Below are 57671 nucleotides of genomic sequence, written 5' to 3' on the forward strand. Positions count from 1 at the left end.
GGTTTCCTTGACCAGGCCGTCGACGAACAGCACCACCATCTCGATCGCGCACTGCAGCTTGCCGGGCACGCCGGTGGTCGCCTTGCGCGCGATGCGCAGGAACAGGAACAGGAAGATCAGGCCGGTCAGGGCCGTGAAGAACAACGTGTCGAGGTTGATCTTCATGAACGCGCCATCGCCGACACTCAGCTGCAGGTGATGCAGGTGGTGCTGGATGTATTCGGTCATGTTGGCCGAACCGGCTTCTTCACTGGCCATCGGTCTACCTGGTTGCGATGAGTGAGATCCAAAAAGCGACTTGCGCAGCCAGAATCCCGGCGATCAGGCCCGGAAACGGCAGCTTCCACACGGCGATGGCGAGGTACAGCATCGCGCACAGCCAGAACCACTTCAGCGCTTCCGCCGCGTAGGCGGAGCGCAATGCACTGCGCGCCGAGACCACTCCGCGTCCGAACAAGCGCAATGCGAACAATCCGCTGCCGGCGGCGATGATCAGGCCTCCGACCAGCGCTGCTACGCCGGCGCGCCAGCCCCAGGCCGTCGCTGCCAACGCAGTCACCAAACTTGCACCGACCTGCAAGAGCGTCGTGCGCAGCGCCATGTGCCAGCCATGGGCGATGGAGTTGCGCACTGGACATTCCCGCAGGCGGGAGAAGGGGCTGCAGCGCGCGTCTCCCGGCGCGACCCACCTCTCCAAAAGGCCTTCGAGTTTATCAATGGCGGCCACTCGGCTGCAATGTGGCAGACGCCGCAAAACACGCAAACCGCGCTGCCATGCGGTTTGTGCACCCACCCGCCTTCGCGGCAAATCGCCGCATGCGCTGCGGTGCAGCAAAACTCCGCTTCGAAAGTCCCGGCGAGCAACACCCGCGGCCCAGTCGCTCCTTGCTTGAATGCTCTTGATGAAGAGTGCGGCCATGGATGGCCGCGGTTGGACTCCCCCGAAGTCGCGACCACGCCCAGGTAGACCGCCTGGCAGATGACGGCGATCCCGGACGGATCGCAAAAAAAAAGCCGGGCAAAGCCCGGCCTGGAATCGGCGCAGTCGCGGGGGAGGGGGATGCGACTGCACGGTCTGACGTTGCTCGTATGGCGGCGATCAGCGCGCGCCGGTCGCCTTCTTGGCGGCATTGACCTGCTTGGTGATCGTCTCGTTGGTGGTCTCGAACGAGCCCTTGGCCAGCGCGCCGATCGCTTCGGAGGTCTTCACCGACACGCCGAGGACTTCCTGGGTGTTGGCGTAGAACTTCTCGGCGTTTTCCTTGGCCAGCTGCATGCCCTTCGGCCAGATCGCCTTGGCGCCTTCCAGGTCGCGCACTTCGGCGGCTTCCGACCAGAATTCGACCGAGGCCTTGATGCGCTCTTCGAAGGTCTTCAGGTTCAGCTCGGTGATGCGCTCGAAACCGGCCAGGGCCAGGCCCTGCGCCTTGACGAAGGTATCGGCGTAGCTCTTGCCCAGAGCCAGCGACTGCGAATTGATCTGCTCGAACATGGGGATTGCCTCAAAACGGGATGGGGGAGATGTGGCAGGCATCCTAGCAGCGTCTTTGTTGCGATGCAACAAGTTTCGTTCGCAACGCTGCCGGGAAGCCCGAGATTCGCACCAGTCGCATTACAGATCAGTTACTTCCGCGTGAACTCGCGGGAAAGTGCGCAGTCCGTCGGGTTCCGCCTCCTGGGCGCGGATGCGGCAGCTGCACATGAGCTGCCGCGCCGCAGGAAGCGCCCGGCTTTGCCGATCCGCGCCTTCGGCGGGCGGCGACCGCGAATCAGTCCCCGTCGGGGCCTGCGTAACTACAGGCCGACGTGCAGGTCTCGTGCACGACCAGGCGCGCCAGCAGCGGCAGGTCGGGCTTCAGCCGATCCCAGATCCATCGTGCGAGGTTTTCGCTGGTCGGATTGTCGAGGCCGGGGACCTCGTTGAGGTAGCGATGGTCGAGCTGGTCGAACAACGGCGCGAACGCGCTCTTGATGTCGGCGAAGTCCATGACCCAGCCGAGCTGCGGGTCGAGCGGGCCGCGCACGTGCACCTCGACGCGGAACGAATGCCCGTGCAGGCGCGCGCACTTGTGCCCGGCCGGCACGTTCGGCAGGCGGTGCGCGGCTTCGATGTGAAAGGTCTTGGAGATCTCCATCGGGCGAAATGGTAGCAGGCGGACCCCGGCGACCGCCTCGCGGCGGCGGTTCATCTATGCCCTTTGTCACGTGACTGACTCCGTCGGCTCGGACAACATCGGCGGTCCGCGCACGCTGGTGCGGCGAAAACACGAATCCCGGAGGGACAATGGACAGACGCGATTTCCTGAAAATCACCGGCGTGAGCCTCGGTGGCTTGGCGATCCCCACGTTCTACGGACGCGCGATCGCGGCCGAAGAACTGCTCAGCACGATCGACGTGGGAGCCAAGAAGAAGCTCGCCGACGTCGCGCTCAACGCCGCCAAGGCGGACGGCGCCAGCTACTGCGACGTGCGCATCGGCCGCTACCTGCGCCAGTTCGTCGTCACGCGCGAAGACAAGGTGCAGAACGTCGTCAACACCGAGTCGACCGGCATCGGCATCCGCGTGATCGCCAAGGGATCGTGGGGCTTCGCGGCGACCAGCGACCTGTCGGCCGACGCGGTGGCGAAGGCGGCGGCGCAGGCGGTGGCGATCGCCAAGGCCAACGCGCGCCTGCGCACCGAGCCGGTGCAACTGGCGCCGGTGAAGGGCGTCGGCGAGGTCTCGTGGAAGACGCCGATCGTGAAGAACGCGATGGCCGTGCCGATCAAGGACAAGGTCGACCTGCTGCTCGGCGTCAACAGCGAGGCGATGAAGGCCGGCGCGAGCTTCGTCAACTCGACCCTGTTCCTGGTCAACGAGCAGAAGTACTTCGCCTCGACCGACGGTTCCTACATCGACCAGGACGTGCACCGCATCTGGGCGCCGATGCAGGTCACCGCGGTCGACCAGAAGAGCGGCAAGTTCCGCACGCGCTCGGGCCTGTCCTCGCCGCGCGGCATGGGTTTCGAATACCTCGACGCGAAGGCGGGCGACAAGGTCGAACTGCCCGGCGGCGCGATCGTCTATCGCGACTCCTACGACATGAAGGCCGACGCGATCGCGGCGGCGAAGCAGGCGAAGGAAAAGCTGACCGCGCCGTCGGTCAAGCCGGGCAAGTACGACCTGATGCTCGATCCCTCGCACACCTGGCTGACGATCCACGAGTCGGTCGGCCATCCGCTCGAACTCGACCGCGTGCTCGGCTACGAGGCGAACTACGCCGGCACCAGCTTCGCCACGCTGGACAAGCTCAAGGACAAGTTCAAGTACGGCAGCGACAAGGTCACGATCTTCGCCGACAAGATCCAGCCCGGCTCGCTCGGCGCGGTCGGCTACGACGACGAAGGCGTCAAGACGCAGAAGTGGGACCTGATCAAGGACGGCACCCTGGTCAACTACCAGGTCATCCGCGACCAGGCGCACATCCTCGGTCTGAAGGAATCGCAGGGCTGCTGCTACGCCGACTCGTGGTCGAGCGTGCAGTTCCAGCGCATGGCCAACGTCTCGCTCGCACCGGGCAAGGACAAGCTCTCGCCGGCCGACATGATCAAGGGCATCGAGAACGGCATCTACATCGTCGGCGACGGCTCCTTCTCGATCGACCAGCAGCGCTACAACGCGCAATTCGGCGGCCAGCTGTTCTACGAGATCAAGAACGGCAAGGTCACCCAGCAGATCGAGGACGTCGCCTACCAGATCCGCACGCCGGAATTCTGGAACTCCTGCGTCGCCGTCTGCGACGAGAGCGACTACCGCCTCGGCGGCTCGTTCTTCGACGGCAAGGGCCAGCCCGGCCAGGTTTCGGCCGTCTCGCACGGTTCGAGCACGGCGCGCTTCAACGGCGTCAACGTCATCAACACGGCGCGCAGCCTCGGCTAAGACCTAAGGGAGCAATCATGACCATCTACAGCGAAGAACAAGCCAAGGCCATCCTCGACAAGGCGATCAAGCTGTCCAAGGCGGACGAGTGCAGCGCGACGCTGACCGGCTCCAGCGGCGGCAACGTGCGCTACGCGCTCAACAACGTCTCCACCAGCGGCTACGTCAGCGACGCCGATCTGGCGATCGAGGTCGCCTTCGGCAAGCGCGTCGGCACGGCGACGATCAACGCGTTCGACGACAAGTCCATCGAGGCCGTCGTGCGCCGCGCCGAGGAGCTGGCCAAGCTCGCGCCGGAGAATCCCGAGTTCGTGCCGGCGATCGACAAGCAGACCTACAAGTCGAGCAGCACCTTCCTCGAGAAGACCGCGGCGATCACGCCGGAATACCGTGCCCAGGTCGCGGCGGACTGCATCGAGCCGTGCCGCAAGGACAAGCTGGTCGCGGCGGGCTTCTTCAGCGACGCGCAGAACTTCTCGGCGATCGCCAACAGCAAGGGCAACTTCGGCTACCAGAAGTCCAGCGGCATGGACTTCACCTGCACCGTGCGCACCGAGGACGGCAAGGGTTCGGGCTGGGTCGCGCGCAACCTCGCCGACGTGGCGAAGTTCGACGCCAAGGCCGACATCAAGACCGCCATCCAGAAGGCCAAGGGTTCGGTCGACGCGAAGGCGCTCGAGCCGGGCAAGTACACCGTGATCATGGAGCCGGCCGCGACCGCGGGCCTGATCAGCTTCATGATGTTCGGCTTCGACGCGCGTCGCGCCGACGAAGGCCGCAGCTTCCTGTCGAAGAAGGGCGGCGGCAACAAGGTCGGCGAGAAGCTGTTCGACGAACGCGTGACGATCTACGCCGATCCGTGGGACGAGAACGCCGCCGTGCTGCCGTGGGACAACGACGGCCTGGCGCGCGAGAAGACGCCGATCGTCACCAAGGGCAAGGTGGACTACCTGCACTACTCGCGCTACTGGGCGCAGAAGCAGGGCAAGAAGGCGGTCGGCCAGCCCGGCAACCTGATCATGCTCGGCGGCGACAAGTCGACGATGGACCTGGTCAAGTCGACCAAGAAGGGCATCCTCGTCACGCGCACCTGGTACATCCGCATGGTCGATCCGCAGACCGTGCTGCTGACCGGCCTCACGCGCGACGGCACGTTCTACGTCGAGAACGGCGAGATCAAGTACCCGATCAAGAATTTCCGCTTCAACGAGTCACCGGCGATCATGCTCAACAACATCGAGGAGATCGGCAAGCCGGTGCGCGTGGGCGACGACGAATCGCCGTTCGTGATGATGATCCCGCCGATGAAGATCCGCGACTTCACCTTCAGCTCGCTGTCGGACGCGGTCTGACGGAGCGGCGGGGAAACGCCCGGGCTGCGAGGAGGACGACGACGTGGACGTGATCACCGAAAGCGGCGCGAAGGCGATTCTCGACAAGGCGATCGGCTACGCCAAGGCCGACCAGTGCGTGGCGCGGTTGAACGGCACGCACACCGGCAACGTCCGCTACGCCGCCAACACGGTCTCGACCAGCGGCTCGGTGCGCGACGCCGAGCTGGTGGTCGAGGTCGCGTTCGGCAAGCGCGTCGGCACCTCCACCGTCAACCAGTTCGACGACGCGTCGCTGGCCGCCGCCGTGCGGCGCGCCGAGGAGCTGGCGCGGCTGGCGCCGGAGAATCCGGAGTTCGTGCCGGCGATCGACAAGCAGACCTACGCGCCGAGCAAGACCCTGGTCGCGCGAAGCGCCGCGGTCACGCCGGAGGATCGCAGCCGCGTCGCGGCCGACTGCATCGAGCATTGCCGCAAGCAGGGGCTCGTCGCCGCCGGCTTCTTCACCGACGTGCACGCGTTCTCGGCGATCGCCAACAGCAAGGGCAACTTCGGCTACCAGGAAAGCTCGACGATCGACTTCACCTGCACCGTGCGCACCGCCGACGGGCGCGGTTCGGGCTACGCCGCGCGCAACACCGCGGACGTGTCGACGTTCGACGCGAAGGAGGCGGTGGAGATCGCCGCGCGCAAGGCGAAGGCGTCGGTCGGCGCACGCGCGCTGGAGCCCGGCAAATACACGGTGATCCTCGAGCCGCAGGCGCTGATGCCGATCATGTACTTCCTGATGAACGGCGGCTTCGACGCGCGCGAGGCCGACGAGGGCCGCAGCTTCCTGTCGAAGAAGGGCGGCGGCAACCGGCTCGGCGAGAAACTGTTCGGCGAGCGCGTGACGATCCACACCGATCCGTGGGACGCGCAGGCGCCCGTGCTGCCGTGGGACGAGGAGGACGCGCCGCGCCGACGCACGTCGATCGTGACCGGCGGCCGCGTCGACGCGCTGCGCTACTCGCGCCACTGGGCCGCGGCGAAGGGCAGGGCGCCGAGCGGCGGGATCGGCAACGTCGTGATGGCCGGCGGCGACAAGTCGACCGACGAACTGGTCAAGTCGACCAAGAAGGGCCTGCTGATCACCCGCACCCACTACGTCAACATGGTCGATCCGCAGACCATGCAGCTGACCGGGCTCACGCGCGACGGAACCTTCTACGTCGAGAACGGCGAGATCAAGTATCCGGTGAAGAACTTCCGCTTCAACGAATCGGTCGTCGTCGCGCTCAACAACATCGAGGACCTCGGCCGGCCCGAGCGCACGGTGTTCTTCTTCGATCTGGCATTCCCGATGCTGCTGCCGGCGCTGAAGGTGCGCGATTTCACCTTCACATCCCTGTCGGATGCGGTGTAGAGGGACGCGGTTGGTGATTCGTGATTGGTGATTCGACAAGGCCACGAACTCGCCAGCGCCGATGTCCCGCTTCTCCCAATCACCTATCGCCAATCACCAGTCACCGCCCATGACCCGCGCCGAATTCCTCCGCCTGATGCTCGCCGGCACCGCCGGGCTCGCGCTGGCGCCGTTCGCGCGGCGCGCGAGTGCGGGCGAGGCGACGTACGATTTCTGGTTCACCCGGCTGATGTACGAGTCGGGTGACTGGGACGTCGATGCGCGCATGCCGTCGAACCTGCTCGACGCGCTGATCCAGTACACGACCCTGCGCGTCGATCCCAAGGAGCGCGTGCTGCCGCTGGCCGATCCGCGCATGCTCACCGCGCCGTTCTGCTATCTGGCCGGACACAAGCTGGTCGAGTTCAACCCGGACGAGCGGCGCAACTTCGAGCGCTACGTGAAGAACGGCGGCTTCGTCCTCGTCGACGACTGCAATCACGACATCGACGGGTTGTTCGCGAAATCGTTCGAGCGTGAGATGGCCTCGATCTTCGGCGATGACGCCTTGCAGAAGCTGCCGAAGAAGCACCCGGTCTATTCGAGCTTCTTCACCTTCGACGGCCCGCCCAACACCGCCTTCGAATTGAACGGCTGGGGTGACGACATCGTCCACGAATACCTCAAGGGCATCGAGGTCGGCGGTCGCCTCGGCCTGCTCTACAGCAACAAGGACTACGGCTGCGAATGGGACTACGACTGGCGCAACAAGCGCTTTCTCGCCGAGGACAACACGAAATTCGCGGTGAACATCGCGATCTATGCGCTGACCGCCTGATGCCGCGAAACCCGCTGCCGCCGGCGTCCCCGCGAACGCGGGGATCCCTGCCGATCTCGATTTTTCAGCGAGAAGCGACTCTGCATTCCCGCCTTCGCGGAAATGACGCTCTCGCAACGTTGGAATTTTCCGCATGAACGACACGATCACCGAACACTCCATCCAGCATCAGCTGGCCAAGCTCGCCGCGCTGCGCGACGCCATCGCGCGCGTCGTGGTCGGCCAGCACGACGTCGTCGAGCAGCTGCTGATCGGCCTGCTCGCCGGCGGCCACTGCCTGCTCGAAGGCGTGCCGGGTCTGGGCAAGACCTTGCTGGTGCGCTCGCTCGGCCAGGCGCTCGCGCTCGACTTCCGCCGCATCCAGTTCACGCCGGACCTGATGCCGAGCGACATCGTCGGCACCGAGATCCTCGAAGAGGACCACGGCACCGGCAAGCGCTACTTCAAGTTCCAGCAGGGCCCGGTGTTCACCAACCTGCTGCTCGCCGACGAGCTCAACCGCACGCCGCCGAAGACGCAGTCGGCCCTGCTCGAGGCGATGCAGGAGCGCACGATCAGCTATGCCGGCACCACGCACGTGCTGCCCAGGCCGTTCTTCGTGCTCGCCACGCAGAACCCGCTCGAGCAGGCCGGCACCTATCCGCTGCCCGAAGCGCAGCTCGACCGCTTCCTGCTGCACGTGCGCGTCGACTATCCGGACGAGGCCGAGGAGCGCGCGATCCTCGCGCAGACCACCGGCACGGCCTCCGCCGACATCGACGCCGTGATGGGCGGCGAGGAAGTCGTCGCGCTGCAGAAGCTGACGCGCGAAGTGCACGTCGGCGACGACGTGCTCGCCTGGATCACGCGACTCGTGCGTGCCTCGCGGCCGCAGGCCAGCGCGGTGCAGGAAGTGCGCGACTGGGTGCGCTGGGGCGCAGGTCCGCGCGCCGGCCAGTCGCTGGTGCTGGCGGCTAAGGCGCGCGCGCTGATCCAGGGCCGCTTCGCCGCGACGCGCGAAGACGTCAAGGCGCTCGCCGCGCCGGTGCTGCGCCATCGCCTGCTGCTCTCGTTCGTCGCCGAGGCCGAGCAGCGCAGCGCCGACGACGTGGTCGAGGCGCTGCTGAAGTCGGTGCCGTTCCCGAGCTGAGCGTCCGGCGCATGCATGCGGAATTCGTCCATGGCGCCTGCCTTCCCCGCTCCCGCATGCCGGAGCGGTCGTCGTGCTTCGCGCGGCGGGCGAGGGCAGTTCCCGCAAGGCCTCGACGGAACTGCTTCGGTACCGACAAGGCAATGAGTCGATGCTGCAACTGATCCCGCCCGATCTGCGCGCCCGCCTGCGCGACCTGCGCCTCGTCGCGCGCCGGGGCGGTGCCGGCGACGGCCTCGGCCAGCACGCCAGCCGCAGCCGCGGCGCCGGCCTCGAGTTCGCGCAGTACCGCGCCTACGAACCCGGCGACGAACTGCGCCGCATCGACTGGAAACTCTACGCGCGCTCCGATCGCTACTTCGTGCGCGAAGCCGAGCGCGACAGCCCGCTGACCGCGTGGCTGATCGTCGACGCCAGCGCCTCGATGCGCCAGGCCGATGCGGCGCGCGCCGGCTATTCCAAGCTCGACGCGGCGAAGACGCTGGCGGCGTGCGTGTTCGAACTCGCGCTGCGCCAGGGCGACCGCTTCGGCCTGGCCGCGCTCGGCGGCGCCGCACCGGTGTTCGTCCCGGCCGGCTCGGCGGCGCGCCAGCGCGATCGCTGCCTGCTGGAACTTGCGCGTCTGCAAGCCGCCGGCGGCTGGCCCGACGCGGCCGCGCTGCATCCGTTGTGGGAACGCATCCGTCCGCCGTCGGTGGTGGTGATGTTGTCGGACTTCTTCGACGAGGCCGCGGCGGAACTCGCCCTGCGCCTCGCCGCGGCGCGCCGCGAAGTGCTGAGCGTGCAACTGCTCAGCGCCGAGGAGCGCGACTTCCCGTTCGCCGGCGGCCATCGCTTCCTCGACCCGGAATCCGGCGCCGAGCGCCGCGTCGAGGCGGCCGCCGTGCGCCGCGACTACCTCGAACGCTTCGCCGCCGCGCGCGCCGAACTCGCGCGGCGCTTCGGTGCGGCCGGCATCCTGCACGTCGAGCACGTGCTCGACCGCCCGCTCGACGAGCCGCTGCGCGCCTTGTTCGGCGGCGCCGGCGTCGAGTCGAAGAGGAGCGCCTGAGGTGAGTCTCGCCTTGCTCGCTCCGCTCGGCCTCGCCGCGTTGGCGGCGCTCGCGCTGCCGCTGCTGATCCACCTGGTGCGCCGGCTCGAACTCCAGACGACTCCATTCGCCGCGTTGCGCTGGATTTCCGAGCGCGTCCGGCCGCAGCGCCGCCTGCGCTTCGAGCGGCTGTGGCTGTTGTTGCTGCGTCTGGTCCTGCTGGCCGCGCTGGCGCTGCTGCTCGCGCGGCCGGTGTGGAACGGCGATGCGCAGCCGGCGCGGTCGTGGGGGGTGGTCGCGCCCGGCGTCGCGCTCGGTGATGCGCGCGCCGCCGTCGGCGCCGGCGAGGCGGAGTGGCATTGGCTGGCGCCCGGATTTCCGCGCACCGACGAAGCGCCGCCTTCCTCCACGGTGGCCGTGGCGAGCCTGCTGCGCGAACTCGACGCGGAACTGCCGTCGGCGGCGAAGCTGGCCGTCGTCGTGCCCGAACAGCTCGGCGGCCTCGACGGCGAGCGGCCGCGGCTTTCGCGCGCGGTCGACTGGCGCAGCGTACCGGCGCGCGCGCCGGAAGCCGCATCGTGGTCGAACGCTGCGCCGATCCGGCTCGCCGTGCGCTACGCGCCGGAATCGGCCGATTCCTTGCGCTATCTGCGCGCGGCGGTCGCCGCCTGGAACCAGCGCGAAGCGGGCCGCTACGCGTTCGACGCGCAGCCGGCCGAGGTGCCGCTGGCAGAGACGACGACCTGGCTGGTCTGGCTGGCGCCACCCGCGCCGGCACTGACGCAGTGGCTCGATCGCGGAGGCACCGCGCTGGTCGCCGGCCGTGCCGACGCCGGCGGCGAGCCCCTGTGGCGAGACGCCAGCGGCCGCGTGCTCGCGCGCCAAAGCTCCGACGGGGCGGGGCGCACGATCGCACTCGCCGGCGCGCTGACGCCGGCGGACTTGCCGCCGCTGCTCGACGCCGACTTCCCCGATCGCCTGCGCGCCGCATTCGCCGGCGCGCCGCCCGCACCGGACCGCGCACCGGCCGCGGTCGCGGCGCCGCGCGTCGACGAGCGCATCGCCGCATCGGCGGCGCAATCGCCGGCCAACGCGCGTCCACTCGATGCCTGGCTCGCCTGGCTGATCGCCGGCCTGTTCCTGCTCGAGCGCATCGTCGCGATGCGGATCGGAGGGCCAGCGGCCGAAGGTCCGCGTGCGCGTGCGGCGAAGGACGCGGGCGGGACGCGCGCGCAGGAGTCGCCGACGTGACGCTCGATCCCCGCCTCGATCGCTTGCGCGAGTCGGCAGCGCGGCGCCGGCTCGCGATCGTCGCGTCGGCGGCCGTTCCGCTCGTCCTCGCCGCCGCCGCATTGGCGCTGCGAGTCGGCGGCGTGCCGGCGACGGTCGCGACGGCGCTGCTCGCCGCGGCGATCGCGGCGGGAATCGCCTGGCGTGCATGGCGCGACGTCGATCCGGCCTGGCTCGCGCGCCGCCTCGACGCCTCGTCGCCGGCGATGGACGACAGCGCGGCGCTGTTGTTTCGCGACACCGCTGCGCTGTCGGATCTGCAGCGCCTGCAGCAGACGCGCGTCCGCGCGCGGCTCGCCGATCTCGACGCCGATCTGCGTCCGGCCTGGCCGTGGCCGCGCCTGGGCGCGGCGTTCGGCATCGCGCTCATCGTGCTGCTGGTCGCCGCGCTGTGGCGACCGCAGTTGGGCGGCGTCGCCGGCGCCGACCGCAAGGCGGCGCAGGGCGCTGCGAACGCGACGGCGCTGGCGCGCGTGCGCATCGACGTTACCGCGCCGGCATATACGAAGCTGCCGCCGCGCACGGAAAACGCGCTCGACGCGAAGGCGCCGGAAGGCTCGCGCCTGCAATGGAACCTCCGCTTCGATCCGGAACCCAGCGCGGCCGCCCTGGTCTTCCACGACGGCAGCCGCACGCCGCTGCGCCGCGACGGCGACGGCTGGCGCGGCGAACACGCGCTGACCGCCTCGACGCTGTACCGCATCGCCCTCGAAGGCGCGCCGCCGCCGGCCGACGACCGCCTGCACCGGCTCGACGCGATCGCCGACCGCGCACCGGAAGTGCGCGTGCTCGAACCGGAGAAGACGCTGACCCTGCTCGACGCGCAGCAGAAGACCTGGAACCTGGCTTTCGAGGCGAGCGACGACTACGGCATCGCCGGCGCCGAGCTGCAGATCACGCTGGCGCAGGGCGGCGGCGAGAACGTCAAATTCACCGAACGGACCGTCGCGCTGCAGGGCGATCCGCTCGCCGCCGACGACGGCGCCGAACATCGGCGCTTTCGCCACACGCTCGACCTCGCCGCGCTCGGCATCGCGCAAGGCGACGACGTCATCGTGCGTCTGCTCGTCACCGACAACCGCGAACCGAAACCGAACGCGACGCGCAGCGCGAGCTTCATCCTGCGCTGGCCGCCGGAAGCGTCGAGCGACGCCGCCGGCCTCGACGGCATCGTGCAGAAGACGATGCCGGCCTACTTCCGCAGCCAGCGCCAGATCATCATCGACAGCGAGGCGCTGCTGGCCGAGAAGCCGGGCCTCGAGGCGGAAAAATTCCTCGCGCGCTCGGACGCGATCGGCGTCGACCAGCGCGTTCTGCGCCTGCGCTACGGCCAGTTCCTCGGCGAGGAATCGGAGACGCGCGCCCAGCACGGCGAAGCGCGCGAGCAGGCGGCGGCACAGTCCGAGCACGGCGAGTCGCACGACGGCGCGGAGGAGCCCGCGCACGGCGGCGCCGACGAACACGCCCACGATGCGGCGGGAGCGCCGGGGAAATTCGGCGAGGCGGGCGACATCGTCGCCGAGTTCGGCCACGTGCACGACATCGCCGAGGCGGCGACCTTGCTCGATCCGGAAACCAAGGCGACGCTGAAGTCCGCGCTGGCCGAGATGTGGCAGGCCGAGCTGCATCTGCGCCAGGGCCGTCCCGACGAAGCCTTGCCGTACGAGCATCGCGCGCTCGAATTCATCAAGCAGGTGCAGCAGTCCACGCGCATCTATCTGGCGCGCGTCGGCCTGGAGTTGCCCGCGCCGGACGAGGCGCGCCGGCTCAGCGGCGAGCGCAAGGGCGTCGACGATCGCGCAGGTTCCCTCGTCGCGGCGACGAACGACGACGTCGCGGCGGCAGCGTTGTGGCGCTCGCTCGCCTCGGGCGGCGCGCCGGACTACGCCGCCGCCGAGACCTGGCTGCGCGCGCGCCAGGCGAGCCTGCCCGATGCGCTCGGCGTGCTGGCGGCAATCGACCGCGCGCGACGCGATCCCGCCTGCGCGGAGTGCCGCACCGCGTTGCGCGACCTGCTCTGGCCGCTGCTGCCGACCGCAGCGACCGCGAGCGTGCCGCGCGCCGCGCCGGACGCGGCCGGTCGCGTGTATCTCGACGCGCTGCAAGCCGGCACGGGTTCCACACCATGAGCGCGCCGACGACCATCGCGATCCTGCTCGTGCTCGCCGTCGCGTTCGGCGGCTGGCGTACGCGGCGCGCGCCGCGCCTTCGCGGGCTGCGCATCGGCCTGCAGGTCGCGGCGGCCGTACTGCTGTATTTCTGCCTGTTCCCGCCGCCGACGCGCGAGCACTTTGCCGCCGACCAGCTCGTCGTGCTGACGCCGGGTATCACACCCGCGCAGCTCGACGCGTTGCCGCTCGGCGCCGGCGTCGTCGCCTTGCCGGGCGTCGCCGCGCCGCGCGCGATCGAGCGCGCGCCCGATCTCGGCACGGCGCTGCGCCGGCACGCGGACGCGCGCCGGCTGCGCATCGTCGGCGGTGGCCTGCCGCCGCGTGATCGCGACGCGGCGCGCGGCCTGGTCGCCGCGTTCGAGGCGGCGCCGCTGCCGCGCGGGCTGGTCGAGTTCGACGCGCCGTCCGCGGTGCGCGCCGGCAGCGTCTGGCGCCTCGGCGGGCGCGTCGAAGGCGTCGCGGACGGCCGCGTGGAACTGCGCGATCCGTCCGGCGCCGTCGTCGCCACGCAGGCGCTCGACGCCGGCGGCCGCTTCGAGCTGCAGGCGAGCGCGAAGAGCGAGGGCGCGGCGCTGTTCGCGCTGAACGTGATCGACCGCGAGGGCGCACGCGTCGATGCGGTCGCGGTGCCGCTGGCCGCGCGCGCGGGCGCGCCGCTGAAAGTGCTGCTGCTCGCCGGCGCGCCGGATCCGGAGCTGAAATACCTGCGACGCTGGGCCGCGGACGCCGGCCTCGCGCTGGACAGCCGCATCGGCTTGAGCGAAGGCGTCGCGCTGACCGAAGGCGCTCCCAAGCTCGATCGCGACGCGCTGCAAACGGCGGATCTGGCGATCGTCGACGAGCGCGCCTGGGCCGCGCTGGACGCCGCTGCGAAGCAGGCGCTGAACGCCGCCGTGCGCGACGGTCTCGGCCTGCTGCTGCGCGTGACCGGACCGGTTCCCGAGCCCGTCGCGGCGGACTGGGCCGGGCTGGGCTATCGCGTGCGCGCCGGCGAGCCGGCCGTCGCGGCGAAGCTCGATCGCGCGTTCGCTCCGGCGGACACTGGTCTCGCCTTCGCGCGCGCGTCGCTCGAGGTCGAAGCCAAGGACGCGGCATCGCTGCTGCGCGCGGACGACGGTGCGATCCTCGCCTGGGTCGGCAATCGGGGCAGCGGCCGTGTCGCACTGTGGCTGCTCGCCGACAGCTATCGATTGAGCCTCGCCGGCGCGGGCGCCGCGTTCGGCACCTTGTGGAGCGATGCGTTCGGCGCCGTGGCGCGGCCGCGCGAGACGAGCGAGCCGACGCTGCCGTCCGCGATGCGCGTGGACGAGCGCGCGGTGCTGTGCGGCGTCGCGGACGATGCCGCGGTCGAGAACGAAGCGGGTGTCCGCACGGATTTGCTCGTCGACGCCGCCGATCGGTGCGCCGCGTACTGGCCCGAAGCGCCCGGCTGGCACGCGTTGCTCGAAGGCGGTCGGCGCTGGCCGTTCTTCGTGCGCCCGGGCGACGCGGCGACCGGCCTGGTCGCGGGTGACGCCGCGCGCGCGACGCGCGCCCTGCTCGGCGCCGCGTCGTCGGCCGTCGCCGACTCCGATCGCGAACGGCCGCTGCCGCGCTGGCCGTTCTTCCTCGCCTGGCTGGCCGTGACGGCCGCGCTGTGGTGGCTGGAACGCGGCACGGTCCCGCGCAATGACCAATCGCCCATTGCCGCCCCGCGCACGAGCCGCTAGGGTCGCCCGATTCCTTCTGCGGAGAGATTTCCGATGCGTCGTCTGCTTCTCGCCAGCGCGTGCGCACTGGCCTGCGTTTCACTCGCGGCTCCGTTCGTTTCGGCGAAGGACGCCGCGCCGCCGGCGAAATCCGCCGCCGCGCTGCAGCCTGCGCCCGATTGGGTCAAGCGCAGCAACGAACTGGCGCAGCCGCTGCTGAAGGCGCAGGCCGAGTTCGCGCCGGAGTTCGCGTCGTTCTTCGGCCTGCCCGGCTACGACGATCGCGTCGCCGATCTCGGCCCGAACGCCGGCGAGCGCCAGCGCGCCGCCTTGCGCGGCGCGAAGGACTCGTTGCAGAAGGACCTGAAGACCGAAGAGAACGCGAACGTCCGCCAGGACATCGACATCATGATCGGCGCGGCCGATCGGCAGATCGAAGGCAGCGAGCTGAACGAGAAGTTCCTGCTGCCGTTCACCGACGTCGGCCAGCTGGTGTTCCAGGGCGAGCAGGCCCTGTTGCAGGAGCAGACCGATCCGGCGCGCCGCGCCAAGGCGCTCGACCGCCTGCAGCGCTACGTCGGACTCGCGCCCGGCAGCACGTCGATCGCGACGCTGGCGCGCCAGCGCTACGAGGAGAAGCTCAAGAATCCAGCCCTGCTGAAGCCGACCAGGCTCGAGGTCGAGCAGGCGCTGCGCAACGTCGACACGTACGCGGCCGGCATCCGCAAGCTGTTCGAGAAATACAAGATCGACGGCGGCGACGCCGCGCTGGCTGCGGTCGACCAGCAGTTCCGCGAGTACGCCGACTGGATGCGCAAGGAAGTGCTGCCGAACGCGCGCACCGACACGCGCCTGCCGCCGGAGCTGTACGCGTTCCAGCTCAAGCAGGTCGGCATCGACATCGCGCCCGAGCAGCTGATCCAGCGCGCGCAGCTCGAATTCATGGAGACGCGCAACGCGATGCAGCAGCTCGCGCCGCTGGTGGCCAAGGCCAAGGGCATCCAGGCGAGCGACTACCGCGAGGTGATCCGCGCGCTGAAGAAGAAGCAGCTCGACAAGAGCTCGATCGAGAGCTTCTACCGCAACACGGTGATGCCGGAGCTCGAAAAGCAGATCGCGGCGAACAAGGTCGTCGACCTGCCGCAGCGGCCGATGGTGATGCGCCTGGCTTCCGAAGCCGAATCGGCGGCGCAGCCGGCGCCGCATTTCCTGCCGGCGCCGCTGATCGGCAATACCGGCCAGCAGGGCCAGTTCGTGCTGCCGCTCGGCAACCCGGCCTCGGCGGACAAGGACGGCAAGAGCGCGGCCTACGACGACTTCACCTACGAGGCCGGTTCCTGGACTCTGACCGCGCACGAAGGCCGCCCCGGCCACGAGCTGCAGTTCACCGCGATGGTCGAGCGCGGCATTTCGCTGGCGCGCACCTTGTTCGCGTTCAACAGCGTCAATGTCGAAGGCTGGGCGCTGTACGCCGAAGCGGAGATGGTTCCGTACGAGCCGCTCGACGGCCAGCTGATCGCGTTGCAGCTGCGCCTGCTGCGCGCGGCGCGCGCGATGCTCGACCCGATGCTGAATCTCGGCCTGACCGACCGCGAACGCGCCGGCCAGGTGCTCACCGAGGACGTCATGCTGTCCGAGCCGATGGCGCGGCAGGAACTGGACCGCTACACGTTCAACATGCCCGGCCAGGCCGGCAGCTACTTCTACGGCTACAGCCGCATCATGCAGCTGCGTATGGAGACCGAACTCGCCCTCGGCAAGCAGTTCGACCGGCTCGCCTACAACAACTTCCTGCTCGACCAGGGCCTGCTGCCGCCGGATCAGCTCGCCAAGGCGGTGCGCGAGCAGTTCGTCCCGGCGCAGCGCAAGCGCAAGTAGCTCCGGCGCCGATGCGGGGTGGGTCCCGCGTCGGCGTCTGCATGGTGCATGATGCCGCCCGGCGCGTCCCCGACGCGCGCGGCGACGGTCGCGCGCGTTCGCGCGTCCTCACCGCAACGGCACTGGCGCTGAACGCATGGCAGCGGACCCACGCAGCGAATCCTTCGAGAACCCCGGTGCTCCGCGATGGCCCGTCGCCGCGTACGGGATGATCGCCGTCGCCGGCGCGATCCTCGCCTTCGTCGGCCTCTCCGCCAGCAGCTACTGGATCGACGAGCTGTTCACGCTCTACGTCGTCGATCCGCACGCGAGCCGGGCGCAGATGATGTGGCGCATCCTGCGCGACGTGCATCCGCCGCTGTACTACATCCTGCTGAACGGCTGGGGCGCGGTGTTCGGCCAGTCCGAGGCGGCGATCCGCTCCTTCAGCGCGATCTGCGCGGTCGCGGCCCTGCTGGTGTTCGCCTGGGGCGTGCGCCGCATCGTCTCTCCGGTCGCGATCGCGTTTGCCTGCGCGGTCGCGACGACCTCGACGTTCTGGTTCGAGCAGGCGCAGAACGCGCGCAGCTACGGCTGGGTGATGCTGCTCGGGGCGTCCGTGCTCGCCGCGGCCCTGCACCTGCGCCGGAGCGTGCGCCGGGAGGCGGGGTTTCCGCTCGGCGCCTGGTCGATCCTGAGTCTGCTTGGCCTCGCCGCCGGCCTGACGCATTCCTATCTGCTGCTCGCAACCGGCATGGTGCTGCTGTACCTGATCGCGACACTGCGCCCTGCGCGCCTGCGTCTGGCGCTGGCGGCGTCCGGCGCGGCGATTCTCGGCGCGTACCTGGTCTTCCTCTGGTTCCAGCTGCACACGATCGACCGCGATTTCTCGGCCGACTGGTTCCGCAGCGACTTCGGTTTCATCGGCGGACAGATCCTGCAGGCGATGGGTGACGGCTTGAGCCGGCAGGCGGCGCTGGTCGTCGTCGCGCTGGCGATCGCCTGGGCGGCGACGCGCGGCCGCGCCGCGGTCGCCGACGGGATCGCGTACGACGACGCGAACTGGGCCAGCGGCCTGGCCGTGTTCGTGATCGGCGGCGGACTGGTCAGCGGCATCGTGGTGACCAAGCTGATCGCGCCGTCGTTCTCGTTCCGCAACGTGCTGACGTTCGCGCCGTTCGCCTGGCTGCTGCTGGCCCGGCTCTACGATGTGGCCGGCCCGCGCGCCCGGACACGCGCCGGCGCCGTGGGCGTCGTGCTGATCGCGGCCTTGCTCGGCTGGCAGCAGGTCGTGCTCGCGCGCGGTCGTCCGTTGCAGCGCAACGAGCCCTGGCGCGCCTCGGCCGACTACGTGCGTGCGCTCGATTCCTGCGCCGGCGCGCCGATCCCCGCCGTGGTGCTGCCGGAGGCCTACAGCGGCCAGGAAGCCGATCTGCGCGTCCTCGCCGCGCACTACCACGGCTATTACCTTCCGCCGCAGGACCGCGTGCAGGTCTTCACGCCGACGGAGGTACTGCAACAGGCCCGCGGGGAAGCGACAGCCGACGCGAACGGCTGCCCGCTGCTCGCCTGGAGCGTGCGCGGGCTCGGCGAGCCGCGCGCCGTGACGCTCGCGATGGCGCTGGTGAGCCGGCTGGGCGGTGTCGAGCTGCAGGAATTTCCCGTTCATCTGCTGCGCGGCTTCTCGTGGCGCGAGCGCTTCGAAGGCTTCGTCTTCCTGCGCGCGGAGCACGGCGCCGCGGTGCCGGTGCGCGGCGATCGCATTCTCGTCACGCGGGCGGACGATCCTGCGCCGCCCGACGCGGCGGCGTTCCGGGTCCGGTACTGGCGCGACGGACGGCTCGAACGCGAAGAGCGCACGGTCGTTGCGGCATCGGTATTGAACGCCGATCCGCTGCGTGACTGGCGCGACGGCGCCGCGACGGAATCCGCCTCCTCGCCGTAAGAACGGTGTCGCGATCCCGGCTTTCCGCGACGCGAGAAACAACACAACGGGCCACGATCGAACAGGAATCGACATGTCGGTGAACGCGCGAAAGGACTTCCCCGAAAACCCGCCGGCGCCACGTTGGCCGATCGCGCTGTACGGCTCGATCGCGCTCGCCGGGTTGCTGCTCGCCTTCGTCGGCCTCTCGGCCAGCAGCTACTGGGTCGACGAGCTGTTCACCTTGTACGTCGTCGATCCACAGGTCGACGTCGCCGAGATGATGCAGCGCATCCTGCGCGACGTGCATCCGCCGCTGTACTACCTCGTGCTGGACGGCTGGAGTGCCGTATTCGGCCAGTCCGAGGCGGCGACGCGTTCGCTCAGTGCGATCTGCGGGGTACTCGCCGTATTGGTGTTCGCCTGGGGCGCGCGGCACGTCGCGCGGCCGCTCGCGATCGCGTTCGCCTGCGCGGTGGCGACGACCTCGGTGTTCTGGTTCGAGCAGGCGCAGAACGCGCGCAGCTATGCGTTCCTGATGCTGCTCACCGCGGGCCTGCTCGCGGCGGCGCTGCATCTGCGCCGGCGCACGCGCGAGAGTTCCGCTTTCCCGTTCGCCGCCTGGCTGACGCTGACCGTACTCGGGCTCGCCGCGAGCCAGACGCATTCCTATCTGCTGCTCGGCACCGGCGTGCTGCTGCTGTACCTGATCGCGACCTTGCCGGACCTGCGCCTGCGCCTGGCACTGGTGGCGTCGGGCGTGGTGACGCTCGGCGCCTATGTGCTCTTCCTCTGGTTTCAGCTGCATGCGACCACGCACGATTTCGGTGCGAGCTGGTTCCGCGGGGATTTCGATTTCATCCAGCGCCACATCATGAGGGCGATGCGAAACGGGATGAGCCGGCAAGCGATGCTGGTCGCCGGTGTGCTGCTGCTGGTATTGCTGGTGCGGAAATGGCGGCGGCGCGGCGAGCCTGCGGAGAGTCGGGCGGATGACGATGCGAACTGGGCCGCAGGCCTCGGCGCGTTCGTGATCGTCGGCGGCATCGCCGCCGGCATCGCGGTGACCAAGCTGTTCACGCCGTCGTTCTCGTTCCGCAACGTGCTGACCTTCGTGCCGTTCGCCTGGCTGCTGCTGGCGAGGTTGTACGACGTCGCCGGGCCGCGCGCGCGCACGCGTGCCGGTACCGCCGCCGTCGTGCTGATCGCAGCGCTGCTCGGCTGGCAGCAGGTCGTGCTCGCGCGCGGCCGCGCATTGCCGCGCAACGAGCCCTGGCGCGAGTCGGCCGAATACGTGCGCGAGCTGACGGCCTGCGCGGCCTCGCCGCTGCCGGGACTGGCGCTGCCGGAAGCCTACGGCGGGCTGTCGAGCGGTGGGCGCGCGTTGGTCGCGGACTACTACCACGGCCACTATCTGCCGGCGGAGGTGCGCACGCAGATACTCACGCCGCCCGAGATACGTCAGCGCTATCTCTCCGCGCCGGCGCACAGCGGCGATGCTTGCCCGCTGATCGCCTGGAACGTGCACGCGCTCGGCGAGGCCAGGGCGCTGACCTTCGCCGCGGCGCTGGCGGATCTGCCGGCGTTTCGCGGGAGCGGCGTCGCGATCCAGGAGTTTGCGCAGTATTCGCAGGACGACTTCTCCTGGCGCGCGAAACAGGAAGGCTTCGTGTTCCTGCGTGCCGACGCGGAAGTCCGGACCCTGCCGCGCGCCGATCGCATCCTCGTCCGGCGCATCGACGAGGCCGTGCAGCAGGAGCGGAAGACGTTCCTGATCGAGCGATGGCGCGGCGGCGAGCGGATCGGCGAACAGCGCATGTCCGTGCCGGCGGATGCGCTCGGCATCGATCCGCTGCGCGAATGGCGCAAGATCGCGAAGAAGGAATAGGCGTCGGCGCGATCGACGCCGGCGTCGTCAGGCCGGGCTTCGCCGTGACGGTGCTCCTCGCATCGCCCGCTTGCGCCCGGCGCTGTCCCGCCCGGCACCTTCTTCACCGCGGAACTCGGCCGACTCGGCCAGCAGCCAGGTGCGAAACGCCTTGAAGCCGGCATGGTCGAGCGAGCGTTTCGGATAGACGAGATAGTGCGCGTAGCGCGCCTTCATGCGCTCGGGAAACAGCGCGACCAGGCGACCGGTCTCGAGCAGCGGACGCGCCATGGTCAGGCGGCCGAGCGCGACGCCCATGCCTTCGACCGCGGCGCGCTGCAGCGTTTCCGAATCGCTGAAGGTCGCGACGTAGCGCGCGGGTTCGCTGCCGCCGAACTGCTCGAACCAGCGCTGCCAGGGATCGTCCGGGCACAGCAGCGGCCAGTCGCCGAGCTGGGTCAGGCGCGGGCGCTTGCGTCCCTTCAGCAGCTGCGGGCTGACGACCGGCGTCAGCCACTCCTCGAACAGGAGCTCGGTTTCCAGTTCGCCCCAGCGGCCGGGGCCGTAGCGCAGCGCGCCGTCGAAGCGGCCGTCGGCGAAATCGACCAGCTCGATCGAGGAATCGAGATTGAACTCGAACTCCGGATGGCGCGCGAAGAAACGCGGCAGCCGCGGCACCAGCCAGCTCGACGCCATCGACGGCAGCGCGGTGAGGCTGAGCGCGGTGTCGCGCCGCGCGCACAGCGGGCGCAGCGCGGCGTCGATCGCGTCCAGGTGCGGGCCGACGCGCTGCAGCAGCAGCGCGCCCTCGGCGGTCGGCTTGAGCCCGCGCGGGCCGCGCACGAACAGCGTGCAGCCGAGGCGCTGTTCGAGCAGGCGCACCTGATGGCTGAGCGCGCTGACGGTCAGATGCAGGCGTTCCGCGGCGCGCGTCAGGTTCTGCACGCGCGCGGCGACGACGAAGATCTGCAAGGCATTCAGCGGTGCGCGTTCCATCTTCAAAAATCCTCAAGTCAGGCTATCAAAGATATCGCTACCGGATCGCCAGACGGCGGCCTATCTTGGCGCCCTGGAAACATCACCGCAAGCGGAGGAGTCAGTGCCATGTTGAAGTTTTTGAACAGCATCGCGCGCGACCTGCTGGGTCTGCACGGCCATCCGATCGCACCGTTCGCCTCGTCCGCGCCGACGCCGCCGGTGCGCCGCGAGCCTGCGTCGCCGGGCTGCATCGGCGCCTGCGCGCGGCGCGCGCAAAAGGCCTTCGCCGTCGCGAAGGGCGCCTTTGGTCCGTCGGCGATGGGCCACGTTTTCTGGTGACACGTCATTCGGTATCGGTAGCCGCCATGAATCTTCCGTCTCGCAACGCTTCCCTCGCATTGCCGCTGATCGCAGCGGGCACGGCGCTGTTGTTCTGGTCGTCGTCGTTCGCTGCGATCGCCTACGGCTTGCGCGCGTTCTCGCCGGCCGAGCTGTCGCTGCTGCGCTTCGGCATCGCTTCGGCCTTTCTCGCGCTTCCGGTCGCGCTCGGCGCGATCCGGTTGCCGCCGCTGCGCGACTGGCCCGCCGTCGCCGCGCTCGCGCTGATCGGCATGACCGTGTACCAACTCAGCCTCGGCTACGCGATGACGCGCATTCCGGCCGGCGCCGCCGCCGTCATCATCGCGCTGGCGCCGGGCGTGACCGCCGCGCTTGCCGCGCTCCGCCTCGGCGAGACGCTGACGGCGCGCATGGGCGTCGGTCTCGCGGTCGCGTTCGCCGGCGTCGTGCTGGTCACGCTCGGCTCCGGCCACGAACTGCGCTTCGAGCCGATGGCGCTGCTGGTGCTGATCGCGGTGTTCGCGACCAGCACCTACTTCGTCTGGCAGAAGCCGCTGCTGGCGCGTACCGATCCGCTCGGCTTCACCACCGCGAGCATCTTCGCCGGCACGCTCGGCCTGCTGCCGTTCGGACTGCACCTGCCGGAAAAGATCGCCGTGGCCTCGACCGCGCAGCTGGTCTCGGTGTCCTATCTCGCACTGGGGCCGACCGTGTTCGGCTATCTGTGCTGGAACTGGGCGCTGTCGCGCGCGCCGGCATCGACCGTGTCGAGCTTCCTGTACGTGCAGCCGCTGCTGGCCGGCCTGATCGCATGGCTGTGGCTGGGACAGACGCTCGGTGCGCTGGCGATCGCCGGCGGCGTGCTGGCGATCGGCGGCGTGGTGCTGACGATCCGCGGCTCGCGCGCCGCGCCGCCGAAGACACCTGCGCTCGGTGAGCGCATCGCCTGCGCCGGTGCCCGCTGAGGCGTGTCGACCCCGCACCTTGCGTCGAGGAGCGTGAAGCCGGCGTGGAATCGCGCCGCTTCCGGACCTGCAAGAACACGCAGCTGGCATCGCGGTCCCGACCTGCGCCATGCTGGCCTTTCGCCAGCCTGATGGGGATCGAGGTCTTGACGAACATTCGCGACTTCCACGGTTTCGCACCGATCGTTTCGCCGCTGGCCTACGTCGACCCGGCTGCGCAGGTCATCGGCAACGTGAGCCTCGGCGACGAGAGCTCGGTCTGGCCCTGCGCGGTGATCCGCGGCGACGCGCACGCGATCCGCATCGGCGCGCGCAGCAACATGCAGGACGGCGCGCAGCTGCACGTCACGCACGACGCGCAGTACACGCTCGGCGGTTTCGCGCTGACGATCGGCGACGACGTGACCATCGGTCATGGCGCCGCCCTGCACGGCTGCACGGTGCAGGGCGCCTGCCTGATCGGCATGAACGCGACGATCCTCGACGGCGCCCTGGTCAAGCGGCACAGCGTCGTCGGCGCCGGCGCGGTCATCACGCACGGCAAGATCGTCGGCGAAGGCGAGCTCTGGTTCGGCAATCCGGCACGCTGCGTGCGCATGCTGACGAACGAGGAAATCCAGCAGATCCTCTACGCCGCGCGACGCTACGTGAAGCTGGCCGGACAGTACCGCACGGCGCAACAGCTGCCCGTTGCCGGCGCTGCGCCGGAATTCGGTCGCGTCGCGAGCGGTTGAGCGGTCGACGGCTGGGTGCTTGGTTCGTAGGAGAAGGCAGAAGCAGGACGCGGATCGAACGGATAGACGCGAATAGAGCAAGAGATTTTTGGAATTTCTTATCCGCGTCGATCCGTTCGATCCGCGTCTAAGCTCTTCTACTTCAGCGACCAGTTGCGGGGAGAGCGAAGGCAGGGACGCGGGAGACGCGGATAGAGCCGAGAAATTCCAAACTTCTTATCCGCGTCGATCCGCCTGATCCGCGTCGAAATCTTCCCTCTCAACACTCTCCGCGCTCGTCGAACAAGCCCGACTGCCGCGGCGTATCGTCGGCGTCGACGAAATTCGACAGGCCCACGCCGACCAGGCGATACAGCGTCGTCGCCGGCGCCTCGACGTGGCCGCGCAGTTCCAGCGCGATCTCGATCAGCTCGTCCGCGGAGCGCGGCGGCGACGGCGGTGTGCGGCTGCGCGTGAGGATGCGGAAATCCTTGGTCTTCAGCTTCAGCACGACGGTGCGGCCGATGCGTTCGGTCTGCCGCGTCGCGTTCCACACCTTCGCCGCGAGCTCGCGGATCATCGTTTCGATCGCGGACAGCGGCTGGTCGGTGGCGAAGGTGTCCTCGGCCGAGATCGACTGCGTCGGCCGGTCCGGCTTGACCTCGCCGCGGTCGACGCCGTGCGCGAGTTCGGACAGGCGCCGGCCGTAGCGGCCGAAGCGGTTTTCGAGCTCGGCGACGTCGACGCGGCGCAGCTCGCCGACCGTGCGCAGGCCTAGCGCCGCCAGCTTGCCGTCCATCACCTTGCCGACGCCGTGGATGCGCGACACCGGCAGCGGGTCGAGAAAGGCCTCGACTTCGTGCGGGCGGATCACGAACAGACCGTCGGGCTTGCGCCAGTCGGAGGCGATCTTGGCCAGGAATTTCGCCGGCGCGACGCCGGCCGAGGCGGTCAGCTGCGTCTCCTCGCGGATCTGCTCGCGCACGCGCTTCGCGATGGCGGTGGCCGAGGGCAGGTCGGACTTCGGCTCGGTCACGTCCAGATAGGCTTCGTCCAGCGACAGCGGCTCGACCAGGTCGGTGTGGCGCAGCAGGATCTCGCGCACCTGGCGCGAGACCGCGCGGTAGCGGGCGAAGTCCGGTGCGACGAAGACCGCGTCCGGACACAGCCGCTCGGCACGCGCGGCCGGCATCGCCGAGCGCACGCCGTAGCGGCGCGCTTCGTAGCTCGCCGCGCAGACCACCGAGCGCTGGCCGCGCCAGGCGACCACCACCGGTCGGCCGCGCAAGCGTGGGTCGTCGCGTTGTTCGACCGAGGCGTAGAACGCGTCCATGTCGACGTGGATGATCTTGCGCATGCGAAGGTGGTTCGTCGGACGCGGAAATCGTACTCCGCCGGACGCGTGCATCGGACATGCGTCCGTGCGGGCGACGAGGTTCGTCGGGAGACATCGCGACGGCGCGGCGTTTTCCTACGCTGCGACGCGCGACTTGCACATCGTCGCGGCCGGTCCGCGCGACGACGATGGGGCACCTTCGTTCGGAGCCCGCTCATGTGCATTTCCCGATCCGTGCTGCTCGCGCTGGCGATGCTCGGCGGGCTGTCGTTCTTCGCCGCGTCCGTCCAGGCCGGATCGATCTACCGATGCCGACACGAGGACGGAAGCCTCGCCTATCAGGACAGGCCCTGCGCCGCGGCCCAGCGGCAGAGCCGCGTCGAGCTGGCTCCGGCGCCGCCACCGGCCGCTTCGCCCGACTACGGCGCCGGTTCGTCCGCGCGATCCAAGGCCGCGCCGAGGAGCCCGCGTTCCGGCGTACGCGGCGCACGTCGCGCGGAGACGCCGTCCTACGAATGCCGCGCCGCCAACGGCGAGGTGTTCTATCGCCATTCGGCGTGTCCGACGTCGATCGTGGAAACCGACCCAACCCGGCAGCGGCGCGGCGCAGGTTCCTCGTCGGTCGCCGTCTCCGCGACCGCGCTGACGCGCACGGAGGCGTGCCGGCGGTTGGCCGCGGCGGGCTCGATCGGCCGCCGCGGGCGCGACCGCGACGAGCGCGTGTCGACCTACGAACGCAATGCGGGCCGCGACCCTTGCCGGTAGCGTGCGGCCATGGACCGCCGCCGCCAGGCCGGACGGTCCGCCGGCGGTGCGCAAGCCGATCGGGCGGAGACGATCGAGGGGATCGGGAAGTGACTCGTTTTGCGGATCTGTAACGCCGCTGCGTTTAGGATTCGACGGATTTCCTGCGGAGTGCACCGATGCGTTCGAATTCCCGCGCGCTGGCGCTGGTCCTGCTGGCGGCCTTGCCGGTCGCCTGTTCGCGCTCGACGCCGCCCGCCGCGGCGCCGGCGGCGCCTGCCGCCCCGGCGGCCGACACGCAGGGCAAGAAGGAACTGGAGCTGTACCGGCAGCTGCAGCAGGAGAAATCCTACGAGCTGGCCGCGCCGATCGGCGCCGAGATCGTCGCCAAGTATCCGCAGAGCCTGGCGGCGAAGGAGGTGCAGGAGACGCTGGCTGACACCACGGCGAAGGCGACCGCGCTGGCGACGCGGCGCCGGCTGGAGCGCTTGTGGTCCTATCAGTCCGGCAAGGAATCCGGCGGCACGCAGAACACCGCCTCGATCTACAGCGGCGACTCGACCGAGACGCGCGTGCGCCTGGTGTTGCGCCGCCATTCGGCCTGGGGCCAGAGCGTGTACCTGTTCGGCAACGGCAAGGGCTTCGAGTGCGGCAAGAGCTGCACCGTCGGCGTGCGCTTCGACGAGCAGCCGGCGAAACGCATGAAGGCGTATCTTCCGGAAACCGGCGAGCCGGCCTTGTTCATCTCCGACGACAAGGCCTTCCTCGAACGCCTCGGCAGCACGCAGAAGATCGCGATCGAGGTGGTCGAGAAGGGGCGCGGCCCGCGCACGCTGGTGTTCGAGGTCGGCGGTTTCGAGTCGGACAAGTTCCCGCGACTGAAGAAAGGCTGACGATGGCGCGCAGCACGGCGGCGACGGTGGACGGGTATCTCGCCGAGTTGCCGCCGGAGCGGCGCGCGGTCGCCGCGGCGCTGCGCGCGCTGATCGTCGGGCACTTGCCGGACGGCTACGTCGAGACGATCAACTGGGGCATGCCGAGCTACGAGGTGCCGTTGTCGCGCTACCCGGACACCTACAACGGCCAGCCGCTCGGCTACGTCGCGTTCGCGGCGCAGAAGAACGGCTACTCGTTGTATCTGAGCGGCGTGAGCATGGATCCCGACAAGGAAGCCGCGCTACGTGCCGCTTTCGCACAAGCGGGCAAGAAGCTCGACATGGGCAAGGCCTGTGTCCGATTCAGGAAGCTCGACGACCTGCCGCTGCCGGCGATCGGCGCGCTGATCGCCGGCATCCCGGTGGCCGATTTCATCGCGAGCTACGAACGCAGCCGGCAGCGCTGACGCGTCCGGCTGATGACGTTTCAGATCGCGCCGGGGTCGTGCGCCTCCAGCCGCACGCCGGTGGCGACGACTTCGTAATGGCGTTTGGACAGCACGCGCAGCTCGCCGCCGTCGGCGAGGCAGACCTTGGCGAGGCGCTCGATGTGCGCATTCTCGTGGCTGGCCGGCTCGACGTAGACGTGGATCTCGTAGTCCTTCCCGTCGCTGCCGTGCGCGTGATACAGCCGTTTCAGGACCAGGGGTGCCAAGACGATGCTCCGCGCGCCGGATTGCCTCGGAGCGATGCTAGCAAACGCCGGTGAACGATTCCGCGCGCAGTGCCGGTCCTTCCGTCCCGGAGCGGGCGCTAGACTGGCCTTCCTTATCGCGCCGGACGGCGCTTCGTTTCGAGGAGATCGATCATGAAAGGCATTCTGGCGTTGCTGTTGTCGCTGCTGATCGCGGTACCGGCCTTCGCCGCCGAGGCCGCGGCCGGCCCTGCCATCGGCCAGGTCGCACCGGACTTCCGCCTGCAGGACCAGAAGGGCGATTGGCACACGCTGGCCGCCGAGCGCGGCAAGTGGGTCGTGCTGTATTTCTATCCGAAGGACTTCACGCCCGGCTGCACCACCGAGGTCTGCGCGTTCCGCGACGACATCATCGAGCTGCGCAAGGCCGGCGCCGACGTGTTCGGCGTCAGCCTCGACGACGTCAAGTCGCACGCGGAGTTCGCCGAGAAATACAAGGTGCCGTTCCGCCTGCTGTCGGATGCCGACTCGAGCGTGGCCAAGAACTACGGCGTGCTCACCTCGAAGCTCGGCATGAGCTACGCGCGTCGCGAGACCTTCCTGATCGACCCCGAAGGCAAGGTCGCCAAGCGCTATGAGGACGTCGACCCGAAGGAGAACTCCAAGCAGGTGCTGGCGGATCTGGCGGCGCTGAAGAAGTCCAAGGCGTGACCGGATGACCCGATCCAGACGCGGCGCGGCGCCTTCCGTCACGCCGCGCCCGGGCGCGGAGCGCGGCAGGTCCGCCACCGCGCCGGGGCAGGCGATCGTCGAGAGTTTTCCGCCGCAGGTCGGCCCGGGCTGCCGCCTGCTGCTGCTCGGCACCGCACCGAGCGTCACGTCGCTCGCACGCGGCCAGTCCTACGCGCACCCGCACAATCTGTTCTGGCCGTTCATGGGCGTGCTCTACGGCGCCGGGCCGGAACTGGCGTACGCCGAACGCATCGCGCGCCTGCACGCGCTCGGCATCGGCATCTGGGACGTGCTCGAGCGCTGCGAGCGCCCGGGCAGCCTGGACAGCGGCATCGTCCCGGCGAGCGAGGTGCCCAACGACATCCCCGGTCTCCTGCGGGAGCATCCGGGCATCGTCGCCGTCGCGCTGAACGGCGCCAAGGCGCAGCAGGTGTTCGCGCGCCGCATTGCGCCGGCGATCGAGGCCGGGAAGCGGGCGGGGCTGGCGATCCTGGCGCTGCCGTCGACCAGCCCCGCCAACGCCTCCATTCCGCGCGCGACCAAGCTCGAACGCTGGCGCGAGCTGCTGCGCTGGGTGCCGGCTCCGGTCGTCGGCCATTTTTGACAAAGTTTCATCTTGGTTTCTGATCGTTCAGCTAGGCTGCGCCAGGCTTGTTCATACTTGCTGGGCCCCAACACAAAAGGAGCAATGCCGATGAAATCGTCTCTCGCGGTACTGGCTGCTGCTGTCGCCTTGGGTTTCGCCGTCTCCGCTCCGCAGCGCGCGAGCGCGGCCGAGGCGGATCTGGATTGCAAGCTTCGCTTCTCGTTGACCGGCTGGTCGCTGATCTACAAGCACGCTGAAGGAAACGGCGTGGTCACCTGCGCCGATGGCAAGTCGATGCGCGTGAAGATCGAATCGAAGGGCGGCGGCCTCACCGCCGGCAAGTCGCACATCGACAACGGCACGGGCAGGTTCACCGACGTGCGCAAGATCGAGGACGTGCTCGGTACTTACGCCAAGGGCGACGCCAGCGCCGGCGCGATCAAGGCCGGCACCGCGCAGGTGTTGACCAAGGGCACGGTGTCGCTGGCTCTGGCCGGCGCCGGTGAAGGCATCGAACTCGGCGTGAGCGTCGGTGCGTTCACGATCAGCAAGGCCGGCGCCAAGCACCACAGCAAGAAGTAGCGCGGGCCGCGGCCCTCAGCGCGTTCCGAAGGCCCGTGTCATGCGCACGGGCCTTCGCTTTTGCGGCTGCGGATCACGAGCGGATTCGTTCCGAAGAACGGCCACCGTGCGACCGGGTCGCTCCGTCAGAGCGGCTTTTCGTACCGCCAGACGTCGAGCAGGAACAATCCGTCGGGCGTTTCCAGGCGGCTCGTCACCACGCCGGTGCGCTGCCAGCCGTGCTTCTCGTAGAACCGCGCGGCGCGCTCGTTGCCGATCGCGCAGGCGAGCCAAGCGGTCGTGACACCCGCCGTGGCAAGACGCGCCTCGCCGTCGGCGAGCAGGGCGGCGGCGGCGCCGGAACCGCGCGCGGAAGCGGCGACGAAGAGCTGATACAGCTCCTCGCCGTGGATCATGCAGAAACCGTCCGGTGCGCCGAGCGGTCCGGTCGCGCGGACGTCGGCGAGCGCGGCGGCGAGCCGGTCGCGGAAGCTTTCGAGCGTGCGATGCCGCGCCAGCTCCGCCGGCACGAGGTGCGCATGCGCGTCCTGCCACGCGTCGCGCCAGAGCCGGGCGAGCGCCTCCAGCTCGCCGGGTTCGGCGGCCCTTATCTGCACGGCAGCGGCTCGCCACGGAATCGGCGGTGCGACGGTGCCGGCATTCGGGAGGCGTCGCACGTCGCCATCAGCCCGCCTCGGATTCCTGCGCCGGATACCGGTCGAGAAAATGCTGCATCCGCTCGTGCATCGCCTTCTTCAGGGCGATCATTTCCTCCCCGAGCGGCCGCTCATCCGGATGGTAGAACTTCAGGTAGCCCGCGGCGCGCGACAAGTCGTTGGACAGCGCGTAGTGCAGCGCCCAGACGATCGCCTGGGCGCTGTCCAGCTGCTCGAAGTCCTTCGCCGTCTGGACGTCGAGCGCGCGGCGGTCTTCATCCAATGCCGCCAGCTGCTCGCGCTGAGGCTTGCGCAGCTTGACCGGAGGTTCGCCACGCTTCGCCTTGATCGCATGGATGCGCTCGGCGAACGAGTCCTCCGCCTGCACGAAATCCGTCGCCAAGGCTTCGAGTTCCCGCAGCTGCTGAATCGCCTCGGCGTCCTCCGTCTTCGTCGCGGCGATGCGGAAGTATTCGGGTCTCATGGCGTGCGGATCCCGATGCCCGGCCTAGCCGACTTTGGAAGGATCGAACGACGGATTCTCGATCAGCCCGATCGCATTGCCGAACGGATCGAGCACGGACGCGACCGTGATGCCGCCGCCGACGTCCTTGGGCGGCTCGTGCTCGGCGGCACCGAGTTCGACGAACTTCGCGAACGCCGCCTTCGCGTCGGCCACGCCCCAGTACGCCAGCGCGCCGGCGGCGCCGGGCGTACCGTCCGGGACCAGGCCGAGCTCGAAGCCGCCGACGGCGAAGCCGACGTAGTAGGGCTCGTCGAAGTACGGCTCGATGCCGAACGCCTGCGCGTACCAGCGCTTGCCTGCGGCGAGGTCGCCGACCGGATAGATGACCGTGCGCAGGCCGCGGATCACGGCGCGGCTCCGCGGTTCAACGTCGTCTCGAACAGCTTGTAGATGCGCTTGTACTCGTCCAGCCAGGCGTCCGCGTGGACGAAGCCGTGGCGTTCGAGCGGGTAGCCGGCGAGCTCGAAGTTGTCCTTCTTCAGCTCGATGAGCTTCTGGTACAGCCGCACCGAATCCTCGAACAGCACGTTGTCGTCGATCATGCCGTGCGCGATCAGCAGCGAGCCCTTGAGGCCGTCGGCGAACTCGATCGGCGAGGAGCGCTCGTAGGCGATCGGGTCGACCTGCGGCGTGTTGAGGATGTTGGAGGTGTACTCGTGGTTGTACTGCGCCCAGTCGGTGACCGGGCGCAGCGCGGCGCCGGCCTTGAACATCTCCGGCGCGCGGAACATCGCCATCAGCGACATGAAGCCGCCGTAGGAGCCGCCGTACAGGCCGACGCGCTGCGGATCGGCGGAGGCGTTCTTTTCCAGCCAGTGCACGCCGTCGATCAGATCTTCCAGCTCCGGATGGCCCATCTGGCGATAGATCGCCGTGCGCCAGTCGCGGCCGTAGCCTTCGCTGGCGCGGTAGTCCATGTCGAGCACGACGTAGCCGCGCTCGGTCAGCAGGTTGTGGAACATCTGCTCGCGGAAATACGCCGGGAAGCCCAGATGCACGTTCTGCAGATAACCGGCGCCGTGCACGAACAGCACGGCCGGATACTTCTTCGAGGCGTCGAAGTCCTTCGGCTTGTAGAACTTCGCGTAGATCGGCTGCTTGGTGTGCGAGGAGGGCACCGCGACGATTGCAGGCTGAAGCCAGCTCATCGCCTTGTATTCGGCCGTGCGCGTGTCGGTCAGCTCACGCGGGGCAGCGCCCGGTTCGGCACCGGCGATGGCCAGTTGCGCCGGCACGTAGGCGCTGGAGTGCAGCACGGCGAGCTGGCGGCCGTCCGGCGACAGCGCGAACTGCTGCGCCGCCTGGTAGTTCGTCACGCGCTCGAGCGAGCCGCCGCCGGTCGCGACGCGGTACACGTCGTAGGCGTACGGCGCTTCGACGTTCGCGCGCACGTAGAACCAGCGGCCGTCCGGCGACAGCGTCGGCGAGGAGATCTCGAACGCGCCGCGCGTCAGCGCGGTTGCCTTGCCGCCGTTCGCCTTCGAGTAGATCTGCGAATAACCGCTCTCCTCGGACAGGTACCACAACGTGCGGCCGTCCTTCAGCCAGCCGAAATCGTTGAAGCCCCAGTTGATCCAGGCCGGGTCGGTCAGCCGGTGCTGGGCGGCGAGCTTCGCGCGCTCGAAATCGACAGTGGCGATCCAGCGGTCCTTGTTGTCGATCGCGCGGATCTGGATCGCGAGGCCGGCGCCGTCCTCGCTCCACACGATACCGCCGCCGCCGCCGTCTTCGGCGTCGGAGACGATGCGCACGGTGCGCGCCTTCGGCTTGTCGTCTTTCTTGTCGGCCTTCTTGTCCTTCGCCTCGGGCTTCGATTCGAGACCCAGCTCGCGGCGGCGCTTGTCGTTCTCCTCGCGCACCGCCTTCAGCGGATCGTCGTGGATGCCGGGCAGGTCGTCGAGCGCGAGCGCGTGCTGTTCGTGCTTGGCGAGGTCGAGCAGCAGCAGCGACTGCGGCGCCGGATCGTTGCGGCCGACGCGCGTGCGCTCGTCTTCCTGTTCCTCGTAGCCGGACTCGGTCACGAAACGCTGCAGCTTGCCGCTGCGGCCGGACTCGTAGCCCTTCGGCGACGTCACCACCAGCAGGTGCTTGCCGTCCGGCGCCAGCGAGGTGCCTTCGATCTTCACCTCGTCGCCGACGTAGAACGGCATCGGCGCGCGCGTGGGATCGCCGGCGGTGAACTCTTCGGTGTACTGCTTCTGCGCGTCGCGGTCGGCCTTCAGCTTGCGCAGGGTCGAGAAGTAGCGCAGCTGCTGCTGGGCGAGGTCGTCGGGCTTCTTCGCCGCCGGATCCTTCTCGGTGCGCACGATCGCCGCCGGTCCGGCGACGGCGCCGGCGATGTCGTAGACGAACCAGTCGCTGCCGCTGCGGTATTGCAACGCGCGGCCGTCGGCGGAGAACTGCGGCGAGGCTTCCGCCTGCGGCGTGCGCGTGACCTGGGTCAGGCGGCCGCTGGCGACGTCGCGCAGGAACACGTCGCCGTTGCGTACGAAAGCGGCGCGGCTGCGCGAGCGGTCGAACACGGCGTCCGCGCCGTCGGCGCCGGCCATCGCGGCCGGATCGACGATCGCGTCCTTGCCGCCGGCGAGCTCGATGCGATGCAGGTCGCGCACCGGCGAGCCGGCGCGCTTGAGGCGGTAGTACAGGCTGCGCCCGTCGACGCTCCAGTACGGCTGCTGCACCGGCGGACCGATCCAGTCCGGGTCGGCCATCGCCTGTTCCAGGGTGACCGCGTGCGCCGGCGCGGCGGCGAGGCAGAGCAGGGTGGTGAAGCTGGCGACGAGCGCGCGCTGCATGCGGGGGATCTCCGGATGACGAAGCGCCCAGCATAACGGCTGGGCGCTCCGGATCTATCGGTCGAAAGTCAGCCGGCCACGCTTGGCAAACGCATGGCGATCCGGCAGCCTTCGCCGAATCCCGCATCCGACAATCCCCATGCCCCTTCCCTGCGTCGAAATCGAAACCGCCCCCAATCCGCGTCACGCGATCGTCTGGCTGCACGGCCTCGGCGCCGACGGCAACGACTTCGCGCCGATCGTGCCGGAACTGGTGGACCGCGCCTGGCCGCCGCTGCGCTTCGTGTTTCCGCATGCGCCGGTGCGGCCGGTGACGATCAACAACGGCATGCCGATGCGCGCCTGGTACGACATCAAGGGCGCGGCGATCGCCGACAAGCAGGACGAGCCCGGCATGCGCGCGTCGATCGCCGAGCTGGACGCGCTGATCGCGCGCGAAGGCGAGCGCGGCATCGCGCCGGAGCGCGTGCTGGTGGCCGGTTTCTCGCAGGGCGGCGCGATCGCGCTGGCCGGCGGCACGCGCCACGCGGGGCGGCTGGCCGGCATCGTCGCGTTGTCGACCTACCTGCCGCTGGCCGAGAAGACCTTCGCCGAGCGCAGCGCGGCGAACGCGGACACGCCGATCTTCATGGCCCACGGCAGCCACGATCCGATCGTGCCGCAGGCGCTCGGCGAGTTCAGCCGCGACGCGCTGGCGAGCTTCGGCTACCGCGTCGAGTGGCACAGCTATCCGATGGCGCACCAAGTCTGCATGGAAGAGATCGCCGCTCTGCGCACGTGGATCGGCGCGCGGCTGGCCGCTGCCGGCTAGCCCGCCCCGGGCCGGCGGAGAAGGCGCTTTTCCGTATCGCGACCGCCTGCGCAGGCGGTCGCCGCGCCGGCCTCTATACTGCCGCCCATGGCTTCGGGGGAACCGGGTAGCACTCATTCGACGCGCGCGGACATCCAGTCCGCGCCGAACTGGCTGCCGCAGTTTTGCAGCGCGCCGACGCTGTTCGCGGTGATGGTGGTGGCCGAGCTGGTCGCGCTGGTGATCGTGCTCGCGCCGGAGGCCGAGGCGCGTCCGCTGCTGCCGCGGCTCGGCGTCGCCAGCGTCTACGTGCAATGGCTGGCGCTGCTCAACGTGGTGGCGCTGTGTTCGCTGCGCGTGCCGCTGGCGCGGCTCGGCGCACGTGCCGCGTATTCGATCGCCTGGGCGTTGGCGATCGCGATCACCGCGCTGGCGAGCGCGGTGATCGCACGCATGGACCAGGCGCTCGGCCTCGCCTTGAGCGTGCCGCCGGAGGCGAGCGTGCGCTTCGTGCTGGCCAATGCGGCGATCTGCGCGCTGATCGCGGCGGCGCTGCTGCGCTATCTGTTCGTGCTCGAACAATGGCGCGAGCGCGTGCGCGCGGCGTCGCGCGCGCAGGTCGAGGCCTTGCAGGCGCGCATCCGCCCGCATTTCCTGTTCAACAGCATGAACACGATCGCGAGCCTGATCCGCACGCGCCCGGTCGAGGCCGAGCACACGGTGGAGGATCTGGCCGACCTGTTCCGCGCGGCGCTCCGTTCCGATGCTTCCCTCGGCACGCTCGGCGAGGAGCTCGACCTGGTCGACCACTATCTGCGCATCGAGCAGCTGCGCCTCGGCGAGCGCCTGCGCGTCGAGCGCGAACTCGCCGCCGCGCCGCGCGAGCTCGCTGTGCCGCGCCTGCTGCTGCAGCCGCTGATCGAGAACGCGATCAATCACGGCATCCAGCCGCTCGCCGACGGCGGCACGATCGCCGTGCGCGCGCGGCCGCACGAGGACGGCGTGGAGATCTCGATCGGCAATCCGCTGCCTCCCGACGCGCCGGTGATGCGCAACGGCGTCGCGCTGGCGAACGTGCGCGCCCGCGTCGAGTACCATTTCGGCGCGCGCGGCGAGCTGCGCGTGCAGGCTGGACCGGAAACCTTCCTGGTCGTCCTGCGTTTGCCCGGGAGGCTGCAACGATGAGGGTGCTGCTCGCCGATGACGAGCCGCTGGCGCGCGGGCGCCTGGCCGCGATGCTGGCCGAGATCGGCGACGTCGAGGTGGTCGGCGAGGCCGGCAACGGCCGCGAGGCGCTGGAGGCGGTGATGCGGCTGCAGCCCGATCTGATCCTGCTCGACATCCGCATGCCGGTGATGGACGGGCTCGAAGCGGCGCGACATCTCGCCGCGCTCGACGCGCCGCCGGGGCTGATCTTTTGCACCGCGTTCGGCGATCATGCGCTGGCCGCGTTCGAGGCGAATGCGGTCGACTACCTGGTCAAGCCGGTGCGCGCGGAACGCCTGCAGGCGGCGCTGAAGAAGGCGCGGCGCTGGAACGGCGAAGATGCGCGCACGCTCGGCGCGATCGAGGCCGAGCGGCGCCGCACGCACCTGTGCGCGCGCGTGCGCGGCAGCCTCGTGCTGGTGCCGGTGGCCGACATCGACTATCTGTTGGCCGAGGACAAATACGTGATCGTCCGCCACGCCAAGGGCGAAGTGCTGATCGAGGAACCATTGAAAGCGCTGGAACAGGAATTCGACGGGCGCTTCGTGCGCATCCACCGCAACTGCCTGGTCGCCCTGGGCAAGCTGAGCGGCCTCACGCGCGCGCCGGACGGGCGGCTGTTCGCCAACGTCGGCGGCGTGGCGACCACGCTCGAAGTCAGCCGCCGCAATCTGCCGGCGCTGCGCAAGCTGGTGCGCAACCTGTGAAGACGCTGCGCATCGCCACCCGGCGCAGCGCGCTCGCGCTGTGGCAGGCCGAACACGTGGCCGCGCGGCTGCGCGCGCAGCACGCGGATCTGCAGGTCGAGCTGGTCGCGATGACCACGCGCGGCGACCAGATTATCGATCGTCCGCTCGCCGCGATCGGCGGCAAGGGATTGTTCCTGAAGGAGCTCGAAGTGGCGATGTTGGAGGGGCGCGCCGATCTCGCCGTGCACTCGTACAAGGACGTGCCGATGGAACTCGAGCCGGGCTTCGCGATCGCCGCCGTGCTCGAGCGCGCCGATCCGGCCGACGCCTTCATCAGCAACGAGCACGCGCGTTTCGGCGACCTGCCGCGAGGCGCGCGCGTCGGCACGTCCTCGCTGCGCCGGCAGGCGCAGTTGCGCGCGCTGCGGCCGGATCTCGAACTGCTGGATCTACGCGGCAACGTCAATTCGCGCCTGGCCAAGCTCGACGCCGGCGACTACGCCGCGATCGTCCTCGCCTGCGCCGGCATCGAACGTCTCGGTTTGGGCGGGCGCATGCGCGAGCGGCTGGCGCCGCCGTCCTGGCTGCCGGCGGTGGCCCAGGGCGCCATCGCGGTCGAATGCCGGCAGGGGGACGCGGAAGTCGCCGAGCTGCTGGCTCCGCTCGACGATGCGAGCACGCACCGCTGCACCGCGGCCGAGCGTGCGATGAATCTTCGCCTGCACGGCAGCTGCACGGTGCCGGTCGCCGGCTACTGCGTGGAGACCGAGACCGGTCTCGCATTGTGGGGGCTGGTCGGCGACGCCGCCAGCGGCCGCCTGATCCGCGCCGAGGCCGAAGGTCCGGCCGACGATCCGCGAACGCTCGGCGAGCGCGTCGCCGCCCTGCTGCGCGAGCAGGGCGCCGACGCGATGCTCGGACGGTGAGTCCGGGCTTGCGGACTTACTTGGCGCCGAAGTTGTAGACCAGGTTGGTCGTCATCAGCTGGTCGTTCTTCTTGATGCCCGGCGCGACTTCGGAGTTGTGGCGGATCTGATAGCCGACCTTCAGCGCGAACGACTTGTTGATCGCGACCTGCAGGCCGGCGTCGTTCTGGATGAAGGTGTTGTCGCTGCCCGATTCGACCAGCAGCGTGTTCACGAACGAGGTCGTGTCGCTGAAGTTGTGCTTGTAGGCGATCAGGCCGCGGCCGACGATTTCGCCTTCCGCGTCGAAGCGGTGACGCACTTCGCGGCCGTCGACGATTTCCGGACCGAGCACGTCGACCGGCTTGTAGCGCTTGTAGCCGGGGCCGACTTCGAACGACAGCTCGTCGCTCTGGTTCTTCAGCATCGTGTAGCCGTAGCCGATCGAGGCGACCGCCTGGTAGTCGAACGGCGAGAAGTCGTCGTTCTCGTAGCGCAGCGCGCCGACGATGTAGCTGCGCTCGTCGAGCTTGTAGGCCGACGACAGGCCGGTCTCGTAGCGGTTCGCGTTCAGCTCGTAGGCCTTGCGGAAGCCGATGTCGCCGTTGCCGTCGATGTACGGCGTCTTCACTTCGCCCTTGGCGCGCAGCGCGGTCAGGTAGAAGTTGTGCTTCCAGGTCTCGTCTTCCTTGGCGAACTGCAGCTTGGCGTTGAGGTTCTCGGACTTGGCGTTGCCGCGCGCGGCGGCGAAGCCGACTTCGCCCGAACCGGACCAGCCATAGTCTTCGGCGGCGACGGCGCTGAGCGGCAGCGCGGCGAGCAGGGCGAGCGGAAGCAGATGCTTGTTCATGGAATTCTCCTCGGGACGTTAAGAAAGCGGGGAAGTTCTTCTAAAAAGCGACCGAAAGAACGGTCGCAGTCAGATCGCCCGAGTGCGCCACGGCACCGGCACGCGCCATCGGGTTCGCTGCGGCGATCCGCACGGATCGCGAAAATCTTCAAAAAAAAACCGCAAGGGGGGCTTGCGGTTGGAGCGCGATGGTATGCACGCGGACTAAACCCTGCGTGAACCGCCCGGTGAACAAGCGTTGCGGACGGCGCGGTTCAGCGGCCGTAGTAGGCGATCACCGCGTGGCGCGCTTCGGCGAAGAACAGCCAGCGTTCGACGAACAGGCCGAGCGTGCCCCCTGTTAGGGCAAGCCAGGAGGCCGCCGGACCGATCGCAAGACCAAGCAGGAACCCGACTATCGGTGAGAAGAGGATCAGCCCGAAGGCGATCGCGCGCAGCTTACGCGAGTGCTTGCGGGCAAGCACAAAGCCCATTTCGCGCGTCAGATAGTTTTCCTCTGTGTGCGGCGCTTCCAGCGGACGCGTGATGCCGAGGAGTTCGAGGCCGACTGCATGGCCAGTGCTGATGTGTGGTTGCGTGTCGAGCGAGCGCCAGTAGCGATATTTCAGCCATACGCATGGGATCGCGACCATAACGGTGATGACACATAGGGCGTCCCGCACGGACATCCACGCGAAGTCGCTACGCGCCATTGCCGTGGCGAAGAGCAGCCCACCGTAGAGCGCCAGGAGCAGATAGGCTGCCACGACCTTTCGGTCGTGCCACGCCCGAATGGTCTTGAGGCTTGAATAGATGTTCGCCGTGCAATAGACCGTTATCAGAGCCCCGGCCGAGAGGCATATTCCCAGAAGCGGCAGGGCGAACATGCTCCAGAAGGGCGCGAAAACCCAAGAGGGATGGTTGGTCGTCCAGACGAGGAACCCGGTCAATGCAAGTAGGCTCGCTGGAACGAAGGTCACTAGCGCGGCGATTCCCTCGCGTGACAGCCATGAGCTGCGCCACTGCGACAGAGCGCGCCAGGCGCGTTTGGGTTTCCCTAGATGCGCCAATGAGCAGAGCAACCCCGTAGCTACCAGTGCGAAGGCGAGTAAGAAGCTCACCAGGTTTGTGAGTGGAAGATTGCACAGACTCCCTGGAAGGCGGCTCATTGAGGATTCGTCCAGGGCGAAACAAAGTGGGTGCGTGGCAAGACTTATGCCCGCGAGAAACCATGCGCCGTATCCAATGCCGGACAGCACGGTGAAGCAGATGATCGAAAAGGTCGGTCGCATCGGCCTGCCTCAGCGCGACAGCACGCGGTCGAGCCAGCGCAGCACGCCGGGGAGTTTTTCGCGCTCCAGCGTTTCTTCGCGGGCCGGCGCGGGTGACGCGCTCGCCCCGTCGCGCCGCGGTCGCGGCGGCAGGTAGCGATTGACGGGCTTGTAGCCGAACTCCGGCATCAGCGCGTAGCCGTCGCGTTCGGCGACGAGCCTGGACACCGGCGATTGCGCGTCGCCGAGGTCGCCGAAATGCCGCGCGCGCGTCGGACAGGCCATCACGCAGGCCGGCTGGCGGTCGGCCTCGTCGAGCGTCTCGTTGTAGATGCGGTCGACGCACAGCGTGCATTTCTGCATCGTGCCCTTCTTCGCGCTGATCTCGCGCGCGCCGTACGGGCAGGCCCAGGCGCAGAGCTGGCAGCCGATGCACTTGTCCTCGTCGACCAGCACGATGCCGTCTTCGGCGCGCTTGTAGCTGGCGCCGGTCGGGCAGACGGTGACGCAGGCCGGCGTCTCGCAGTGCAGGCACGAGCGCGGGAAATGCACGGTCAGTTCGCGCGCGCCTTGCGGTGTTTCCTGTTCGACCGCGTAGGTGTGCACGCGATTGAACCACACGCCGTTCGGCTCGCCGCCGTAGGGATCGGCGTCGGGCAGCGGGCCGAACTCGCCGCCGTCGTTCCATTCCTTGCACGCGACCGCGCAGGCGTGGCAGCCGACGCAGATGTCGAGGTCGATGACCAGGCCGAGCTTCTTCGGCGACGGGGAGGGCAGCGAAGTCATGCGGCGTCCGCCTTCGGATTCCGTGGTGCCGTCGACATCTCGATCCGATGGCCCGGCTCGCACGGCGACGGGTCGCGTTCGATGCGCACGCGCAGGTCGAACCAGGCGGCCTGGCCGGTGACCGGGTCGGCGTTCGCGTAGCTCGCGTCGTCGAGCGATTCGCCGATCAGGTGGTTGAGCAGGAAGCCGTCGCGGTTCTCCGGCGCATCGCCGGCGAGCTTCCACGCGCCCCTGCGCTTGCCGATCGCGTTCCAGGTCCACACCGTGCCCGGCGCGGTGCTGGCGTGGTGCCGGGCCTGCACGCGGATGCGGCCGCGCGGCGCGGCGAGCCAGATCCAGTCGCCGTCGTCGATGCCGTTGGCGGCGGCGGTCTGCGGGTGCAGGTAGAGGAAATTCCGCGTCGCGATCTGCCGCAGCCAGGCGTTCTGCGAACCCCAGGCGTGATACATGAACATCGGGCGCTGGGTGATCGCGGAAAGCGGGAAGTCGTCGACGTCGTGCGCGCGGGAGCGGGCATCCGCGGTCGTCAGCGGCGATCCGCCGAGCGACGCGTACCAGAACGGCAGCGGATCGAAATACCGCGCCACGCGCGCACGATCCTTGGGCGGCGGCTGCGTCGCGCCGTGTCCCTGCGCGGCGAGGCGGAACCGCTGCAGCGGCTCGCAGTAGAACTCGAGCACGATCGGCGCGTTCGAGCCGACGAAGCCGAGCGACTTGGCCCAGTCCAGGTAGTCGCGATTGGCCATCTTGTAGTAGCGCGCCGCGGCCGGGATTTCGCGATGCCAGTAGCAGCCGTGCTCGGCGTAGCGTTCGAGCTGGTCGGGATTGGGCAGACCGATGCCGGCCTTGGTGCCGTCCGCACCGCGCCAGCCGGCGAGCAGGCCGATGCCGGGGGCGCGTTCGTGCTCGGCGATGTATTGCGCGTAACCCTGCGGATACTTCGGCGCGCCGTCGTCGTCGACGAGGCCGGGCAGCTTCAGGCGCGCGCCGAGGTCGAGCAGCACGTCCTGGAACGGGCGCACGTCGCGATCGGGCGCGACCACCGGCCGGCGGATCGCGTCGCTGGCGCCGTCGGCGTCGGAGATCGGCCGATCGAGCAGGCTGATGCAGTCGTAGCGTTCGAGATAGGTCGTGTCCGGCAGCACCAGATCGGCGAACGCGACCGTTTCCGAATCGTAGGCGTCGGCGTAGATGATGCGCGGGATCGCATACTCGCCGGTGGCCGGATCGCGCGCGCAGAGCATCTCGCGCGTCGCCGTCGTGTTCATTGCCGAGTTCCAGCCCATGTTGGCCATGAACAGGAACAGCGTGTCGATGCGGTAGGGATCGCCGGCGACCGCGTTGGCGATCACGTTCTGCAGCATGCCGTGCGCGGCGAGCGGGTGCTCCCAGGAGAACGCCTTGTCGATGCGGCGCGGACTGCCGCCGGCGTCGACCACGAGATCCTCCGGCGCGTGCACGTAGCCGAGCGGGCCGGCGTCGAGCGCGCCGTTCGGCTTGCGCGATTTTCCGGGGCGATTGGGCGGCGGTGCGGATTTCGGATACGGCGGCTGGTAGCGGAAGCTGCCCGGCGTGTCGATCGCGCCGAGGATCATCTGCAGCAGATGCAGCGTCCGGCAGGTGTGGAAGCCGTTGGCGTGCGCGCTGATCCCGCGCATCGCGTGCATCGCGACCGGGCGGCCGGTCATCTGCGCATGCTCGCGCCCGTGCGCGTCGGTCCAGGGCTGGTCGAGCGTGATGGCTTGCTCGAATGCGGCTTCGGCGAGTTCCCGCGCGAGGCGGCGGATCGTCTCGGCCGGTACGCCGCAGACCGGAGCCGCTGCATCCGGTGCGTAGTCGTCGGCGAGATAGCGTTCGGCGAACAACTGGAACGAAGGAACCGCGCGGCGGCCGTCGGGCAAGGTGACTTCACCGACGACGAGCGGGGAAATGCCGGGGGCGTCGGCGCGGGTCACTGTCGGGCCGGGGCGTTTCGCTCCGGGTTCCCTCACCCGCGCCTGCGGCGCGACCTCTCCCGCACACGGGAGAGGTGACGGCGGTTCTTGCTCTCCCGCACGCGAAGCAGGTGACTGCCATTCTCCCTCGCCCGCTTGCGGGAGAGGGCCGGGGTGAGGGAAGTCTTGCGCCGCCGCCGCATCCTCGGATGCCCGCACCGCGCACAGCGGATGACCGTCCGCATCGCGCGCGAACAATCCGTCCTCGGCGCCGCCCGGATCGCGAATCACCAGGTAGTGCGCATTGGTGTAGCGCACCAGATACTCGAGATCGACGCGATCCGCGCGCAGCAGCTCGTGGATCAATGCACCGGCGAGCAGCCCGTCGGTGCCCGGATTGATCGGCACCCATTCGTCCGCGATCGCGCCGTAGCCGCTGCGCACTGGGTTGATCGCGACGATCTTGGCGCCGCGCGTCTTGAGCTGGCCGAGGCCCAGCTTGATCGGGTTGGAATCGTGGTCTTCGGCCACGCCCCACAGCATCAGGTACCTGGTCAGCGCCCAGTCGGGTTCGCCGAATTCCCAGAAGCTGCCGCCGAGCGTGTACATGCCGGCGGCGGCCATGTTGACCGAGCAGAAGCCGCCGTGCGCGGCGTAGTTGATCGTGCCGAAGGCCTGCGCCCACCAGCCGGTCAGCGCCTGGCTCTGGTCGCGGCCGGTGAAGAAGGCGAGTTCGTCGGGATTGCGCGCGCGGATGTCGCCGAGCCACTGCGTCGCCAGCGCCAGCGCCTCGTCCCATTCGATCTCGCGGAACTCGCGCGCGCCACGTTCGCCGACGCGCAGCAGCGGCTTGCGCAGGCGTGCCGGCGAATAGTGCTGCTTGATGCCGGCCGAGCCCTTCGCGCAGATCACGCCGCGATTGACCGGGTGCGCGGGATTGCCGTCGATGTAGCGCACGCGGCCGTCCTTCAGATGCACCCTGATTCCGCACCGGCACGCGCACATGTAGCACGTGGTCGTGGCGATCTCGTCGCCGGTGGGCAGGTTCAGATTCAGATGAGCGTGCGGCACGGCAACGGTGTGCGGCTGGCGAAGCGGCCATGGTAGCGGATGCGCCGCCGGCGCTGCCTACAATGGCGGACGCTTCCGCACTCACGTCCCGCTCGAATCATGGCCGAACCGAAGATCCTGCCGCGCTCGTTCTATCGGCGCGATCCGCGCGAGGTCGCGCCGGATCTGCTCAACAAGCTCCTGCTCGGTCCCGACGGGCGTGTCGGCCGCATCGTCGAAACGGAAGCCTATTGCGGCGCGATCGACGCGGCGGCGCATTCGTTCCGCGGCCGCACGCCGCGCAACGCGACCATGTTCGGGCCGCCCGGCCATCTCTACGTGTACTTCACCTACGGCATGCACTGGTGCGCGAACGCGACCTGCGGCGACGGCACGGCGGTGCTGCTGCGCGCGCTGGAGCCGCTGCGTGGGATCGAGCGGATGCGTCTGGCGCGGCCGCGGGCGCGCAGCGAGCGCGAGCTGTGCAGCGGTCCGGCACGGCTGTGCCAGGCGTTCGGCATCGACGGCGCCGACGACGGCGTCGATCTATTGCATGGGCGCGTGCGCATCGCCGGCGATGGCACGCCGCCGCCGGCCGAGCCGGCGGTCGGGCCGCGCATCGGCATCACGCGCGCGGCCGAGGAGCCGTGGCGCTGGTACGTGCCGGGCAATCCGCATGTGTCCGGGCGTTAGCGGAAAAGCACGAGCAGGGCCCTGCAAGGAGGCGGCGTGACGGAGGCGTGCGATGCGTCCGTCGCGGCAGCGGTCGTGGACGATCGCACGAAGACCGCGGAGCGGCGCCGGCGGCTGTGACAAACTAGCCGGATCGACCGCCCTCACATTGCGCGCCATGGACCGTTACGAACGCATCCTGACCCTGCATCGCCTCCTGAAGTCGGCGCGCTATCCGGTGCCGTTCGCACGCCTGAAGGACGAGCTGGCCTGCTCGCGCGCGACGCTGTACCGCGACATCGCGTTCCTGCGCGACGCGCTCGGCGCGCCGATCGAGAGCGGCGGCGGCGAGGAGGCGACCTTCCACTACGCCGCCGACGAGGCCGAACGCTTCGAGCTGCCGGGCCTGTGGCTGACCAGCGAGGAACTCGCCGCGCTGCTCGCGCTGAACGAGCTCCTGGTGAAATCCGACCCCGGCGTGCTGGCCGGCGCGCTGGCGCCGTTCCGCGCGCGCATCGAGCGCCTGCTGTCGGACCATTCGAGCGGTCGCGCCCTGCCGGTCGAACGCATCCGCGTGCTCGCCAGCGGCTCGCGCAGGCTCGACCAGAACGCGTTCCGCGTCGTCGCCGGCGCGCTGCTCAATCGCCAGCGCCTGAAGTTCCGCTATCGCGCGCGCTCGACCGACGCGCAGACCGAGCGCACGGTCTCGCCGCAGCGACTCGCGCATTACCGCGACAACTGGTATCTCGACGCCTGGGACCACAGCCGCGACGCGCTGCGCAGCTTCGCGCTCGACCGCATCCGCGAGCCGCAGCCACAGGACGAGCCGGCGCTGGACCGCGAGAGCACCGAACTCGATGCACACCTCGCTTCGAGCTACGGCATCTTTTCCGGCGCGCCGAAGGCCTGGGCCACGATCCGCTTTTCCACGCACGCCGCGCGCTGGGTCGCCGACGAGCACTGGCATTCGCAGCAGCAGGGCGCGCGTCTGCCGGACGGCCGCTACGAACTGAAGCTGCCCTATTCGAACTCGCGCGAGCTGCTGATGGACGTGCTGAAGTACGGCCCGGACGCGGAAGTCGTCGCGCCGGTGTCTTTGCGCGAAGAGATGAAGATCCTGCTGCAGCTCGCGCTCGGCGCGTATCAGGGGGCGCCGGCGTGAACGACGAACCGACCGCGCTGCCGAGCTCGTCGCAGGATCTCGCGCCCGAGCGCGGCACCTCGGTCTCGCTGGTGCTCGGCTCCGGCGGCGCGCGCGGCTACGCGCACATCGGCGTGATCGAGGAGCTGGAGGCGCGCGGCTACGCGATCCGCTCGATCGCCGGCAGTTCGATGGGCGCGCTGGTCGGCGGCATCTATGCGGCCGGCAAGCTGGCGAGCTACGCCGACTGGGTGCGCCCGCTGCAACGCCTGGACGTGTTGCGCCTGCTCGACTGGACGCTGAGCGGCGGCGGCTTCATCAAGGGCGATCGCATCATCGGCGTGCTGCGCGATCTCGCCGGCGACACCGACATCGAGGAGCTGCCGATCCCGTACACCGCGGTCGCGGTGGACCTCGACCAGCAGCGCGAGGTCTGGTTCTCGAAGGGGCCGCTGTTCGACGCGATCCGCGCCTCGATCGCGATCCCGACGATCATCCGTCCGCACCACTACCAGGGTCGCCTGCTCGTCGACGGCGGCCTGCTCAATCCGCTGCCGGTCTCGCCGACCTTGCGCGATCGCACCGACGCGACGATCGCCGTCGACGTCAACGCGGCGCCCGAGCCCTTGTCCGGCGGCGACGATCCGAACGTCGGCGGCGTGCCGGACCTGGCGCCGGCCGCGCCGGCGCGGCCGCGGCATCGCATCGCCGAGTTCATCGAGACGCAGTTCGCCAGGCGCGCCAAGCGCGGTGCCGCGCACGAGCCGGGCGCGTTCGAACTGTTCGCGCGCTCGCTCGACATCGTGCAGGAAACCATCACGCGGCTGAAACTCGCCGCGCAGCCGCCGGATCTTCTGATCACCATTCCGCGCAACGCCTGCGCGTTCTATGAATTCCACCGCGCCGAGGAGCTGATCGAACTCGGCCGCCAGCGCACGCGCGAGGCGCTGGCACGCTGGTCGAAGCCGCCCTCCGGCGGCTGAGGGTGAGCCATGGTTGGCGAACGGGAAGCGCTCCATGGATGGACTCTGGTGGGAGAGCCGCTCCGCCCTCCGGCGGCTGAGGGTGAGCCATGGATGGCGAACGGGAAGCGCTCCATGGATGGATTTTCGTGAGAGAGCCGCTCCGCCCTCCGGCGGTTGAGGGTGAGCCATGGATGGCGAACGGGAGGCGCTCCATGGATGGATTCTCGTGAGAGGGCCAGTACACCCTCCGGCGGCCGAGAAATCACGACTGTGCCGCGCTTCGCACATCCCGGCGAAATCCACCCGCCGTCGGCTGTGAATTTCCCGCCCGCATCGTCAGGATTTTGAAAGCTTCGTTTGGTTAGCGTCGGTTCGCTGCGATGTCGGTCGTGCGGGAATCGATGTGCCGGACGGAGTCGGGGTGGGCCATCGCTCGTCGCGCGATCCCCTGGGTTTCACTGTCGATTCCGAAGCCGGGGGAAGCTTCTCGCCCGATCCGCCACGCAGCCCGGCACGGGTCGGCTGGAGCCGATCCGCAGAGCGTCCCTCCACGACGCTGGAGGGACACCCCTTCTTCGAGGAGCGTACGATGATCCACAGAACGAGCGGTTCCCACGCGTGTCCCACGCGCCTGGCGGTCGCGCTGTCGTTGGTGTTGTCACTACCCGCCGTCGCCGCGGTCGCCGCGCCGGTGCAGGCTCGAGACTATGCGTGGACGCAGACCGCCACGCGCGCGGTCGACATCAGCCGCGCGTCGCTGACCGGCTCGGTCGCCGACACCGCACCGATGCCGATCGTCGTCGCCCTGAAGCTGCGCAACGAGAAACTGCTGGACGACTACATCGTCGAGCAGCAGCGCCCCGGCAGCGTCGCCTATCACCAGTGGCTGACCAGCGAAGAGTCGACGGAAAACTTCGCGCCGACCGCCGATCAGGCGCAGGCCGTGGCCGACTATCTGACCGGCATGGGCTACGCCAACGTCGAGATTGCCGCGAACCGGCTGCTGGTGACCGCCGACGGCACCGCCGGCACTGCGCGGCGCGCCTTCAACACGGATTTCGCGCGCGTGGCGAGCAAGAACGGCGACGACGTCGCCAACGTGCGCGACGCGCAGGTTCCGGCCTTCCTCGGCGGCATCGTGCAGGGCGTCTACGGCCTGCAGACGTTGAACCGGATGCACACCTATTCGCGCGATCCGCAACCGCTCGGCGCGGCGAAAGGCCGGCACGGCGGCGCGTCCGTGACGGCCACCACCAACTACTACTTTCCGCATCAGTTCCAGACCGTCTATCACGCCGGCAACACGCCGAACGGACGCAGCACGGCGGTCGCGATCATCGGTTGGGGCAGCATGACCAAGTCGGTCAGCGATCTGGCGCACTACGAGTCGGACTACGGCATCACCGCCGTGCCGACTTCGGTGGTGACCGTCGGACGCACGAGCCGGGACAATTCCGGTGAAGGCGAATGGGCGCTCGACGCGCAGGCCATCGTCGGCATCAGCGGGGGGGTGAAGTCGCTGACCTTCTACGCGTCCTACTCGGCGACCGACGCGAACCTGCTCAACACGATCAACCGCGCCGTCAGCGACGACACCGCCAAGGTCGTCGACATGTCCTGGGGCGGCTGCGAAACCTCCGCCTCGTTCGCCGATGCGCAGTTCAAGATCGGCGTGACGCAGGGGCAGACGTTCTCGGCCTCTTCCGGCGACAACGGCGCCTATGCCTGCGGCAGCATCCCGAACGGCAACGGCAGCTACGGCACGCAGCGCGGCGTTTCGGATCCGGCGAACTCGCCGTACGTGATCGCGGTCGGCGGCACCACGCTGACGACGGATGCGAGCCAGAACTACGTCGGCGAGGTGGCCTGGCCCTACGGCGGCGGCGGCGTCAGCGGCTACGAAGCCAAGCCGGCCTGGCAATCGGCGCTGAGCGGCAGCTATCGCCAGCTTCCGGACGTCGCCTTCGACGCCGACTGGGACAACTCGCCCATCGCCTATTACCTCAGCGCCAGCGGCACGCGCAGCGCGGGCTATTACCTGAACGGTGGCACCAGCCTCGCTTCGCCCTTGTTCGTCGGCGCGTGGGCGCGGCTCGAGTCGGCGCACGGCAACGGCATCGGTTTCGCGCCGAAGGCGTTGTACGCCTATTCGTCGAGCTATCCGTTCCACGACGTGACGCAGGGCCAGAACGGACCGACCGCCACCTACTACTCGGCCAAGGCCGGCTACGACAACACGACCGGGTGGGGCAGCTTCGACATCCAGGCGGCGAACACCTTCATCACCAACACGCCGGGTTTCGTCAGCGCGTCCAACTAGAAGGCGGTTCGGACCGGCACAGGGACGTGCCGGGCGAGCGCAGGGCCTGCCGTGCGGCGGGCCCTGCGTCCGGGCGGGGACTTCAGCCGCCGCGCTTCATCGACGAGAAGAACTCGTCGTTGGTCTTGGTGTTCTTCATCTTGTCGAGCATGAACTCCATCGCCGCCAGCTCGTCCATCGGATGCAGCAGCTTGCGCAGGATCCAGATCTTCTGCAGCTGGTCGGGATCGATCAGCAGATCCTCGCGGCGCGTGCCGGAGCGGTTGATGTCGATCGCGGGGTAGACGCGCTTCTCGGCGATGCGGCGGTTCAGGTGCACTTCCATGTTGCCGGTGCCCTTGAACTCCTCGTAGATGACCTCGTCCATCTTCGAGCCGGTGTCGATCAGCGCGGTCGCGATGATCGTCAGGCTGCCGCCTTCCTCGACGTTGCGCGCGGCGCCGAAGAAGCGCTTCGGGCGCTGCAGCGCGTTGGCGTCGACGCCGCCGGTCAGCACCTTGCCCGAACTCGGCACCACGGTGTTGTAGGCGCGGGCGAGGCGGGTGATCGAGTCGAGCAGGATCACCACGTCCTTCTTGTGCTCGACCAGGCGCTTGGCGCGCTCGATCACCATCTCGGCGACCTGCACGTGGCGCACGGCCGGCTCGTCGAACGTCGAGGCGACGATCTCGGCGCGCACGGTGCGCTGCATCTCGGTGACTTCTTCCGGACGCTCGTCGATCAACAGGATGATCAGGTGCGCGTCCTTGTGGTTGTGCACGATCGCCTGCGCGACGTTCTGCAGCATCATCGTCTTGCCGGCCTTCGGCTGGCTGACGATCAGGCCGCGCTGGCCGCGGCCGATCGGCGCGACCAGGTCGAGGATGCGGCCGGTGATGTCCTCGGACGAGCCGTTGCCGCGCTCGAGATGGAACGCCTTGCGCGGGAACAGCGGCGTCAGGTTCTCGAACAGGACCTTGTTCTTCGACGCTTCCGGCGGCTCGTCGTTGATGTCGTCGACCTTGAGCAGGGCGAAGTAGCGCTCGCCTTCCTTCGGCGGGCGCACGCGACCGGTGATGTAGTCGCCGGTGCGCAGGTTGAAGCGGCGGATCTGGCTCGGGCTGACGTAGATGTCGTCCGGGCCGGCGAGGTAGGACGCGTCGAAGCCGCGCAGGAAGCCGAAGCCGTCCTGCAGGATCTCCAGCACGCCCTCGCCGTAGATGCCGCCGCCGGCGCGCGCGTGCGCCTTCAGGATCAGGAAAATGATGTCCTGCTTGCGCGCGCGGGCCACGCCTTCCTGCACGCCGAGGCTTTCGGCCAGCGTGAGCAGGTCGGCGGCGGACTTGCGCTTGAGGTCGTTGAGGTCGATCAGCGGGCCGTTGCCGCCGCCGTTGCGCTCGTCGTATTCCTCGTCGAAATTCGGGTTGTTGTGGCCTTGCGGGTTGCCGCCGTGGCGGTTGCGGCGGTCGCGGCGACCGCGACGGCCGCCCTGGCCTTGCGCATTCTGACCGCCCTGGCCTTGCTGCTGCGGCTGGTTGTTGCCGGACTGCTGCGGCGCTGCGCCGCCGCCTTCCGCGCTCGGCGCGGCGGTTTCGTTCGGTGTCGCGGCCGGCACGCTGTCGGCGGCGGCTTCCTGCGGCGCGTTCTGCGAAGTGCGCGAACCGCGCGGACGGCGGCCTTCGGCACGGCCTTCGGCTACGGCGACGGGGCCGTTCTCATTCGTTTCGTTTTCGGACACGGGCAATCCTCGCTGGGCGCCGTTGGTGAAGCTGGGGAGGGAAGATCTCGGGGAAGAAGCGGGCGGGGCGGCTGTGGCCCCGGGCGCTAGAGCGCTTGAGAACTACGTTAGCACCGCGATTGGCGGGCGTAAAGCGGCGCCGCGGTGATTCGTGATTGGCGATTGGTGATTCGGATCGAGCAGGGCAGCCGCACGGCGGAGGCGCCTTTTGCGAATCACGAATCACCAATCACGGCATTTCAGGCAATCGCCTTGTCGATCATGTTGGCGAGCGCGGACTTGCTGACGGCGCCGATCTGCGTCGCCTGCACCTTGCCGTCCTTGAAGATCATCAGGGTCGGAATGCCGCGCACGTTGTAGGTCCGCGGAGTCTTCTGGTTGTGGTCGACGTTGATCTTGGCGATCTTCAGCTTGCCCTCGTAGGTGCCGGCCAGATCGTCCAGCATCGGCGCGATCATCTTGCACGGGCCGCACCATTCGGCCCAGAAATCGACCAGCACCGGCTCGGACGAGTTGAGGACCTGGGTCTCGAACTGGTCGTCGCTGACATGAGAGATGAGTTCGCTCACGATGACTCTCCAAAAAGGGGGAACGACCGGCCGCCGCGCGCCGAAGGCGGGGTTCCGCTACACTTGCGCGGTTGGGCGGCACGGGAAGGGATGCGGCGGGACGCGAAATCCACGTCCCATTTGAGCCCAAACCCCGACCCGCTGCAAGCTGGGGGCGCCGTTGCGCATTGCAAGACTGCAGCCGCGCCGCCATCTGCCATCCACCCCCGGAAGCGCCAGCCGCATATCCGACGAAAGGCGCGCCGCGCCAGACGACAGCCCGGCTACGTCGCGCGCTTCCCCTCCTCACGAACGTAACGATTCATGTCCCAACATCCGCTCACCGACATCACCTTCGAAAGTTTCGACCTGCATCCGCGCCTGCTCTCGGGCCTGAATGCCGCCGGCTTCACGCGCTGCACGCCGATCCAGGCGCTGACCCTGCCGGTCGCGCTGACCGGCCGCGACGTCGCCGGCCAGGCGCAGACCGGCACCGGCAAGACCGGCGCCTTCCTGGTCGCCGTGCTGAACCGCCTGCTGACCCAGCCGGCCGTCGCCGACCGCAAGCTGACCGATCCGCGCGCCGTCATCCTCGCGCCGACGCGCGAGCTGGCGATCCAGATCGACAAGGACTTCCGCAACATCGGCCGCGACACCGGCCTGACCTCCGCGCTGATCTACGGCGGTGTCGACTACGAAAAGCAGCGCGACGCGCTCAAGGCCGGTTGCGACCTGATCATCGCCACGCCCGGCCGCCTGATCGACTACCTCAAGCAGCACGTCTTCTCGTTCAACGCGATCGAGGCCGTGGTGCTCGACGAAGCCGACCGCATGTTCGACCTCGGCTTCATCAAGGACATCCGCTTCCTGTTCCGCCGCATGCCGCCGCGCGAGCAGCGCCAGAGCATGCTGTTCTCGGCCACGCTCAGCCAGCGCGTGCTGGAACTGGCCTACGAGCACATGAACGAAGCCGAGAAGCTCGCGGTCGAAGCCGACAACGTCACCGCCGACCGCGTGCGCCAGGTGGTCTACTTCCCGGCGAAAGAGGAAAAGCTGCAGCTGCTGATCGGCCTGCTCTCGAGCGTCGACGCGCATCGCAGCATGGTCTTCGTCAACACCAAGATCGCCGCCGAGAAGGTCACGCGCGCGCTCGAACGCCAGGGCTTCTCCGTCGCCACCTTGTCCGGCGACGTGCCGCAGGCCAAGCGCGAGCGCCTGCTCGGCAAGTTCCAGAAGGGCGAGATCGAAGTGCTGGTGGCGACCGACGTCGCCGCGCGCGGCCTGCACATCCCCGACGTCAGCCACGTCTTCAACTACGACCTGCCGCACGACGCCGAGGACTACGTGCATCGCATCGGCCGCACCGCGCGCCTCGGCGCCGAAGGCGATGCGATCAGCTTCGCCTGTGATCTCTACGCGATGGGCCTGCCGGACATCGAGAAGTACATCGAACAGAAGATCCCGACCGCCTCGATCGATCCGCAGATGCTGGTGGCGCCGCCGCCGCGTCCGCGCGCGCAGGCGGCCGCGGGCAACACTGCCGACGAGGCGGCCGACGATGCGCGCAACACCGCCGGTCCGCCGAAGAAGGAAGGCCCCTCGCGTTCGCGCGGACCCCGTTCGCAAGGCGGCCGCGGCGAACGCCGCGAGGGCGAGCGGCGTGACGGCCGTCGCGGCGAGCCGCGCGGCGAAGCGCGGAAGGACGCGCCGAAACCGGTCGTCGCCGAAGCCGTTGCGCCGGTGGCTCAGGCGGACGCGACTCCAGCCGTCACGAACGGCGAGGCGCCGCGCAAGCGCCGCCGCCGCGGCGGTCGCGGCCGCAACAAGCGGCGCGAGGGCGAGGCGATGAATCCCGCCGTCGGCGCCGGCGGCGACAACGCCGCGCCGGCGCACGGCAGCGAACGCAAGCCGCGCCGCGAACACGCGCCGCGCAGCGAGCGCACGATCCCGACGGCGCCGCCGGGACCGGTCGCGGCCGAGAGTTCGCCGCCGAAGCAGGGCTTCTTCCGCCGCCTGGTGCGGATGTTCACCGCGCGCTGACGCGGCGATTCCGGCACGCGCCGCACGGGCGCGTGCTTCCAGCTAGCGGGCGTTCGACTCGGCCCGTATGCGCGCGATGACCGGCCGATAGTAGTCGTTGCGCGCCTTCACCAGCCCCTGATCGAGGCGTGCGGCGAACGGTTCGATCGCCGCGGCCGCCTGGTCGTGGCGGCCCAACCGGTTGAGACAGTCGGCAGCCGCGACGCGCACGTCGAATTCGCGCGCGGTGAACTGGTTCGCCAGCGCGCCCATGCGTTCGAGCAGCGCGTCGATCCCGTCGCCGCCTTCCGTCCGGCAACGCCGCGCGGCGGCATACAGCTGCGCGCGTTGCGCGAATTCCTCGCGGTCCTGCTCGTCGGCGATCGCCGCGCCCGCTTTCGCATCGGCGGCGGCGCGCTCGAGATCGCCGGATTGGAACGCGAGGTCCGCCGAGTGGATCAGGCTGAGCCCGACGAACGGATGCGACTCGCCCAGGGCTCCCTTCATCGACTGCGTCGCCTCGTCGCGCCAGCGGCGCGCCTCGTCGAGGCGGTTCCAGCGGAAATACAGCATCGCCAGATCGCTGAGCTTGAACGAGGTTTCGCGATTGACCGCGCCGTAACGCTGCTTCATGCGCTCGATCACGCGGAGGAACAGCGGCTCGGCTTCTTCGAACTCGCCCATGAACATCAGCGTCTGCGCCAGGTTGCCCTCGGTATTGGCGAGCTGGCCGCTCGATTCCAGGCCGTGCGCGCGCTGGAAATCGATCGAGCGCCGCAGCAGCTCCGCCGCACCGGGCAGATCCAGGCGCGGATAGCCGCGCGGAATGCTGGCGAAGCCGAGCAGGTTTCCGTACACGTCGGGATGCTTTTCCTTGATCGGCTCGGCGATCTCGACGGCGCGGTCGATCAGCCGCCGGCTTTCGTCCCAGCGCGCCAGGTGGTTGTTGGCGATCGAGTGCGTCGAGTACAGCGTCGCCAGCGTGAGCGGGTCGGTGACTCCGTGGGCCTCGGCGAGTTTCGTCGCCGCCTCGAGACTGGCGACGGCGGCGTCATAGTCGCCCTTCAGCACCAGGACCTCGCCGACCAGGCTCGCCGCCCGCACGCGGGTTTCCCAAGCGCGCGAGTCGTCGGCCGGCCCGGCGGCCACCTCGCGCGCCAGCGCGAGCGCTTCGTCGTAGCGATCGGTGCTCTTCAGGCTTCCGGCGATGGTGAGGCGCAGGTCGTTGCGGGTTTCCGGATCGAGCGAGGCGTCGTCGCGGATCGTCGCCACGGAACCGGCGAGGAAATCGCCGAGCTTGGTGTCCGCGCCGACACCCGTCTGCGGATCCGGGCTGGCCAGGAGATTCTGCAGAAAGCCGAGCGAGGCTTCGGCCCGGTTGCGCTCGGCCTCGGTGCGCTTCAGCTGCGCGTCCAGCGTGCGCAGGTGATAGACGCCGAGCAGGGCGACCACCAGCAGAGCGCTGCCCGCGATGCCGGCGGCGACGCGATTGCGTCCGACGAACTTGCGCAGGCGATAGCCGAACGCGTTGCCGGAGACGCGCACCGGCGCGCCGGCGAGCCAGCGTGAGAGATCGTCGGCGAGACTCTGCACGCTGGCGTAGCGGCGCTCGGGTTCCTTCGCCAGCGCCTTGTCGAGGATGCGCGAGAGATCGCCGCGGACCTCGTTGCGGTAGGCGCGCAGGCTCGTCCGGCGCGCGGTCAGACGGCGGCCGGCAGCTTCGCTGCCGTCGCGCGAAATCGCTTGTGCGAGCGGCTGCGGCGGTTGCTCGCGGATCGTGCGCTCGGCCGCGGCGAGATCGTGGCGGTCGAGCACATACGGCAATACGCCGGCGATCAGTTCGTACAGGACCACGCCGAGCGCATAGACGTCGGTGGCGACGCCGGCCGCTTCGCCGCCGAACTGCTCGGGCGCGGCGTACTCCGGCGTCAGTACGCTGCGATGGCCGACCGTGGTCAACGTCGCACCGGCGTCCTCGTCGCCGAGCAGGCGCGCGATGCCGAAGTCGAGCAGTCGCGCGTGGCCGTCGGCGTCGACGAGGATGTTGCCGGGCTTGAGGTCGCGATGCACGACCAGTTGCGCGTGCGCGTACTGCACGGCGGTACAGACGTCGAGGAACAGCCGAACACGCGCACGCAGGTCGAGCGCCTGCGCATCGCACCAGCGCGTGATCGCCTCGCCGCGCACGAATTCGAGCGCGAACCACGGCCGGCCGTCCGGCGCGACGCCGCCGTCGATGAAGCGCGCGAGGTTCGGATGCGACAGGCGCGCGAGGATGCGCCGCTCGCGTAGGAATCGCGCACGGATGTCGTCGAAGTCGAAGCCGCGGCGGATCAGCTTGAGGGCGACGTCCTGGCGGAAGTCGGCGCCGTCGCGCTCGCCGCGATAGACCACGCCCATGCCGCCGCGGCCGACGCGCTCGACGACGCGGAATGCGCCGAGCTTCGTGCCGATCAGGGCATCCGCGTCGGCCGGCGGGGCCGGTTCGGCTTGCGCGGGATCTTCGTCGAGTTCGCATTCGCCGATGCCGCGCAGCAGGGCGAGGACGCGTTCGCGCAGCGCGGTGTCGGGACCGCAGCGTTCGGACAGGAAGCTGTCGCGTTCGCCGGGCGCGGTGTCGAGTGCATCGCGCAGGATCCGCAGGGCCTTCAGTTCGCGCTCGTCCACGCCGGCTTCCCCCTTCGTCGTCGGCAACCCGCCGTGCCCGCCGTCCTAGGCCGTCGTTTCCAGCCGCCCTCTCAGCCATTCGCGGGCGGCGACCCAGTCGCGCCGTGCGGTGCGTTCGGTCACGCCGAGCGCGGCGGCGACCTCGGTCACTTCGAGGCCGACGAAGTAGCGCAGCTCGACCACCTTCGCCATGCGCTCGTGCGCCGCTTCGAGTTCGTTCAGCGCCTGGTCCAGCGTGGCGAGATCGGTACCGTCGGGAATCGGCAGTTCCAGCGCCTCGGTGAATTCGTCGCGCTGCCAGCCGCCGCCGCGTTTTTCGGTGGCGGCCTTGCGCGCGCGATCGACCAGCACCTGCCGCATCATGCGCGCCGAGGCGTTGAGCAGATGCGCGCCGCTCTCGAACGCCGCCGGCGTGCGTCCGAGCAGACGCAGCAGCACCTCGTGCACCAGCGCGGTGGTCTGCAAGGTCGCGTGTCCCGGCGTCGAGCGCAGCAGGCCGGCGGCGATGCGGCGCAGGTCGGCGTAGACCAGCGGCAGCAGGCGATCGAGCGCGAGCGGATCGCCCTCGCTCCAGCGCTGCAGCAGACGCGTGATGCTGTCGTTCCCCGACTCCGCCATGCACGCACGGTAACGCGTCGCGCGCGCGCCTGCCAAGCGCGCGGCGACGGCGAGAGCGGGCGCGCGATCGAAGGCTCCGGCGCCGCTCAATCGAAGCCATCGCGAAAGATCACGTCGCGGCCGACGCGTGCCGTCGCGTACATCAGCGTGTTTCCGGTGCTCGAGTCGCGCGCGTCGCCGGCCACGCTGAAGCTGCCGTCGCCGTTGGCGACGATGCCGTACAGCGCGCTCGAGGACGGGAACGTTCCCGACGGCGGCCTGATCGCGCTGGCGAACCGCTGCGCCACCGCGCCGCTGTCGGCGTCGACGAAGGCGACCGCCGCGGAAGGGATGAAGTCGGCCTGGACTTCGGCGTCGTCCTGTCCGGCGATCGCCAGCGTGGCGCCGTCGCGTGCGACGGCGAGGGGCGAAGCGGGGCCGTAGACGGCGCACGCCTGCGCGTCGCTCGGATCGTCCCAGCCGCCGAAGCGCAGCTTGCCGTTGTCGCCGAAGGTGGCGACGTAGTTGCCGTCCTGGTCCAGTTTGCCGACTCCGGTGCCGGAAGCGCAGGCCTGGGCGACGCTGGCGACCACGTAGACCTCGTCCCGGTAGGGCGACGCCGGAATGCCGAGGCCGAGCGTGCGCACGGCGATGCCGCGGTTGCGGTCTTCCTTGGTACCGCGGTCGAACTGGACGAAGGCGAAGCCGTTGCCGGAACCGGCGCCAGTGCTGCCGCCGAAGCTGGTATCCAGATCGCCGCTGCTGCTGAACTTGACGACCGCGGCGTCCCAGTCGTTGCTGGTGGCCGAGGTCGTCGAGTACTGGCGCTCGGCACCGACGTAGATCGGGCCGGAGCCGGTGAACCCGCGGAAACCGACGGCAAGGCTGCGCGCGATGAGCGGGCAGGCGCCGGCCGTCGCGACGGCGGTCGAACAGCCGCCGGAGTTCTGGAAGAGGAAGGCGATGCTGGTGCCGTTGGTGCCGAAGGCGCTGTCGCCTTCGAACGTCGTGGTGCCGCCGACGTTGAACCGGCTGAGGCGGACGTAGTTGCCCGAGCCGCCGTACACGGTGGCGGCGGCGAGCAGCTTGTACGGAGCGCCGCCGATGGTGCCGCTGCTGAACAGGGCCATCTCGGCGCCGTCTTCGTTGAACGGGCTGGTGAACAGCGTGAAATGGCCGAGGAAGCGGCCGGTCTCGCCGCTCGCGTCGGAGAAGATCAGCAGCTGCACGTCGCGGCTCCCGCCGTCCGGCGTGTGATCGACCATGATGTAGATGCGGTCGCCGATCGCCTTGACGTCCTTGACCGCGGTGAAGCGCGGCGTGAGTTGTCCGGACAGGTTGCTGCCCGGGTAGATCAGGTACTGGTTGCCGAAGTTGCCGTAGGACGAGGCGAAGCTCCAGGCCACGCGCTGACCGGTGGCGTTGTAGCGCACCAGGCCGATGTGGAACTGCCCGTCCGGCGGATCGGGTTGGTTGTAGGCCGGCACCAGGCCGACCACGACGACGTCCCCGTTGGGCAGGCGCACGAGCTTGCGGCCGCGATAGTTGGCGCTGTCGGGTCCGGCGAAGCGATCGAGGAAGAACGCGCCGTCGTTGAATCCCGGATCGAGGGTGTAGCCGCCGGCGACCTGCAGCTCCGGCGCCGTCGGCGCGTCGGGTACGAGCGGTTCCTCGGCGGCGGCGGCGATGGCGACGGCAGGCAGGGCGAGGCACAGGATGGCGCGGGCGATTCGGTGACGCATGGCGTGGTCCTCCGGCAGGGCCGGCTCGCTGGCCGGTTCGTTCGGGGATACGCGGAAATTCGACGTCGCCGGACATCGGGCCGGAAACGAAAACGCCGCCGGCGCTGACAGGCCGGCGGCGCGAGGTCGTGGCGCGGTGCCGTGATCGAGCACCGCGCCGGAGCGGATCAGTCGAAGCCGTCGCGGAAGAGCGTGTCGTCGGGAATGCGGCGATAGGCCAGCGTGAAGGTTCCCTGCGCGGCGAGGTCGTATCCGCGGATGCTGATGGTCCGCGTGGTGGTCGAGTCGCTGGTGAACAGGACGTGCGACTGAAGGCCGCAATCGTCGTCGTTCGAGGTCACGCCGACCACTTCCATCACGGTGTCGAAGTCCGCTGAGCCGCCGCCGACGGCGCTGCACAGGGACAGCTCGTAGTCGTCTCCCGCGACGACCGGCAGCAGCAGTTCCCACGATCCCGACGGGCCGATGCGTCCCAGGCTCCAGGTGCTCCAGGATTCGACCGGCGTCAGCGTCGCCGGAACGTTGCGAATGGTCGCCATCACGTTCGGCGAGGAGACCGCAGTGTTGTTGCCGGTCACCTGGTCGCCGTCCAGCCGCAGGTACATCGAGGGGTAGTAGCGGCCGGTCGGCATCGTGTCGGGAATCGTGGTCGGATTCACCGTCAGCCGGCGCGTGCTCGACGGGTCGACGGTGATCGAGTACGACGCAGCGCGCAGGAAATAATAGCTGTCCGTCCAGGAGCGCCAGTTCTGCGCCAGGTAGATCTCCACGCGCGGATCGGCGAAGGCGAGGGTGCCCGCGTTCTCGACCTGGATGGTGCCGAAGGTCAGCGGCTGGCCGTGGTAGATCGTCGTCGCGCCGGGGAACGCGGCCGTGTAGAGCGCGTTCATCGAG

51 protein-coding genes (2 of these 51 only partly in view) are annotated in these 57671 nt (G+C 69.2%); 30 read left to right on the top strand and 21 right to left on the bottom strand.

Translation table 11 applies throughout. From position 1 onward, the window contains the following. The 4 genes from atpB to queD all read right to left on the bottom strand — a co-directional run. Positions 1–258, bottom strand: partial view of a F0F1 ATP synthase subunit A gene (gene atpB, locus J7520_RS03730; protein WP_291184157.1) — the beginning only. It extends 591 nt beyond the left edge of the window; the window shows 258 of its 849 coding nt (coding positions 1–258); it begins with the start codon at positions 256–258; its stop codon lies beyond the left edge, outside the window. 4 nt (positions 259–262) lie between these two features. Then, a complete protein-coding gene (locus J7520_RS03735; RefSeq protein ID WP_291184160.1) occupies positions 263–631 on the bottom strand; it encodes an ATP synthase subunit I in 369 nt (122 codons plus the stop codon). A 468-nt stretch (positions 632–1099) separates the two neighbouring features. Beyond that, positions 1100–1492 (bottom strand): phasin family protein, encoded by a 393-nt coding sequence (locus tag J7520_RS03740; RefSeq protein WP_291184163.1) that lies wholly within the window; start codon positions 1490–1492, stop codon positions 1100–1102. A 277-nt stretch (positions 1493–1769) separates the two neighbouring features. After that, positions 1770–2135, bottom strand: coding sequence for a 6-carboxytetrahydropterin synthase QueD (gene queD, locus J7520_RS03745; protein WP_291184166.1), 366 nt, complete (start codon positions 2133–2135; stop codon positions 1770–1772). 149 nt (positions 2136–2284) lie between these two features. Between queD and J7520_RS03750 the strand changes: the two genes are divergently transcribed. The 12 genes from J7520_RS03750 to J7520_RS03805 all read left to right on the top strand — a co-directional run bounded on the left by J7520_RS03750 (position 2285) and on the right by J7520_RS03805 (position 20450). Next, on the top strand, positions 2285–3919 hold the full coding sequence (locus J7520_RS03750) for a TldD/PmbA family protein (protein ID WP_291184168.1): 1635 nt from the start codon (positions 2285–2287) through the stop codon (positions 3917–3919). A 17-nt stretch (positions 3920–3936) separates the two neighbouring features. Next, a complete protein-coding gene (locus tag J7520_RS03755) occupies positions 3937–5271 on the top strand; it encodes a TldD/PmbA family protein (RefSeq protein ID WP_291184170.1) in 1335 nt (444 codons plus the stop codon). A gap of 43 nt (positions 5272–5314) precedes the next feature. Continuing rightward, positions 5315–6655, top strand: coding sequence for a TldD/PmbA family protein (locus tag J7520_RS03760; RefSeq protein WP_291184173.1), 1341 nt, complete (start codon positions 5315–5317; stop codon positions 6653–6655). 109 nt (positions 6656–6764) lie between these two features. Next, positions 6765–7472 (top strand): DUF4159 domain-containing protein, encoded by a 708-nt coding sequence (locus J7520_RS03765; protein ID WP_291184175.1) that lies wholly within the window; start codon positions 6765–6767, stop codon positions 7470–7472. Between the two features lie 133 nt (positions 7473–7605). Next, entirely contained in the window at positions 7606–8601 is a 996-nt protein-coding gene (locus J7520_RS03770; protein WP_291184179.1) for a MoxR family ATPase, read from the top strand. 151 nt (positions 8602–8752) lie between these two features. After that, complete coding sequence (locus tag J7520_RS03775) at positions 8753–9652, top strand: DUF58 domain-containing protein (protein WP_291184181.1); 900 nt, start codon at positions 8753–8755, stop codon at positions 9650–9652. Between the two features lies 1 nt (position 9653). After that, positions 9654–10883, top strand: a complete 1230-nt coding sequence (locus J7520_RS03780) for a BatA domain-containing protein (protein WP_291184184.1) — start codon at positions 9654–9656, stop codon at positions 10881–10883. Then, complete coding sequence (locus J7520_RS03785) at positions 10880–13051, top strand: DUF4175 family protein (RefSeq protein WP_291184187.1); 2172 nt, start codon at positions 10880–10882, stop codon at positions 13049–13051. The genes J7520_RS03780 and J7520_RS03785 overlap by 4 nt, the downstream gene beginning before the upstream one ends. Continuing rightward, positions 13048–14802, top strand: coding sequence for a hypothetical protein (locus J7520_RS03790; protein ID WP_291184189.1), 1755 nt, complete (start codon positions 13048–13050; stop codon positions 14800–14802). Before J7520_RS03785 ends, J7520_RS03790 begins: the two co-directional genes overlap by 4 nt. 33 nt (positions 14803–14835) lie before the next feature. Continuing rightward, positions 14836–16659 (top strand): DUF885 domain-containing protein, encoded by a 1824-nt coding sequence (locus tag J7520_RS03795; RefSeq protein ID WP_291184192.1) that lies wholly within the window; start codon positions 14836–14838, stop codon positions 16657–16659. A 208-nt stretch (positions 16660–16867) separates the two neighbouring features. Next, positions 16868–18583: a hypothetical protein gene (locus J7520_RS03800; protein WP_291184195.1), complete on the top strand. Its 1716-nt coding sequence runs from the start codon at positions 16868–16870 to the stop codon at positions 18581–18583. Between the two features lie 79 nt (positions 18584–18662). Further along, complete coding sequence (locus J7520_RS03805; RefSeq protein WP_291184198.1) at positions 18663–20450, top strand: hypothetical protein; 1788 nt, start codon at positions 18663–18665, stop codon at positions 20448–20450. 27 nt (positions 20451–20477) lie between these two features. Here J7520_RS03805 and J7520_RS03810 read toward each other — a convergent pair whose 3' ends face one another. Then, positions 20478–21425, bottom strand: a complete 948-nt coding sequence (locus J7520_RS03810; RefSeq protein ID WP_291184202.1) for a LysR substrate-binding domain-containing protein — start codon at positions 21423–21425, stop codon at positions 20478–20480. A 108-nt stretch (positions 21426–21533) separates the two neighbouring features. Between J7520_RS03810 and J7520_RS03815 the strand changes: the two genes are divergently transcribed. The 3 genes from J7520_RS03815 to J7520_RS03825 all read left to right on the top strand — a co-directional run bounded on the left by J7520_RS03815 (position 21534) and on the right by J7520_RS03825 (position 23445). Then, positions 21534–21746 (top strand): hypothetical protein, encoded by a 213-nt coding sequence (locus tag J7520_RS03815; RefSeq protein WP_291184205.1) that lies wholly within the window; start codon positions 21534–21536, stop codon positions 21744–21746. Positions 21747–21772: 26 nt separating this feature from the next. Continuing rightward, positions 21773–22711 (top strand): DMT family transporter, encoded by a 939-nt coding sequence (locus J7520_RS03820; protein ID WP_291184208.1) that lies wholly within the window; start codon positions 21773–21775, stop codon positions 22709–22711. 146 nt (positions 22712–22857) lie between these two features. After that, positions 22858–23445 carry a gamma carbonic anhydrase family protein gene (locus J7520_RS03825; protein ID WP_291184210.1) on the top strand — a complete coding sequence of 196 codons (588 nt, stop codon included), beginning with the start codon at positions 22858–22860 and terminating at the stop codon, positions 23443–23445. Between the two features lie 259 nt (positions 23446–23704). Here J7520_RS03825 and dinB read toward each other — a convergent pair whose 3' ends face one another. Continuing rightward, complete coding sequence (gene dinB, locus J7520_RS03830; protein WP_291184213.1) at positions 23705–24781, bottom strand: DNA polymerase IV; 1077 nt, start codon at positions 24779–24781, stop codon at positions 23705–23707. Positions 24782–24976: 195 nt separating this feature from the next. On the opposite strand from dinB, the gene J7520_RS03835 reads away from it, so the two are divergent. The 3 genes from J7520_RS03835 (at position 24977) to J7520_RS03845 (ending at position 26846) form a co-directional block, all read left to right on the top strand. Next, positions 24977–25525 carry a DUF4124 domain-containing protein gene (locus J7520_RS03835; RefSeq protein WP_291184216.1) on the top strand — a complete coding sequence of 183 codons (549 nt, stop codon included), beginning with the start codon at positions 24977–24979 and terminating at the stop codon, positions 25523–25525. Between the two features lie 158 nt (positions 25526–25683). Next, the gene (locus tag J7520_RS03840; RefSeq protein WP_291184219.1) at positions 25684–26397 is read left to right on the top strand and encodes a hypothetical protein; all 714 of its coding nucleotides are present in this window, start codon (positions 25684–25686) and stop codon (positions 26395–26397) included. A gap of 2 nt (positions 26398–26399) precedes the next feature. Then, positions 26400–26846, top strand: coding sequence for a DUF1801 domain-containing protein (locus J7520_RS03845; RefSeq protein WP_291184221.1), 447 nt, complete (start codon positions 26400–26402; stop codon positions 26844–26846). A gap of 20 nt (positions 26847–26866) precedes the next feature. Here J7520_RS03845 and J7520_RS03850 read toward each other — a convergent pair whose 3' ends face one another. Next, positions 26867–27094, bottom strand: a complete 228-nt coding sequence (locus J7520_RS03850) for a hypothetical protein (protein WP_291184223.1) — start codon at positions 27092–27094, stop codon at positions 26867–26869. A 153-nt stretch (positions 27095–27247) separates the two neighbouring features. Between J7520_RS03850 and J7520_RS03855 the strand changes: the two genes are divergently transcribed. From J7520_RS03855 to J7520_RS03865, 3 genes are all read left to right on the top strand, one after another. After that, entirely contained in the window at positions 27248–27784 is a 537-nt protein-coding gene (locus tag J7520_RS03855; protein WP_291184226.1) for a peroxiredoxin, read from the top strand. 4 nt (positions 27785–27788) lie between these two features. Next, on the top strand, positions 27789–28409 hold the full coding sequence (locus tag J7520_RS03860; protein WP_291184229.1) for a DNA-deoxyinosine glycosylase: 621 nt from the start codon (positions 27789–27791) through the stop codon (positions 28407–28409). Positions 28410–28499: 90 nt separating this feature from the next. Then, complete coding sequence (locus J7520_RS03865; RefSeq protein ID WP_291184232.1) at positions 28500–28973, top strand: hypothetical protein; 474 nt, start codon at positions 28500–28502, stop codon at positions 28971–28973. Between the two features lie 125 nt (positions 28974–29098). Here J7520_RS03865 and J7520_RS03870 read toward each other — a convergent pair whose 3' ends face one another. The 4 genes from J7520_RS03870 to J7520_RS03885 all read right to left on the bottom strand — a co-directional run bounded on the left by J7520_RS03870 (position 29099) and on the right by J7520_RS03885 (position 32929). Further along, on the bottom strand, positions 29099–29569 hold the full coding sequence (locus J7520_RS03870; protein WP_291184234.1) for a GNAT family N-acetyltransferase: 471 nt from the start codon (positions 29567–29569) through the stop codon (positions 29099–29101). Positions 29570–29636: 67 nt separating this feature from the next. After that, complete coding sequence (locus J7520_RS03875; protein ID WP_291184237.1) at positions 29637–30092, bottom strand: hypothetical protein; 456 nt, start codon at positions 30090–30092, stop codon at positions 29637–29639. Positions 30093–30116: 24 nt separating this feature from the next. Then, positions 30117–30482, bottom strand: coding sequence for a VOC family protein (locus tag J7520_RS03880; protein WP_291184240.1), 366 nt, complete (start codon positions 30480–30482; stop codon positions 30117–30119). Then, positions 30479–32929: a prolyl oligopeptidase family serine peptidase gene (locus J7520_RS03885; RefSeq protein ID WP_291184244.1), complete on the bottom strand. Its 2451-nt coding sequence runs from the start codon at positions 32927–32929 to the stop codon at positions 30479–30481. Before J7520_RS03885 ends, J7520_RS03880 begins: the two co-directional genes overlap by 4 nt. A gap of 139 nt (positions 32930–33068) precedes the next feature. Between J7520_RS03885 and J7520_RS03890 the strand changes: the two genes are divergently transcribed. The 4 genes from J7520_RS03890 to hemC all read left to right on the top strand — a co-directional run bounded on the left by J7520_RS03890 (position 33069) and on the right by hemC (position 36540). Continuing rightward, on the top strand, positions 33069–33740 hold the full coding sequence (locus tag J7520_RS03890; RefSeq protein WP_291184246.1) for a dienelactone hydrolase family protein: 672 nt from the start codon (positions 33069–33071) through the stop codon (positions 33738–33740). An 87-nt stretch (positions 33741–33827) separates the two neighbouring features. Beyond that, complete coding sequence (locus J7520_RS03895; RefSeq protein WP_291184249.1) at positions 33828–34904, top strand: sensor histidine kinase; 1077 nt, start codon at positions 33828–33830, stop codon at positions 34902–34904. After that, on the top strand, positions 34901–35632 hold the full coding sequence (locus tag J7520_RS03900; RefSeq protein ID WP_291184251.1) for a LytTR family DNA-binding domain-containing protein: 732 nt from the start codon (positions 34901–34903) through the stop codon (positions 35630–35632). The genes J7520_RS03895 and J7520_RS03900 overlap by 4 nt, the downstream gene beginning before the upstream one ends. Continuing rightward, entirely contained in the window at positions 35629–36540 is a 912-nt protein-coding gene (hemC, locus tag J7520_RS03905; protein ID WP_291184255.1) for a hydroxymethylbilane synthase, read from the top strand. The genes J7520_RS03900 and hemC overlap by 4 nt, the downstream gene beginning before the upstream one ends. 16 nt (positions 36541–36556) lie before the next feature. Here hemC and J7520_RS03910 read toward each other — a convergent pair whose 3' ends face one another. From J7520_RS03910 to J7520_RS03925, 4 genes are all read right to left on the bottom strand, one after another. Then, positions 36557–37369, bottom strand: coding sequence for a DUF481 domain-containing protein (locus J7520_RS03910; RefSeq protein WP_291184258.1), 813 nt, complete (start codon positions 37367–37369; stop codon positions 36557–36559). A gap of 254 nt (positions 37370–37623) precedes the next feature. After that, positions 37624–38640: a DmsC/YnfH family molybdoenzyme membrane anchor subunit gene (locus J7520_RS03915; protein WP_291184261.1), complete on the bottom strand. Its 1017-nt coding sequence runs from the start codon at positions 38638–38640 to the stop codon at positions 37624–37626. A gap of 9 nt (positions 38641–38649) precedes the next feature. After that, the gene (locus J7520_RS03920; protein WP_291184264.1) at positions 38650–39405 is read right to left on the bottom strand and encodes a 4Fe-4S dicluster domain-containing protein; all 756 of its coding nucleotides are present in this window, start codon (positions 39403–39405) and stop codon (positions 38650–38652) included. After that, positions 39402–42410 (bottom strand): molybdopterin oxidoreductase family protein, encoded by a 3009-nt coding sequence (locus J7520_RS03925; protein WP_291184267.1) that lies wholly within the window; start codon positions 42408–42410, stop codon positions 39402–39404. The genes J7520_RS03920 and J7520_RS03925 overlap by 4 nt, the downstream gene beginning before the upstream one ends. Before the next feature lie 99 nt (positions 42411–42509). Here J7520_RS03925 and J7520_RS03930 point away from each other — a divergent pair, with 99 nt between their 5' ends. The 4 genes from J7520_RS03930 (at position 42510) to J7520_RS03945 (ending at position 47487) form a co-directional block, all read left to right on the top strand. After that, entirely contained in the window at positions 42510–43082 is a 573-nt protein-coding gene (locus J7520_RS03930; protein ID WP_291184270.1) for a DNA-3-methyladenine glycosylase, read from the top strand. A 157-nt stretch (positions 43083–43239) separates the two neighbouring features. Further along, positions 43240–44223, top strand: coding sequence for a YafY family protein (locus J7520_RS03935; RefSeq protein WP_291184272.1), 984 nt, complete (start codon positions 43240–43242; stop codon positions 44221–44223). Beyond that, on the top strand, positions 44220–45185 hold the full coding sequence (locus tag J7520_RS03940; protein WP_291184277.1) for a patatin-like phospholipase family protein: 966 nt from the start codon (positions 44220–44222) through the stop codon (positions 45183–45185). The genes J7520_RS03935 and J7520_RS03940 overlap by 4 nt, the downstream gene beginning before the upstream one ends. Positions 45186–45756: 571 nt before the next feature. Then, positions 45757–47487 (top strand): S53 family peptidase, encoded by a 1731-nt coding sequence (locus J7520_RS03945; RefSeq protein ID WP_291184280.1) that lies wholly within the window; start codon positions 45757–45759, stop codon positions 47485–47487. An 82-nt stretch (positions 47488–47569) separates the two neighbouring features. Here J7520_RS03945 and rho read toward each other — a convergent pair whose 3' ends face one another. Continuing rightward, complete coding sequence (rho, locus tag J7520_RS03950; RefSeq protein ID WP_291184894.1) at positions 47570–49081, bottom strand: transcription termination factor Rho; 1512 nt, start codon at positions 49079–49081, stop codon at positions 47570–47572. 362 nt (positions 49082–49443) lie between these two features. Further along, the gene (gene trxA / locus J7520_RS03955) at positions 49444–49773 is read right to left on the bottom strand and encodes a thioredoxin TrxA (RefSeq protein ID WP_291184283.1); all 330 of its coding nucleotides are present in this window, start codon (positions 49771–49773) and stop codon (positions 49444–49446) included. A 303-nt stretch (positions 49774–50076) separates the two neighbouring features. On the opposite strand from trxA, the gene J7520_RS03960 reads away from it, so the two are divergent. Further along, positions 50077–51792, top strand: coding sequence for a DEAD/DEAH box helicase (locus tag J7520_RS03960; RefSeq protein WP_291184286.1), 1716 nt, complete (start codon positions 50077–50079; stop codon positions 51790–51792). A 42-nt stretch (positions 51793–51834) separates the two neighbouring features. Here J7520_RS03960 and J7520_RS03965 read toward each other — a convergent pair whose 3' ends face one another. The 4 genes from J7520_RS03965 to J7520_RS03980 form a co-directional block, all read right to left on the bottom strand. After that, positions 51835–54438 carry a serine/threonine-protein kinase gene (locus J7520_RS03965; protein WP_291184289.1) on the bottom strand — a complete coding sequence of 868 codons (2604 nt, stop codon included), beginning with the start codon at positions 54436–54438 and terminating at the stop codon, positions 51835–51837. Between the two features lie 45 nt (positions 54439–54483). Further along, positions 54484–55056 (bottom strand): ECF-type sigma factor, encoded by a 573-nt coding sequence (locus tag J7520_RS03970; RefSeq protein ID WP_291184291.1) that lies wholly within the window; start codon positions 55054–55056, stop codon positions 54484–54486. 86 nt (positions 55057–55142) lie between these two features. After that, on the bottom strand, positions 55143–56777 hold the full coding sequence (locus J7520_RS03975) for a hypothetical protein (RefSeq protein ID WP_291184294.1): 1635 nt from the start codon (positions 56775–56777) through the stop codon (positions 55143–55145). A 167-nt stretch (positions 56778–56944) separates the two neighbouring features. Next, positions 56945–57671, bottom strand: the 3' end of a protein-coding gene (locus tag J7520_RS03980) for a hypothetical protein (RefSeq protein ID WP_291184297.1). The gene runs 1424 nt beyond the window's last position; the window shows 727 of its 2151 coding nt (coding positions 1425–2151); its start codon lies off the right edge, out of view; it ends in the stop codon at positions 56945–56947.

Source organism: Dokdonella sp., from assembly GCF_017744955.1.
In the GTDB taxonomy this organism is placed as follows: Bacteria; Pseudomonadota; Gammaproteobacteria; order Xanthomonadales; family Rhodanobacteraceae; genus Dokdonella_A.

Excerpts from the sequence above, each read along its gene's own strand:
- J7520_RS03740 (WP_291184163.1), bottom strand. The coding sequence starts at position 1,492 with ATGTTCGAGCAGATCAATTCGCAGTCGCTGGCTCTGGGCAAGAGCTAC.
- queD (WP_291184166.1), bottom strand. The coding sequence starts at position 2,135 with ATGGAGATCTCCAAGACCTTTCACATCGAAGCCGCGCACCGCCTGCCG.
- J7520_RS03750 (WP_291184168.1), top strand. The coding sequence starts at position 2,285 with ATGGACAGACGCGATTTCCTGAAAATCACCGGCGTGAGCCTCGGTGGC.
- J7520_RS03755 (WP_291184170.1), top strand. The coding sequence starts at position 3,937 with ATGACCATCTACAGCGAAGAACAAGCCAAGGCCATCCTCGACAAGGCG.
- J7520_RS03765 (WP_291184175.1), top strand. The coding sequence starts at position 6,765 with ATGACCCGCGCCGAATTCCTCCGCCTGATGCTCGCCGGCACCGCCGGG.
- J7520_RS03770 (WP_291184179.1), top strand. The coding sequence starts at position 7,606 with ATGAACGACACGATCACCGAACACTCCATCCAGCATCAGCTGGCCAAG.
- J7520_RS03775 (WP_291184181.1), top strand. The coding sequence starts at position 8,753 with ATGCTGCAACTGATCCCGCCCGATCTGCGCGCCCGCCTGCGCGACCTG.
- J7520_RS03790 (WP_291184189.1), top strand. The coding sequence starts at position 13,048 with ATGAGCGCGCCGACGACCATCGCGATCCTGCTCGTGCTCGCCGTCGCG.
- J7520_RS03795 (WP_291184192.1), top strand. The coding sequence starts at position 14,836 with ATGCGTCGTCTGCTTCTCGCCAGCGCGTGCGCACTGGCCTGCGTTTCA.
- J7520_RS03800 (WP_291184195.1), top strand. The coding sequence starts at position 16,868 with ATGATCGCCGTCGCCGGCGCGATCCTCGCCTTCGTCGGCCTCTCCGCC.
- J7520_RS03810 (WP_291184202.1), bottom strand. The coding sequence starts at position 21,425 with ATGGAACGCGCACCGCTGAATGCCTTGCAGATCTTCGTCGTCGCCGCG.
- J7520_RS03815 (WP_291184205.1), top strand. The coding sequence starts at position 21,534 with ATGTTGAAGTTTTTGAACAGCATCGCGCGCGACCTGCTGGGTCTGCAC.
- J7520_RS03820 (WP_291184208.1), top strand. The coding sequence starts at position 21,773 with ATGAATCTTCCGTCTCGCAACGCTTCCCTCGCATTGCCGCTGATCGCA.
- dinB (WP_291184213.1), bottom strand. The coding sequence starts at position 24,781 with ATGCGCAAGATCATCCACGTCGACATGGACGCGTTCTACGCCTCGGTC.
- J7520_RS03835 (WP_291184216.1), top strand. The coding sequence starts at position 24,977 with ATGTGCATTTCCCGATCCGTGCTGCTCGCGCTGGCGATGCTCGGCGGG.
- J7520_RS03840 (WP_291184219.1), top strand. The coding sequence starts at position 25,684 with ATGCGTTCGAATTCCCGCGCGCTGGCGCTGGTCCTGCTGGCGGCCTTG.
- J7520_RS03845 (WP_291184221.1), top strand. The coding sequence starts at position 26,400 with ATGGCGCGCAGCACGGCGGCGACGGTGGACGGGTATCTCGCCGAGTTG.
- J7520_RS03855 (WP_291184226.1), top strand. The coding sequence starts at position 27,248 with ATGAAAGGCATTCTGGCGTTGCTGTTGTCGCTGCTGATCGCGGTACCG.
- J7520_RS03860 (WP_291184229.1), top strand. The coding sequence starts at position 27,789 with ATGACCCGATCCAGACGCGGCGCGGCGCCTTCCGTCACGCCGCGCCCG.
- J7520_RS03865 (WP_291184232.1), top strand. The coding sequence starts at position 28,500 with ATGAAATCGTCTCTCGCGGTACTGGCTGCTGCTGTCGCCTTGGGTTTC.
- J7520_RS03875 (WP_291184237.1), bottom strand. The coding sequence starts at position 30,092 with ATGAGACCCGAATACTTCCGCATCGCCGCGACGAAGACGGAGGACGCC.
- J7520_RS03885 (WP_291184244.1), bottom strand. The coding sequence starts at position 32,929 with ATGCAGCGCGCGCTCGTCGCCAGCTTCACCACCCTGCTCTGCCTCGCC.
- J7520_RS03890 (WP_291184246.1), top strand. The coding sequence starts at position 33,069 with ATGCCCCTTCCCTGCGTCGAAATCGAAACCGCCCCCAATCCGCGTCAC.
- J7520_RS03895 (WP_291184249.1), top strand. The coding sequence starts at position 33,828 with ATGGCTTCGGGGGAACCGGGTAGCACTCATTCGACGCGCGCGGACATC.
- J7520_RS03900 (WP_291184251.1), top strand. The coding sequence starts at position 34,901 with ATGAGGGTGCTGCTCGCCGATGACGAGCCGCTGGCGCGCGGGCGCCTG.
- J7520_RS03910 (WP_291184258.1), bottom strand. The coding sequence starts at position 37,369 with ATGAACAAGCATCTGCTTCCGCTCGCCCTGCTCGCCGCGCTGCCGCTC.
- J7520_RS03915 (WP_291184261.1), bottom strand. The coding sequence starts at position 38,640 with ATGCGACCGACCTTTTCGATCATCTGCTTCACCGTGCTGTCCGGCATT.
- J7520_RS03920 (WP_291184264.1), bottom strand. The coding sequence starts at position 39,405 with ATGACTTCGCTGCCCTCCCCGTCGCCGAAGAAGCTCGGCCTGGTCATC.
- J7520_RS03930 (WP_291184270.1), top strand. The coding sequence starts at position 42,510 with ATGGCCGAACCGAAGATCCTGCCGCGCTCGTTCTATCGGCGCGATCCG.
- J7520_RS03935 (WP_291184272.1), top strand. The coding sequence starts at position 43,240 with ATGGACCGTTACGAACGCATCCTGACCCTGCATCGCCTCCTGAAGTCG.
- J7520_RS03945 (WP_291184280.1), top strand. The coding sequence starts at position 45,757 with ATGATCCACAGAACGAGCGGTTCCCACGCGTGTCCCACGCGCCTGGCG.
- J7520_RS03960 (WP_291184286.1), top strand. The coding sequence starts at position 50,077 with ATGTCCCAACATCCGCTCACCGACATCACCTTCGAAAGTTTCGACCTG.
- J7520_RS03970 (WP_291184291.1), bottom strand. The coding sequence starts at position 55,056 with ATGGCGGAGTCGGGGAACGACAGCATCACGCGTCTGCTGCAGCGCTGG.
- J7520_RS03975 (WP_291184294.1), bottom strand. The coding sequence starts at position 56,777 with ATGCGTCACCGAATCGCCCGCGCCATCCTGTGCCTCGCCCTGCCTGCC.